Annotated in this window: 47 protein-coding genes and 1 pseudogene (2 of these 48 running past the window's edge); 26 read left to right on the top strand and 22 right to left on the bottom strand. The window is 70.9% G+C overall.

All coding sequences use genetic code 11. The features are described from left to right. Both ACZ4Z2_RS07330 and ACZ4Z2_RS07325 read right to left on the bottom strand, forming a co-directional pair. A protein-coding gene (locus ACZ4Z2_RS07330) for an indole-3-glycerol phosphate synthase (RefSeq protein ID WP_468073293.1) crosses the window boundary here: on the bottom strand, positions 1-378 show its 5' portion. 78 nt of this gene lie to the left of the window's left edge; only the first 378 of its 456 coding nucleotides appear in the window; it begins with the start codon at positions 376-378; the stop codon falls past the left edge of the window. A gap of 120 nt (positions 379-498) precedes the next feature. Then, positions 499-1,338, bottom strand: a complete 840-nt coding sequence (locus ACZ4Z2_RS07325; RefSeq protein ID WP_468073291.1) for a pyrimidine reductase family protein — start codon at positions 1,336-1,338, stop codon at positions 499-501. Between ACZ4Z2_RS07325 and zapE the strand changes: the two genes are divergently transcribed. The 8 genes from zapE (at position 1,337) to ACZ4Z2_RS07285 (ending at position 9,412) form a co-directional block, all read left to right on the top strand. Then, positions 1,337-2,482 carry a cell division protein ZapE gene (gene zapE / locus ACZ4Z2_RS07320; protein ID WP_468073289.1) on the top strand — a complete coding sequence of 382 codons (1,146 nt, stop codon included), beginning with the start codon at positions 1,337-1,339 and terminating at the stop codon, positions 2,480-2,482. The genes ACZ4Z2_RS07325 and zapE overlap by 2 nt on opposite strands. 233 nt (positions 2,483-2,715) lie before the next feature. Continuing rightward, positions 2,716-3,120 (top strand): hypothetical protein, encoded by a 405-nt coding sequence (locus ACZ4Z2_RS07315; RefSeq protein WP_468073287.1) that lies wholly within the window; start codon positions 2,716-2,718, stop codon positions 3,118-3,120. Between the two features lie 81 nt (positions 3,121-3,201). Then, on the top strand, positions 3,202-3,780 hold the full coding sequence (locus tag ACZ4Z2_RS07310; RefSeq protein ID WP_107460967.1) for a carbonic anhydrase: 579 nt from the start codon (positions 3,202-3,204) through the stop codon (positions 3,778-3,780). Between the two features lie 8 nt (positions 3,781-3,788). Next, on the top strand, positions 3,789-5,321 hold the full coding sequence (locus tag ACZ4Z2_RS07305; protein ID WP_468073284.1) for a SulP family inorganic anion transporter: 1,533 nt from the start codon (positions 3,789-3,791) through the stop codon (positions 5,319-5,321). 153 nt (positions 5,322-5,474) lie between these two features. Further along, positions 5,475-6,560 carry a slipin family protein gene (locus tag ACZ4Z2_RS07300; protein WP_468073282.1) on the top strand — a complete coding sequence of 362 codons (1,086 nt, stop codon included), beginning with the start codon at positions 5,475-5,477 and terminating at the stop codon, positions 6,558-6,560. Between the two features lie 105 nt (positions 6,561-6,665). After that, a complete protein-coding gene (locus ACZ4Z2_RS07295; protein ID WP_468073281.1) occupies positions 6,666-8,033 on the top strand; it encodes a PhoX family protein in 1,368 nt (455 codons plus the stop codon). A 179-nt stretch (positions 8,034-8,212) separates the two neighbouring features. Next, a complete protein-coding gene (locus ACZ4Z2_RS07290) occupies positions 8,213-9,088 on the top strand; it encodes a polysaccharide deacetylase family protein (protein WP_468073279.1) in 876 nt (291 codons plus the stop codon). A gap of 129 nt (positions 9,089-9,217) precedes the next feature. Beyond that, positions 9,218-9,412 (top strand): hypothetical protein, encoded by a 195-nt coding sequence (locus tag ACZ4Z2_RS07285; RefSeq protein ID WP_468073277.1) that lies wholly within the window; start codon positions 9,218-9,220, stop codon positions 9,410-9,412. Here ACZ4Z2_RS07285 and ACZ4Z2_RS07280 read toward each other — a convergent pair. The 3 genes and pseudogenes from ACZ4Z2_RS07280 to ACZ4Z2_RS07270 all read right to left on the bottom strand — a co-directional run. Further along, positions 9,354-10,004 carry a YdcF family protein gene (locus ACZ4Z2_RS07280; RefSeq protein ID WP_468073275.1) on the bottom strand — a complete coding sequence of 217 codons (651 nt, stop codon included), beginning with the start codon at positions 10,002-10,004 and terminating at the stop codon, positions 9,354-9,356. The genes ACZ4Z2_RS07285 and ACZ4Z2_RS07280 overlap by 59 nt on opposite strands. A gap of 67 nt (positions 10,005-10,071) precedes the next feature. Then, positions 10,072-10,740 carry an ABC transporter gene (locus ACZ4Z2_RS07275; RefSeq protein WP_468073273.1) on the bottom strand — a complete coding sequence of 223 codons (669 nt, stop codon included), beginning with the start codon at positions 10,738-10,740 and terminating at the stop codon, positions 10,072-10,074. Positions 10,741-10,931: 191 nt separating this feature from the next. Continuing rightward, positions 10,932-11,852, bottom strand: a pseudogene (locus ACZ4Z2_RS07270) (ABC transporter ATP-binding protein); the annotation flags it as partial. Between the two features lie 127 nt (positions 11,853-11,979). Between ACZ4Z2_RS07270 and ACZ4Z2_RS07265 the strand changes: the two are divergent. From ACZ4Z2_RS07265 to ACZ4Z2_RS07240, 6 genes are all read left to right on the top strand, one after another. Beyond that, positions 11,980-12,792, top strand: a complete 813-nt coding sequence (locus ACZ4Z2_RS07265; protein ID WP_468073271.1) for a peptidyl-tRNA hydrolase — start codon at positions 11,980-11,982, stop codon at positions 12,790-12,792. Positions 12,793-12,930: 138 nt separating this feature from the next. Further along, on the top strand, positions 12,931-13,539 hold the full coding sequence (locus ACZ4Z2_RS07260; protein WP_468073269.1) for a DUF4142 domain-containing protein: 609 nt from the start codon (positions 12,931-12,933) through the stop codon (positions 13,537-13,539). A 149-nt stretch (positions 13,540-13,688) separates the two neighbouring features. Continuing rightward, positions 13,689-14,498: a DUF4142 domain-containing protein gene (locus tag ACZ4Z2_RS07255; protein WP_468073267.1), complete on the top strand. Its 810-nt coding sequence runs from the start codon at positions 13,689-13,691 to the stop codon at positions 14,496-14,498. A gap of 149 nt (positions 14,499-14,647) precedes the next feature. Beyond that, positions 14,648-16,051 carry an MbnB/TglH/ChrH family RiPP precursor modification enzyme gene (locus tag ACZ4Z2_RS07250; RefSeq protein WP_468073265.1) on the top strand — a complete coding sequence of 468 codons (1,404 nt, stop codon included), beginning with the start codon at positions 14,648-14,650 and terminating at the stop codon, positions 16,049-16,051. Positions 16,052-16,341: 290 nt separating this feature from the next. Beyond that, the gene (locus ACZ4Z2_RS07245) at positions 16,342-17,130 is read left to right on the top strand and encodes a DUF4142 domain-containing protein (RefSeq protein WP_468073263.1); all 789 of its coding nucleotides are present in this window, start codon (positions 16,342-16,344) and stop codon (positions 17,128-17,130) included. A 108-nt stretch (positions 17,131-17,238) separates the two neighbouring features. Beyond that, positions 17,239-18,837, top strand: a complete 1,599-nt coding sequence (locus ACZ4Z2_RS07240) for an alpha/beta hydrolase (RefSeq protein WP_468073261.1) — start codon at positions 17,239-17,241, stop codon at positions 18,835-18,837. 3 nt (positions 18,838-18,840) lie between these two features. Here ACZ4Z2_RS07240 and hemQ read toward each other — a convergent pair whose 3' ends face one another. Together hemQ and hemG are read right to left on the bottom strand one after the other, a co-directional pair. Further along, positions 18,841-19,572 carry a hydrogen peroxide-dependent heme synthase gene (gene hemQ, locus ACZ4Z2_RS07235; RefSeq protein ID WP_468073259.1) on the bottom strand — a complete coding sequence of 244 codons (732 nt, stop codon included), beginning with the start codon at positions 19,570-19,572 and terminating at the stop codon, positions 18,841-18,843. Positions 19,573-19,577: 5 nt separating this feature from the next. After that, complete coding sequence (gene hemG, locus ACZ4Z2_RS07230) at positions 19,578-21,032, bottom strand: protoporphyrinogen oxidase (protein WP_468073258.1); 1,455 nt, start codon at positions 21,030-21,032, stop codon at positions 19,578-19,580. 166 nt (positions 21,033-21,198) lie between these two features. Here hemG and ACZ4Z2_RS07225 point away from each other — a divergent pair, with 166 nt between their 5' ends. Further along, positions 21,199-22,131, top strand: coding sequence for a DUF4349 domain-containing protein (locus ACZ4Z2_RS07225; RefSeq protein ID WP_468073256.1), 933 nt, complete (start codon positions 21,199-21,201; stop codon positions 22,129-22,131). Positions 22,132-22,158: 27 nt separating this feature from the next. Next, positions 22,159-23,556: an FAD-dependent oxidoreductase gene (locus tag ACZ4Z2_RS07220; RefSeq protein ID WP_468073254.1), complete on the top strand. Its 1,398-nt coding sequence runs from the start codon at positions 22,159-22,161 to the stop codon at positions 23,554-23,556. A gap of 103 nt (positions 23,557-23,659) precedes the next feature. Here ACZ4Z2_RS07220 and ACZ4Z2_RS07215 read toward each other — a convergent pair whose 3' ends face one another. Further along, a complete protein-coding gene (locus ACZ4Z2_RS07215) occupies positions 23,660-23,998 on the bottom strand; it encodes a hypothetical protein (protein ID WP_468073252.1) in 339 nt (112 codons plus the stop codon). A gap of 135 nt (positions 23,999-24,133) precedes the next feature. On the opposite strand from ACZ4Z2_RS07215, the gene ACZ4Z2_RS07210 reads away from it, so the two are divergent. Beyond that, entirely contained in the window at positions 24,134-24,946 is an 813-nt protein-coding gene (locus tag ACZ4Z2_RS07210) for a rhomboid family intramembrane serine protease (protein WP_468073251.1), read from the top strand. A 62-nt stretch (positions 24,947-25,008) separates the two neighbouring features. On the opposite strand, the gene hemE is transcribed toward ACZ4Z2_RS07210, so the two are convergent. Further along, positions 25,009-26,088 carry a uroporphyrinogen decarboxylase gene (hemE, locus tag ACZ4Z2_RS07205; RefSeq protein WP_468073249.1) on the bottom strand — a complete coding sequence of 360 codons (1,080 nt, stop codon included), beginning with the start codon at positions 26,086-26,088 and terminating at the stop codon, positions 25,009-25,011. A gap of 228 nt (positions 26,089-26,316) precedes the next feature. Between hemE and ACZ4Z2_RS07200 the strand changes: the two genes are divergently transcribed. From ACZ4Z2_RS07200 to ACZ4Z2_RS07190, 3 genes are all read left to right on the top strand, one after another. Then, positions 26,317-26,946, top strand: coding sequence for a DUF3000 domain-containing protein (locus ACZ4Z2_RS07200; RefSeq protein WP_468073247.1), 630 nt, complete (start codon positions 26,317-26,319; stop codon positions 26,944-26,946). Between the two features lie 318 nt (positions 26,947-27,264). Further along, positions 27,265-27,924, top strand: coding sequence for a helix-turn-helix transcriptional regulator (locus ACZ4Z2_RS07195; protein WP_055540149.1), 660 nt, complete (start codon positions 27,265-27,267; stop codon positions 27,922-27,924). 194 nt (positions 27,925-28,118) lie between these two features. Continuing rightward, on the top strand, positions 28,119-29,414 hold the full coding sequence (locus tag ACZ4Z2_RS07190; RefSeq protein WP_468073244.1) for an HRDC domain-containing protein: 1,296 nt from the start codon (positions 28,119-28,121) through the stop codon (positions 29,412-29,414). Between the two features lie 133 nt (positions 29,415-29,547). Here ACZ4Z2_RS07190 and ACZ4Z2_RS07185 read toward each other — a convergent pair whose 3' ends face one another. The 3 genes from ACZ4Z2_RS07185 to ACZ4Z2_RS07175 are packed head-to-tail and all read right to left on the bottom strand — an operon-like array spanning position 29,548 to position 32,668. Then, positions 29,548-30,402, bottom strand: a complete 855-nt coding sequence (locus ACZ4Z2_RS07185) for a carbohydrate ABC transporter permease (protein WP_468073242.1) — start codon at positions 30,400-30,402, stop codon at positions 29,548-29,550. Next, entirely contained in the window at positions 30,399-31,352 is a 954-nt protein-coding gene (locus ACZ4Z2_RS07180; protein WP_468073240.1) for a carbohydrate ABC transporter permease, read from the bottom strand. The genes ACZ4Z2_RS07185 and ACZ4Z2_RS07180 overlap by 4 nt, the downstream gene beginning before the upstream one ends. Then, the gene (locus tag ACZ4Z2_RS07175) at positions 31,352-32,668 is read right to left on the bottom strand and encodes an ABC transporter substrate-binding protein (RefSeq protein WP_468073238.1); all 1,317 of its coding nucleotides are present in this window, start codon (positions 32,666-32,668) and stop codon (positions 31,352-31,354) included. Before ACZ4Z2_RS07175 ends, ACZ4Z2_RS07180 begins: the two co-directional genes overlap by 1 nt. A 159-nt stretch (positions 32,669-32,827) precedes the next feature. Between ACZ4Z2_RS07175 and ACZ4Z2_RS07170 the strand changes: the two genes are divergently transcribed. The 5 genes from ACZ4Z2_RS07170 (at position 32,828) to ACZ4Z2_RS07150 (ending at position 40,334) form a co-directional block, all read left to right on the top strand. Next, complete coding sequence (locus ACZ4Z2_RS07170) at positions 32,828-35,224, top strand: glycoside hydrolase family 2 protein (protein ID WP_468073236.1); 2,397 nt, start codon at positions 32,828-32,830, stop codon at positions 35,222-35,224. After that, positions 35,221-36,249, top strand: coding sequence for a LacI family DNA-binding transcriptional regulator (locus tag ACZ4Z2_RS07165; protein ID WP_468073234.1), 1,029 nt, complete (start codon positions 35,221-35,223; stop codon positions 36,247-36,249). The genes ACZ4Z2_RS07170 and ACZ4Z2_RS07165 overlap by 4 nt, the downstream gene beginning before the upstream one ends. Positions 36,250-36,500: 251 nt before the next feature. Then, positions 36,501-37,718: a thiolase family protein gene (locus ACZ4Z2_RS07160; RefSeq protein WP_468073232.1), complete on the top strand. Its 1,218-nt coding sequence runs from the start codon at positions 36,501-36,503 to the stop codon at positions 37,716-37,718. Then, positions 37,715-39,844, top strand: coding sequence for a 3-hydroxyacyl-CoA dehydrogenase NAD-binding domain-containing protein (locus ACZ4Z2_RS07155; RefSeq protein ID WP_468073230.1), 2,130 nt, complete (start codon positions 37,715-37,717; stop codon positions 39,842-39,844). Before ACZ4Z2_RS07160 ends, ACZ4Z2_RS07155 begins: the two co-directional genes overlap by 4 nt. A 121-nt stretch (positions 39,845-39,965) precedes the next feature. Beyond that, positions 39,966-40,334 (top strand): PIN domain-containing protein, encoded by a 369-nt coding sequence (locus ACZ4Z2_RS07150; RefSeq protein ID WP_468073228.1) that lies wholly within the window; start codon positions 39,966-39,968, stop codon positions 40,332-40,334. A gap of 166 nt (positions 40,335-40,500) precedes the next feature. On the opposite strand, the gene ACZ4Z2_RS07145 is transcribed toward ACZ4Z2_RS07150, so the two are convergent. From ACZ4Z2_RS07145 to ngcE, 9 genes are all read right to left on the bottom strand, one after another. After that, complete coding sequence (locus ACZ4Z2_RS07145) at positions 40,501-42,021, bottom strand: amino acid permease (RefSeq protein WP_468073226.1); 1,521 nt, start codon at positions 42,019-42,021, stop codon at positions 40,501-40,503. A gap of 184 nt (positions 42,022-42,205) precedes the next feature. Continuing rightward, on the bottom strand, positions 42,206-44,125 hold the full coding sequence (gene dxs / locus ACZ4Z2_RS07140) for a 1-deoxy-D-xylulose-5-phosphate synthase (protein WP_468073224.1): 1,920 nt from the start codon (positions 44,123-44,125) through the stop codon (positions 42,206-42,208). A 223-nt stretch (positions 44,126-44,348) separates the two neighbouring features. Further along, entirely contained in the window at positions 44,349-45,704 is a 1,356-nt protein-coding gene (locus ACZ4Z2_RS07135) for a sugar ABC transporter permease (RefSeq protein ID WP_468073222.1), read from the bottom strand. After that, positions 45,701-46,492 (bottom strand): ATP-binding cassette domain-containing protein, encoded by a 792-nt coding sequence (locus ACZ4Z2_RS07130; RefSeq protein WP_468073220.1) that lies wholly within the window; start codon positions 46,490-46,492, stop codon positions 45,701-45,703. Before ACZ4Z2_RS07130 ends, ACZ4Z2_RS07135 begins: the two co-directional genes overlap by 4 nt. A gap of 270 nt (positions 46,493-46,762) precedes the next feature. Then, on the bottom strand, positions 46,763-47,848 hold the full coding sequence (locus tag ACZ4Z2_RS07125) for a sugar ABC transporter substrate-binding protein (RefSeq protein WP_468073218.1): 1,086 nt from the start codon (positions 47,846-47,848) through the stop codon (positions 46,763-46,765). A 136-nt stretch (positions 47,849-47,984) separates the two neighbouring features. Further along, a complete protein-coding gene (locus tag ACZ4Z2_RS07120) occupies positions 47,985-49,184 on the bottom strand; it encodes an ROK family transcriptional regulator (protein ID WP_468073216.1) in 1,200 nt (399 codons plus the stop codon). A gap of 209 nt (positions 49,185-49,393) precedes the next feature. Beyond that, the gene (locus ACZ4Z2_RS07115; RefSeq protein WP_468073214.1) at positions 49,394-50,326 is read right to left on the bottom strand and encodes a carbohydrate ABC transporter permease; all 933 of its coding nucleotides are present in this window, start codon (positions 50,324-50,326) and stop codon (positions 49,394-49,396) included. Positions 50,327-50,345: 19 nt separating this feature from the next. After that, on the bottom strand, positions 50,346-51,275 hold the full coding sequence (locus tag ACZ4Z2_RS07110; protein WP_468073212.1) for a carbohydrate ABC transporter permease: 930 nt from the start codon (positions 51,273-51,275) through the stop codon (positions 50,346-50,348). 140 nt (positions 51,276-51,415) lie between these two features. Then, a complete protein-coding gene (gene ngcE, locus ACZ4Z2_RS07105; protein ID WP_468073210.1) occupies positions 51,416-52,885 on the bottom strand; it encodes an N-acetylglucosamine/diacetylchitobiose ABC transporter substrate-binding protein in 1,470 nt (489 codons plus the stop codon). A gap of 483 nt (positions 52,886-53,368) precedes the next feature. Here ngcE and ACZ4Z2_RS07100 point away from each other — a divergent pair, with 483 nt between their 5' ends. Next, positions 53,369-57,166, top strand: coding sequence for a GH92 family glycosyl hydrolase (locus ACZ4Z2_RS07100; protein WP_468073208.1), 3,798 nt, complete (start codon positions 53,369-53,371; stop codon positions 57,164-57,166). Positions 57,167-57,444: 278 nt separating this feature from the next. Here the strand turns inward: ACZ4Z2_RS07100 and ACZ4Z2_RS07095 are convergent, their stop codons facing one another. After that, positions 57,445-57,671, bottom strand: partial view of a lytic polysaccharide monooxygenase auxiliary activity family 9 protein gene (locus ACZ4Z2_RS07095; RefSeq protein ID WP_468073206.1) — the final stretch only. Its footprint extends 847 nt past the window's final position; only the last 227 of its 1,074 coding nucleotides appear in the window; the start codon falls outside the window, past its right edge; it ends in the stop codon at positions 57,445-57,447.

Below are 57,671 nucleotides of genomic sequence, written 5' to 3'. Positions count from 1 at the left end.
GAAGAACTCCTCCACGTAGTGCGGGTCGGTCAGCACCAGCACCTCGTCGGCCCCGACCTCCTCCACCAGGGACTTCAGCGCGTCCAGCGGATGGTCCTCGATCAGCCGCCCCTGCGCCTCGCTCCCCGCCCCCCGCAGTGCCTGCAGGGATACCTCCAGAGCCCGTTCCCCCTCGTCGAGGGCCTGTTCCCCCTCCGGGGTCTCCCCCTCGCGCGCCGCCTCGTCCAGCTCGCCGAGGGCGAGGTCGTCGATGGCCCGCAGCAACCGGTCGGCCTGGTTGCCCCGCGGCTGGAGCAGCACATGGAAAGAGGCCGGCTCGTCGCCGTGCAGGGTGGTGACGAACTCCACGTCCGCGGACGTCAGAGCCTTCTCGATCATCAAAACGCTCGTGAACGACACCACAGGCGCCCTTCTTCCGGGAGGGCCCCGCGGCCCTCGCTCCTCAGGGATCTAGTGTGCCCGGCGAGACCTAAACGGAACGGATGATTCCGCCCGTTCTCACGTACGACGGTAACGACCGAACAGGAACCCGGCCTCCTCCAGCAACGACACCAGCTCGAACCGCTTGGGCACCGCCACCGAGGGCCCTCCGGCGATCCGCTGCGCGTCCCCCGCCGTGAGCATCGGCGAAACCGTCAGACACAGCTCGTCGAGGACGCCGGCCGCGATCAGCTGCCCGAGGACCCGCGGTCCGCCCTCGGTGAGCAGCCGGGTCAGGCCCAGATCGGCGAGGGCCCGTACGGCCCGCGCGGGGTCGACGCCCATGCCGTCCCCGGCGATCACCACCCGCACGCCCGCCTTCTCGGCGGTGGCCACCCGGTCGGGCGGGGCGGCGGCGCCGGTGAGCAGGAGGGTGGGGGTGAGCGGCGAGGTGAACAGGGGGAGCGAGAAGTCGAGGTCCAGTCCGGCGCTGACCACGGCGACGGCCGGGGCCGGGGTCTGTCCGGCGGCCCGGCGCGCCTCGGCGAAGGCGTCACGCGCGCGTGCCGGACGGTAGCCCTCCTGGCGTACCGTTTCGGCGCCGACGAGCACCACGTCCGCGAGTCCCCGCAGGGTGCCGAAGATCCGCATGTCGGCGTCGCTGGAGATCGGCTGGGAACGCCCGCCGTGCTGGGCGGCCCCGTCCAGTGTCGACACCATGTTGGCCCGCAGCCAGGGTTCCCGTCCGCCCGGCCCCGGCGCGGGGTAGGCGTACGCCGCCGCCAGTTCCTCCAGGCTCCACTCCCGGTCGACGGACCCGGCGCCGGGCACCCGGGCGTCGGCCGCGTCCGTGCCCCCGCCGGCCTCGTCCGGCGTTCGGGCCGCTGTCTCTTCGGTCACAGGGAACAGGCGTCGCATGTCGTGCAGTGTGGCACGGCCCTTAGACTCGGTAACCGTGTCGTCGTCCTCCACCGCCGTGTCCGGTCCCGGTTCCCCAGCAGATACGGCTCCGCTGTCCCTGTGCGCCCGCGAGCCCCGTGTCCCCGCCGACCGGCTGGTCGCCGAGATGGTGCCGCCGCCCCGCTTCGACTCGGTGCGCTTCGACACGTACATCCCGGACCCGAACCAGCCCAGCCAGACCGAGGCCGTCCAGGTCCTCAGCGGCTTCGCGGCGGGCCTCGGCGGCGCCCACGCGACCGGCGCCGGCAGGCGCGGCCTCTTCGGCTTCGGCAGGGCGAAGGCCCCCAAGGTCCCCGCCGGCCCGCGCGGTGTCTACCTCGACGGCGGCTACGGCGTCGGCAAGACCCATCTGCTGGCCTCCCTGTGGCACGCCACCCCGGCCGAACCCGCGCTCAAGGCGTTCGGCACCTTCGTGGAGCTGACCAACCTGGTCGGCGCGCTCGGCTTCCAGAAGACGGTCCAGACCCTCTCCGGGCACCGGCTGCTGTGCATCGACGAGTTCGAGCTGGACGACCCGGGCGACACCGTCCTCGTGTCGACGCTGCTCGGCAAGCTGGTGGACGCGGGCGTCGCCCTGGCCGCCACGTCGAACACCCTGCCCGGCAAGCTGGGCGAGGGCCGTTTCGCGGCGGCCGACTTCCTGCGGGAGATCCAGGGCCTGTCCGCCCACTTCCGCGCCCTGCGCATCGACGGCGAGGACTACCGCCACCGCGGTCTGCCCGAGGCGCCGCCGCCGTTCTCCGACGAACAGGTCACGAAGGCGGCGTACGCCACCGAGGGCTCCTCCCTCGACGACTTCCCGCATCTGCTGGAGCACCTCGCGCGCGTGCACCCCAGCCGGTACGGCGCCCTCACGGACGGCCTGAAGGCGGTGTGCCTCACCGACGTCCAGCCCGTTCCGGACCAGTCGACCGCCCTGCGGCTCGTGGTGCTCGCGGACCGGCTGTACGACCGGGAGGTCCCGGTGCTCGCCTCGGGCCAGCCCTTCGACCGGCTGTTCAGCGAGGAGATGCTGAACGGCGGATACCGGAAGAAGTACTTCCGAGCCATCTCGCGCCTCACCGCGCTCGCTCGTGACGCCGGGCGACTCGCCGGGCACTGAGCCCCACCAGCACACCGAAGCCCCTTGACCGGAGGAACTGCCCAAGGTCAAGGGGCTTTTCCGGCCATCCTTCCCACGCTTTTCAGGCTCTCTTCAGCTCGAAACGTTAAGTTAACCCTGCAAACAACCTTGCAGGGTTAACGTGTTTCTTGACCAGCGGTTGACCATTGATTGACCAAGTCATGCACCCGCCGGCCCCTGGAAGACGTGACGAACTGGCAGTGGGGAGGCTCATGTTGCGAGGTACGACGCCTCGGACCGTCATCGCGGCCCTGGCCGCCGTCCTGCTCGCCCTGCAGTTCTTCGCTCCTACCGCTTCCTTCGCATCCGCGCACACAACCGGTCACGTCAAGGCCAAGGCCACGCCCGGAAAAGCAGTCCTCACGGCCTCACCCGTACGTGACCAGTCCGTCACGCACCGCACGTGCGGTCACTCCGAGGACCCGACCGGTCCTTTCCGCACCCGTGACGGCCACCGCGCCACCACCCACGCCGCTTCAGGAGCGCCCGTACGCCTGCTCCCGGGGGAGAACCCGGCGGTCGCGAGCGAACCCGAACGGCCCTCGGCCCGGCACCACCGGCAGTCGAGATCCCTCACGGCCCACACCCCGGCCGCCCTCCAGGTCTTCCGCTGCTGAGAGCGCGGAGCCCGTTCCCCCCCACATCTGTCGTGCAAGCCCGACGCGCCGCCGTGGCGCGCCAGGAGGAGTCACCACATCATGCAGCCCCTCATCGACAACGCCCGTACCTTCGGACAGCGCCCTGAGGAGTTCGCCAGGCTGGCCGAGGGCCAGTCCCCCGAGGTCCTGTTCATCACCTGCTCCGACTCGCGGGTCGTCCCTGCCCTGATCACGGGCGCCCGCCCCGGCGAGCTCTTCGAACTGCGGACCGCCGGCAACATCGTCCCCCCGTACACGCCGGACCGCCCGACCGGTGAGACGGCCACCATCGAGTACGCCGTGGAAGTGCTCGGCGTCAGCGACATCGTGGTCTGCGGCCACTCGCACTGCGGCGCCGTCGGCGCGCTGGTGCGCGGCGACGACCTCGACGCCGTGCCCGCCGTACGCGACTGGCTCACCCACGCCACCCCGCGCCCCGAGGGCACGGTCGAGGACCCCACCGTCGCCGACGGCGTGCAGAACCACGTCCTCAGCCAGTTGCTGCGGCTGCGCTCGTACCCCTGTGTGGAGAAGCGCCTCGCCGACGGCCGGCTGCGGCTGCGCGGCTGGTACTACGAGGTCCACACCGGAGCCGTGCGCGAACACCGCGCGGACACCGACACGTTCGAGACGCTGTGAGCGGCCGGATGTCCGACATGAACTCCTCCGCGTCCCCCATATCCCCCATACGCCCCGCCTCCAGGTTCCCCCACCTCCGCCAGGACTTCGGCGCCTCGCTGGTCGTCTTCCTGGTCGCCCTGCCGCTGTGCGTGGGCGTGGCCGTCGCCTCCGGGGTGCCGGCCGAACTCGGCCTGATCACCGGCATCGTGGGCGGCATCGTCGCCGGTCTGATGCCCGGCAGCAGTCTGCAGGTCTCCGGCCCGGCGGCCGGGCTGACCGTGCTGGTCTTCGAGGCGGTGCGCCAGTTCGGCCTCCCCGCGCTCGGGGTGATCGTGCTCGCCGCCGGTCTGCTCCAACTCGCCATGGGCGCGCTGAAGCTGGGCCGCTGGTTCCGCGCGATATCGGTGTCCGTGGTCGAGGGCATGCTGGCCGGTATCGGGCTCGTGATCATCGCCGGCCAGCTGTACGCGGCGGCGGGCCTGAAGGCGCCGGCCTCCGGGCTGGACAAGATCGCGGGTCTGCCCGGCGCCCTCGTCGAGGTCGTCGGCAGCACGGCCGCGCTCGCCTCCCTCGCGCTCGGCGCGGGCACCGTCGCCGTGATGGTGCTGTGGAAGCGGCTGCCGCAGAAGGTGCAGGTGGTGCCGGGCGCACTCGCCGCGGTCGTGCTCGCCACCGTCGCGACCCTGACCTTCGGGCTGCCGGTCGCCAAGGTCGAGGTGAACGGTCTGCTGGACTCCATCCAGCCGCCGGGACTCGACGCCTTCGGCGGGCTGGCCGATGTGGCGCTGATCGGCACGATCCTCGCCTTCACGCTGATCGCCTCCGCCGAGAGCCTGTTCAGCGCGGCGGCGGTGGACCGGCTGCACGACGGGCCGCGCACCGAGTACGACAAGGAGCTGATGGCCCAGGGCGCCGGCAACACGGTGTGCGGTCTGCTGGGCGCGCTGCCGATGACCGCGGTCATCGTGCGCAGCTCCGCCAATGTCGCGGCCGGCGCCAGGACCAAGGCGTCCCGTGTTCTGCACGGTGTCTGGCTGCTGCTGTTCGCGGCGCTGCTGCCGGGGGCCCTCGCGCTGATACCGCTGCCGGCCCTGGCCGGCATCCTGGTCCACGCGGGCTGGAAGCTGATCCCGTTCCGCGCGGTCGTCTCGCTGTGGCGGGGCCACCGGGGCGAGGCGCTGATCCTGGTGACGACCGCGGTGTCGATCGTCGCGGTGAACATGTTCGAGGGCGTCCTGATCGGTCTGGCCCTCGCGGTCGTCAAGACGGCCTGGGAAGCCTCGCACATCAAGCTGGAGGTCATCGACAAGGGCGCCGGCCCGGTCCAGGCGTACCTCTCGGGCAACGCCACCTTCCTGCGCCTGCCGAAGATCCTCGACAGTCTGGAGTCGCTGCCCCAGGACCGCCCGGTGGAGCTCCATCTCTCCGGTCTGCACCACCTCGACCACGCCTGTCGCACCGCCCTGGAGAACTGGGCGGAACGCCACAGCGCGACCGGCACCGAACCGGTGAGGATGACGGGCCCGGAGCCGGAGAAGATCCCCTCGGCGACAGCCTGACCCACCCCGCCCCGGCGCCCCGGTCCCACGACCGGGGCGCCGCTCTCATGAGGGGGCATATCGTGGTATTCGCGCGGATATGCCACACAAGTGACGACCGAGGAGTCAGGGGGCGGGGGCGGTCGTCATGGTCGACTCAAAGGGGCGGTCGTCATGGGCGAAGCACTCATCGCGGCAGCCGCGGCCCTCGCCGCCGGCGGCGCCGTCTACCTCGCGGCGGCGGCCCGCGTCATCAAGCAGTACGAACGCGGCGTCGTCTTCCGTCTCGGCCGTCTCCTCGGCGCACCCAGACCGCCCGGCTTCACCCTGGTCGTCCCGGCCGTCGACCGTATCCGCAAGGTGAACATGCAGATCGTGACGATGCCGGTGCCCGCCCAGGAAGGGATCACCCGCGACAACGTCACGGTCCGCGTGGACGCGGTCGTGTACTTCAAGGTCGTCGACCCGGCCGCCGCGGTCGTCCAGGTCGAGGACTACCGCTTCGCCGTCTCCCAGATGGCGCAGACGTCCCTGCGCTCGATCATCGGCAAGAGCGACCTCGACGACCTCCTCTCCAACCGCGAGAAGCTCAACCAGGGCCTGGAGCTGATGATCGACAGCCCCGCCGTGGAGTGGGGCGTGACCATCGACCGCGTGGAGATCAAGGACGTGTCCCTCCCGGACACGATGAAGCGGTCCATGGCCCGCCAGGCAGAGGCCGACCGCGAACGCCGGGCCCGCATCATCAACGCCGACGCGGAGCTCCAGGCGTCGAAGAAGCTGGCGGAAGCGGCCCACCAGATGGCCGACGCGCCCTCCGCCCTCCAGCTGCGCCTGCTCCAGACGGTGATGGCGGTGGCCGCGGAGAAGAACTCGACCCTGGTCCTCCCCATCCCGGTGGAACTCCTGCGCTTCCTGGAACGCGGCCAGTCGGAACAGGACGCCACCCCCGGGCCCCGGCCCCGCCCGGCCCGGCCCGACTCGGCCGGCCCCTCGGAAGTCTCCGCCCCTCCCGACTCGACCACCCCGGCCGAACTCTCGAACCCTCCCGACTCGACCACCCCCGCCGAACTCTCGGACCCACGCGACTCGGCCACCCCCGCCGGCCTCTCGGACATCCCCGGCTCGGCCGCCCCTGCCCAGCTCCCCGACCCCTCCGGATCACCGGCCGCGCTTCCGCCCCACCGGACCCCGGACACCCCACCGGTCGCCCCCGAATTCCCACCCGTCACACCCGACAACCCCACGCCGACCGAGTGATAGCTACGGAACACCTTCTACGCGCGTGGTTCACGCGGCCGTACCCCCGTGATACACACAGGCGGGTCACATCCTGTCCGCCAACAGGAAGGTTGTCCCGTGTCAGTGACTCGACGTCAGGCCCTCGCCCGTACCGGTGCCCTGGGAGCGGGCATCGCGTTCACCGGAGCCCTGTCCGAACTCTTCGCGGGCACCGCGGCCGCGCAGAGCGACCTCGGCCACACCGGCTACGGCCCGCTGATCCCCGACCCGAACGGCCTGCTCGACCTGCCGAAAGGTTTCCGCTATCAGGTCCTCTCCCGCGAGGGCGAGCCGCTCCGCTCCGGTGAGGGCCGCGTCCCCAGCAACCACGACGGCATGTCCGCCTTCGCCGGCAGACACGGCCGCGTCCACCTGGTCCGCAACCACGAGAACCGCGCCACCGGCCGTATCCCGGTGCCCACGATCGAGGGCCTCACCTACGACCCGGCGGGCAAGGGCGGCTGTACGGCCCTGACGCTGGACGCCCGCGGCAACGTCCTCTCCGAGCGCGTCGCCATCGCCGGCACCGCAGTCAACTGCGCGGGCGGCCCGACTCCTTGGGGCACCTGGCTGACGTGCGAGGAGACCGAGGACAAGGCCGGCACCAACGGCTACACCAAGGACCACGGCTTCATCTTCGAGGTCGACCCGGCCGACCCGCACCGCTCGGGCGCCGTCCCGCTCACGGCCATGGGCCGCTTCCAGCACGAGGCGGTCGCCGTCGACCCGAGGCGCGGCGTCGTCTACGAGACGGAGGACGCCTTCGAGCGGCCCTTCGGCCTCTTCTACCGCTTCCTCCCCGACAGGCCGAAGGGCGGCCCGGGCTCCCTGCGCGCGGGCGGGCGCCTCCAGGCGATGCGGGTGCCCGGCGTTCCCGACCTGTCCTCCATCCAGGAGACGGGCGCCTGCTTCGAGAAGATCGAGTGGGTGGACGTGCCGGACCCCCTGGCCACCGGCACGCCCATCCGCCACCAGGACTTCGGCCCCAGGGGCATCACCCACGCCCAGAAACTGGAGGGCTGCTACTGGGGCGGTCGCTGCGTCTACTTCGTCTCGTCCTTCGCCCGCAGCGCGGACGGTTCCGCGGCCGACCACTACGGCCAGATCTGGCGCTACGACCCCGACGACCGCACCCTCTCCCTGGTGATCGTCTTCGGCCCCGACACCGACATCCAGCTGCCCGGCGAGTCCCCCGACAACATCTGCCTCGCCCCGAGCGGCGGCCTCATGGTCTGCGAGGACGGCAACGGCACCCAGCACGTCTACGGCGTCACCCGCCGCGGCGACGTCTACCCGATGGCCCGCAACGCCCAGAACATCGGCACACCCACGGAGCCCGAATGGGGCGAGTTCGCGGGCGTCACGTTCTCCCCCGACGGCCGCACGATGTACGTCAACTGCTACACCCCGGGCACGACGTTCGCGGTGACGGGGCCGTGGCGCCGTACGTGAGGTGACGGGTCGTCACTGACGCTTCGGACGGGAGGGGGCGGGCGCCCGCAGGCGCCTGCCCCCTCCTTCGTTGTCGCGCCTCCCACCCCGTCCTCCGAGAGGGTGACACTGAGTGGGACTCCGGTGCGATGAGCGGGTGATCGGACTGATTTCAGGGGTGGGGCGTTTACGTTCTGGTGGTGATCGTTCCAGTGCGAAGTCTCAGGGTGCTCTGTGCGCTCGGGGCGCTCGGGATCGCCCTGACCGCCTGCGGGGGGCCTCGTAGCGCGTCCCGCGTGGTCACCGCCACCGCCACCGCCACGGGGGCGGCTCATCGCCCGGTCGTGGCGTCCCGGCCGCCCACGCTCGCTCCCGGGCCCGCCGGTCTGGCGCCCGTGTTCGAGCATGGTCTTCGACGCCGCGGCGACAAAACCGTCGCGCTGACCTTCGACGCGGACATGACCGCGGAGCAAGGGGCTCGGGCCGCCGCGGGTGAGCGGTTCGACAATCCGCGGCTCATCGCGACGCTCCGTCGGCTGAAGGTTCCGGCGACCGTGTTCATGACGGGGCGGTGGGCCGAGGAGTATCCGATCCAGGCCCGTTCGATCGGACGGGACCCGCTCTTCGAGGTGGCGAACCACTCGTACGGTCACCACGCCTTCACCGCCGACTGTCAGGGCCTGCCCAGCCTGGAGGCGGGCCGCATCGCGGCGGACGTCGAGCGGGCCTACACCGCCTTCCGCGCGGCCGGGGTGAGGAACCCCATGCCGTACTTCCGCTTCCCGGGCGGGTGCTACGACCGCCGGGCCCTGCGCGAGCTGAGTTCGTCCGGGGTCACGGCCGTGCAGTGGGACGTGGTGAGCGGGGACGCCTCGGCCACGGACGCGGCGGTGGTCGCGCGGGACGTGCTGGAGCGGGTGCGGCCCGGGTCCGTCGTCGTCATGCACTGCATGAGGAGTGCCGCGCCCGTGACGGAACGGGCGGTACGGATGATCGTGCCCGCGCTGCGGGAACGGGGCTTCCGGCTCGTGAAGGTGTCGGAGCTGGTCGGGGCGGCGGCCGCCACCACGTCGTGAGCCCTCCGCCCGGCGCGGGGACCGTACACGCGAACGCCTGCGCGGCCTCGGGGCCGTGCCGGCGGCGATCGCGGCGAGCTGTCCGCCGCCCCCCGGGGCTTTCCGCCGCCGTCGTTCTACGCTGGACATATGAGCGACTACTGCGGCACCGAGACCACGACCAGCGGTGCGGCTCCGGACTCGGCCCCCGTCGCCGCCGGTCCGCCCTTCGCCGACTGTGTCCTGTGCCAGGAACCGACCGAGTATCCCGAGTCCTACAAGGGGATCACCCTGTGCCCCGTGTGCGAGTGGCGCGAGGCCGAGCGTACGGCTTGCTCGGGCTGACCCTCCGTTCGTCGGCCCGGAGGACGCGGAGTGTCCACAGTCCGTACAGGGCCAGCAGCGGTTTCACGACGGTCCACTCACCGGGGCGGTAGTCGTCCGCGCGCACCAGCCGCTCCGCGAGATCGGGGCGCTGCCGCCGCAGGTACGCGCGGGCCTTGAGCGCGTGCGCGGGCTGCGAGGCGATCTTGATGCGGTCCACGCCTTCGAGCAGGGGGACGACGTTCGTGATGTTCTCCCACGTCGTCGTGGACCGGTCCTCCAGGAGCACCGTGCCGTCGTACCCGAGCACCGACGTGGCGTAGTCGGCCATCAGCCGGGCCTCCGTGGTGCCGGCGCCGGTCGCGCCGCCGCTGAAGATCAGGCAGGTGTCCCGCGCACCGTCAGAGGCGGCGGAGCGGATTCCCGCACGGACCCGCCATCGGTTGATCAGGTTCACCGTCGCCCCGGGGTTGCGGTACCCCAGCACCACCACGGCCACCGAACCGGCCCCGCTGTCCCGCACGAGAACGCGGGACCAGCGCCGGTTCAGCCACTCGCCCCAGGCCAAGGCCGCGACGACCCCGGCCACCGCCAGTCCTGCCCTTCGCCCCATGCGGCGACTCTAAGCCCTTCCGACGGCACAACAGCCCTTACGAGACGGCCCGGGGCCGCTCGGCCACTCAGGTCCGCCGTGTCGTCAACGTGCACGCCACCGCTGTCGCCGCCGCCGCGCACAGGGCCGCCGCCAGGACCGGGAGGGCGGGGACCGGGATCGTGCCGCGCCGGGAGCCGTCGACCAGGGCCGTGATCGCCGCCCGAGCCGGGGAGCCCGCGACCACCAGGGCCAGGAGCGCGCCGAGGAGCAGGGCCGGGACGGCCCGGCCCGGTGAACGGAGCAGGGGCCAGTTCGTGAGGGCGCCGACGGCCGTGCCGAGGAGCGCACAGGCGAGGATCGCCAGCAGGCCGGCGGCGCCCGCGGGGATCGGTTCGACGCGTGTGTCGTGAGCCGTGCTGGTGGGGGCGCTGATGATCGTGACGACCACCGTGGCCACCGTGCCGAGCAGGCCGGCCGCCGCGAGCGCGACCAGGACGCAGGCCAGGTGCGCGCGGCCCGGCCCGGCCGCCGCGCCCGTGCAGCTGCGCGCGGCGGGGGGCTCGTTGGTCGCGCAGATCCGTACCAGCCAGGCGGCTACGGGCAGCAGCGCGGCCGCCGTGTAGCCGAGCGAGTCGAGCACCGGCTGCCCGCTCTGCACGCCGACGGCCAGGAACGCCGCGTACAGGATGACCGGCGGCAGCCAGCGCTGGGAGCGGACGAGGAGGGCGGCGTGGTAGCGGAGGAGGGCGGGCATCAGGTGTTCTCCGCTTCCAGCTCGGCCAGGACGTCGTCCCGGCCCGGCGAGGTCGTCTGTTCGGCGCCTGGCTCCGGTCGCCGCGTTCCCGTCGGGTCGGTCGGGTTCGGCACATCCGCCGTATCCGGTCCCGGCGTTCCCGTCTTGTCGGTCGGGTTCGGCACGTCCGCCATATCCGGTCCCCGCGTCCCCGTCGGTGCGTCCGCGCGTGCCACGCTCGTCACGCTCGTGACGTGCCAGGGTGGCCGGGCCCCGAGCAACGCCCGCAGCAGCGCGTCCGACTGGGGCTCGGAGACCGTGAACCGGTGTGTTCCGGGCGCCGGTTCCTCGATCGAGATCGCCAACTTCGCCGCCTCCGGGGGCACCCGCGTGCCCGTTCGGCCCCGCGCTTCGACGCGTACGCGAGGGCCGGCCGCGGCGACGGCCGACTCGCTGCCCTTCCCCGTACGGAGTTCCAGGGCGCCCCCGACCACCGCGTACGTCGCGTCCGGCACCCCGGACAGGCGCTGCGGATCGTGGTCGACGAACACCACGGCGGACCCGGCGGTCGTACGCTCGACGACCACGCGCTCCAACTCCTCACGGGCGTCGGCGTCCAGGCCGGTCCACGCCTCGTCCAGGACGAGCAGTTCCGGGTCGCCGAGCAGGGCCTGGGCCACGGCGACCTTCTGACTGCTGCCCTTGGAGAGCTGGGCCATCGGCGTACGGGCGTACTCGGCGGCGCCGAAGCGCTCCAGCCACTCGTCGGCGGCGCGCGCGGCGGCAGGGCGGTCCAGGCCGTGCACCGCGCCGAGGTGCGTGAGGTACTCGGCGGCCGTGAACGGCAGGGCCGCGGGAAAGCGTTCCGGGACGTACGCCGTGCGCGGGCGGCCCGCGATCCGGCCCTCGGTCGGCGCGTCGATCCCGGCGAGGACCCTGAGCAGCGTCGACTTGCCGGTGCCGTTCGCGCCCTCCACCCGGATCAGTCCGCCAGGGGTGACGGCCAGGTCGACACCGCGCAGCACCCAGGAGCCGCGCAACCCGTAACGGCGCCCCACGCCCTCCAGGCTCAGCAAGGGGCCCGCTCCCCCGCTCTCCGGGCTCGGCGGTGACTCACGTTCCCTGCGGACCATCCGTTCCATGCGGACCATCCTCGTACACGCGTCCGGGAGTGTGGGCGGGGATCCGGTCTTCGCCCGCTCTGATCGCGCCCGCTCTCCCGTGGGCCGCCGCCGGTGCCGCCACTGGCAGACTGGGGGCGTGACCACCAGCGACCCCGCCCCCGCACCAGACGCGACCTCCACGCCGGACCCGGCGTCCACGTCAGCCTCCGTCGCCACGCCGGACCAGGCCGCCGCTCCCTCCTACGCCCCGGCGCAGGACAGTCCCTTCCGGCACGAGCGGACCGCCCGGGACGAGGCGCCGCAGTTCGTGCTGCCCCTGGTCGTGCGGATCGAGCGGGCCGAACCCCCGGCGCGGACGGACGCGTTGGAGACGGCCGCGCGTGCCGTGCTGGTGATGCTGGGCGACGAGCGGTCGGTCGGCGAGGGAGAGTGGGCCGAGGCGATGCGGAGCTGGCAGGACGCCCGGATCCGCAAGGTGGTCCGGCGGGCGCGCGGCGCGGAGTGGCGGCGGGCCGAGGCGTTGCCCGGGATCACCGTGACGGGCAAGTCGGCCCAGGTGCGCGTCTTTCCGCCCGTCCCCCTGGACGGCTGGCCGAAGGAGCTGGCCCGCCTCCAGGTGTCCGGGACGGACCTCGACGACCCGGAGCCGCCGGTCGAGGCGGACCCCGGTGCCCCGGTGCTGTGGCTGAACCCCGAGGTCGGGATGTCGGCGGGCAAGGCCATGGCGCAGGCGGGACACGGGGCCCAACTCGCCTGGTGGGACCTGTCCGAGGAGGACCGGGCCGCTTGGCGGGACGCCGGGTTCCCCCTCGCCGTCCGCACCGCCGACCCCGCCCGCTGGCAGGCCCTCACCACCTCCGGCCTGCCCCTCGTCCGCGACGCCGGCTTCACGGAGGTCGCCCCGGGTTCCTGCACGGTGGTCGCGGACCACCCGGCCCTGCGCGGCTGAACCGCGGAACCGAACCTTCCGCAAGCTTTTCGATGACTGCGGCCCGCCGTTGAACAGCCCGACGATCGCGTACGTATCTCCCTGCACTGGCCAAGCAACTGCCCCAACGACCAGTTGGCATTACCCGGGAGGCTCATTTTGCGGCGTATCAATGGCTCGGTCATCGCCAGCCTGGCGCTCGTCGTCACCGTCGGAGCGCTTGCGTTCCCCGTCTGGTCCTACGCCGACCGCTCGGGCACTGCTCAGGCCAACATGGCGGCCGGCACGGTCAACACCCAGTGGGGGCCGCTGACGGCCGCCGACCGCGACCTGATCATCAGGGTGCGGCTGGCGGGGCTGTGGGAGCTGCCGGCCGCCGAGCAGGCGATGCAGCGGTCGAAGAGCCCGGCCGTCAAGGAGGCCGCGGACCATCTGATCGTGGGTCACAAGGACCTCGACCAGCGGGTGCGGGCCGTGGCCGAGCAGCTGAACGTCGAACTGCCGAACCAGCCCAACGCCCAGCAGCAGGGCTTCCTGCAGCAGATGTCCAACGCCACCGACGACCAGTACGACCGCGTCTGGGCGAACCTGCTGCGCTCGGCCCACGGCAAGATCTTCCCGGCGATCGGCACGGTGCGGAACATGACCGAGAACACGCTGGTGCGCCAGCTGGCCTCGGACACCAACCAGACCGTGCTCGACCACATCACGATGCTGGAGAAGACCGGCCAGGTCGACTTCGACGCCATCGCCAACGGCACGATCTGACGCCGCCCGCGGTACGCACGCGCCGTGGCCGCCGGCCCGCCGCCCGAGCGGCGGGGCCCGAGCTGCGGGGGCGGGCGGCCCCACCCCCACTCCACGCCCAGCAAGACTTCAGTCCCCAACGACCAGTTGGTTTCCTCCGGGAGGCACCTTTGCGACGCTCCAAGGGCTCTGTCCTCGTCGCCGTGGCGATCGTCGGCACAGTCAGTGCGGTCGCCTACCCCGTCTTCTACTCGTACCCCAACCGCAACGCGGCCGCCGCCGCGGCCGTGCCCACCGGTGACACGGTGACCACGCAGTGGGGGCCGCTCACCCCTGTCGACCGTGACCTCATCATCCGGGTGCGGCTCGCGGGCCTGTGGGAGCTGCCGGCCGGCCAGCAGGCCCTGGAGCGCAGCGGCAGCAAGTCCGTCAGGGAGGCCGCGGACCACCTGATCAAGGGCCACACCGACCTGGACAAGCGGTCCCGGATCATCGCGGCGAAGCTGGGCGTCGAGCTGCCGAACCAGCCCAACGCCCAGCAGCAGGGCTGGCTGGACCAGATGACCGCCGCCAAGACCGAGGCCGAGTACAACAAGACCTGGGCGAACCTGCTGCGGGCCGCGCACGGGAAGATCTTCCCGGCCATCGCCGCCGTGCGGAACCAGACCCGCAACACCCTGGTCCGCCAGCTGGCCTCCGACGCCAACCAGACCGTGCTCGACCACATCACCATCCTGGAGGCGACCGGGGAGATCGACTTCGCGCAGATCGCCGACAACTCGGTCAGCGGTACGGCGAGCCCGACCGGCCCGCCGCCGCCGGTGCCGGGGCAGATCGTGCAGCCCGCGCCCGCCGCGGAGCCGTCGACCAACCCCGATGTGAAGTCGACTCCGTCACCGACCACGCCCGGCCTCGTCCCCACGGGTCGGCCGGACCCGGAGGAGCTGAACAAGGACCAGGGCGTACCGCAGGTCCAGTAGCCGCCGAAAGCTCAAATGTTGCTCTGAAGGTCCCCTTCTCGGGGTTCGGCTCCGGGTGACGGGGCCATGACTCCGTCACGCCGGAGCACAGGTCCGTCGTGAGGAGACGAACACAGGGTCCTGGTGCAGCCGTGGCCGAGGAGGGGACGATGGAGCGGATCGGGCAGCTGGGTACGGGTATCGGATGGCGTCCGGAGATCGCGGACGCCGTCGAGCGCATGGCCGGGTCGGCCGGCGGCGTCGACTGGGTGGAGGTCGTCGCGGAGAACGTCTGCCCCGGTCACCTCCCCGAGTCGCTGCTGCGGCTGCGCGAGCGGGGCGTCACGGTGGTGCCGCACGGCGTCTCGCTCGGCCTCGGCGGCGCCGACCGCCCCGACGAGCAGCGGCTGCGGAACCTCGCCGAACGCGCGGAGGCCCTGGGCGCGCCCCTCGTCACCGAGCACATCGCGTTCGTCCGGGCGGGGGGCGCCCTCACCGCGTCGCCGCGGCTGGAGGCCGGGCATCTGCTGCCGGTGCCGCGCACCCGGGACGCGCTGGACGTGCTGTGCGAGAACGTGCGGATCGCCCAGGAGGCGCTGCCCGTGCCGCTGGCCCTGGAGAACATCGCGGCGCTGATCAACTGGCCCGGCGAGGAGATGACGGAGGGCCAGTTCCTGTACGACCTCGTCGACCGCACCGGGGTCCGGCTCCTCATCGACGTGGCGAACCTCCACACCAACCACGTGAACCGGGGCGAGGACCCCGCGAAGGCGCTGGACGAGCTGCCGGTCGAGGCCATCGCGTACGTCCATGTCGCGGGCGGTTTCGAGCGGGACGGCGTCTGGCACGACAGCCACGCCCACCCGGTGCCCCGGCAGGTCCTCGACGTCCTGGCCGAGCTGGCCTCCCGGGTGGCCCCGCCCGGCGTTCTCCTGGAGCGCGACGAGAACTTCCCGGAGCCGGCCGAGCTGGAGCGCGAGCTGGACGCGATCCGCGGGGTGATGAAGACCGCCGGGGCGCAGGACGGCGCGCCCGCGACGGACGAGCCGACCACGACACCGGCCACCACAGCGAGCGCGGCCACCACGGCCACCGCAGCGACCACGGCGACCGAGCCCGTCACCGCCGGCGGGGAGGCCCCCGAGGGCGAGGGTGAGCCGGTCGCGCGGCAGCGGCTCGGACTGGCCCAGGCCGCGCTGCTGTCGGCGCTGGTCGCGGGGACCCCGGTGCCCGAGGGGTTCGACCGGGTGCGGCTCGGGGTGCAGGCGCGGGCGCTCGCGGCGAAGCGGGCGGACGTCGTGGGCAAGGTCGCGCCGGAGCTGCCGGAGATCCTGGGCACGTCGTACCGGCCGGTGTTCGTGGCGTACGCGCAGGGCAACCCGATTACCGACGGCTACCGGCGCGACGCGCTGTCCTTCGCCGAGCACGTGCTGCTGGGCGACCGGCTCGAGGACGCGGGCACCCGGCGGGCGCTGCGCGAGTGGTGGCTGGAGCGCTCCGGTCCGGCGCCGCTGTCCCGGCGCCCGACGGCGCGCCTGGCCCGCGCGACCCGCAGGGTGCTGCTGCGCCGCTGACCGCCGCGCGCCCCCGCGCCGCCCCGCCCCGGCGCGAGGCGGTCTCTCGCGCGCCCCAAATGTGCTGCGATTAACAAACCCGCGCCCCCTACACGGGTTTCACGTCCCCTTCACTCCACTATCACCTGACCTGTCCACCGCCCCGGGTATCCGATCCGGCGCGATTTGTACCGTCCTCAACCCTTCCTCCTCGTACGGCAGTTGGCATACACCGGGCAGTAACATGCCGGACCGTAGACCAACCCGCACCCGAGGCGCACTGGCGTGCGGTGCCGCAAGCAGGAGGCACCATGCGATCCGACCGACGCAGCAGAGGACTGCTCAATGGAACAGGGCTCATCGTCGCCGGGCTGACGGCGACGCTCCTGGCACTGATCTTCCCGATCTGGTCGTACAGCGACCGCTCGGGCACCGGCGTCGACACGCTCAACGCGTCCACCGTGACGACGCAGTACGGCGCGCTGTCCGGACTGGACCGGGAGTTCATCACCAAGGTCCGGCTGGCGGGGCTGTGGGAACTGCCCGCCGGACAGCAGGCCCAGACGAAGGGCACCACCAAGGCGGTGCGGACGGCCGGCGAGCACCTCGTCGAGGGGCACACCTTCCTCGACGCCCGGGTCCGCAACGTCGCCGCCCGGCTCGGACTGACCCTGCCCAACCAGCCGAACGACCAGCAGAAGGCGTGGCTCGGCACGCTGGACGCGGCGCGGGGCGAACAGTACGACCGGGAGTTCGCGAACATCCTGCGGACGGCCCACGGCAAGGTGTTCTCCGTCGTCGCCCAGGTCCGCGCCACCACCCGCAACTCGCTGGTCCGCGACCTCGCCGACGACGCCAACGCCACCGTCCTCGACCACATCAAGGTCCTGGAGGCCACCGGGCTCGTCGACTACGACGCGATCGCCCGCGACGCGGCCTCGGCGAGCCCCCCGCCCATCACCAACTCCCCGGCCCCGCCCGTCCCGTTGGACGACCCCGGCTCCCCGATCCCGGTGACCCCCTCCCCGACGGCGTCCCCGTCCCAGCAGTACTCCCTGCCCCCGGCGGCGACGGGCCCACGCGAGGAGGACGACGACTAAGGCGCGTCCGCGAAGGCCCGGCCGCGACACCGGCGGCGGGTGCTTTACATCGCCCCCTTCCGAACGAAACATCCCTTTTGTCGCTGTCGTGCTTCGGAGGGATACGCGATGCGAGCTGCCGTGCTGTACGGGACGGTCGGGGCGGTGCTGCTGAGCGGTGTCGCCGCCGTGCCGGCGAGGAGCGAGACGACCGGGGTCGCCGGCGTCGCGGGGGTGGCCGTCGCGGCCCGGCGGGCGGCGGAGGAGGGCATCCGCTTCGGGAAGTGCCCGGCGAAGGAGGGGCTGCCGGACGGGCTGCGCTGCGGGACGGTCAGGGTGCCGCTCGACTACGCCCGGCCCTTCGGCAGGCAGATCTCGCTCACGGTGAGCCGGGTCGAGGCCAAGGGCAGGGGCAAGGTGCCCCGGCAGGGGGCGCTCGTGTTCAACCCCGGCGGGCCCGGCGGCTCCGGGATGTACTTCCCGCTCGTCGGGTTCCTGCCGGAGTGGAAGCGGATCGCGGCGGCGTACGACCTCGTCGGGTACGCGCCGCGCGGCGTCGGCCGGTCGGCGCCGCTGTCCTGCCAGGACCCGAAGCGACTGCACCAGGGCCCCTCCCCCGCGCCCACGCACCCCTCGGCGGCGTACAAGAGGGAGCGGATCGCGCGGGCGAAGGCGTACGCGCGCGGGTGCGCGCGGCGGGCCGGGAGCGCGCTGCGGCACTACCACTCGCTCAACAACGCCCGCGACCTCGACGTGCTGCGCGCCGCGCTCGGCGAGCACCGGCTGACGTTCATGGGGGCGTCGTACGGCACCTACTTCGGGGCGCTGTACGCGACGCTGTTCCCCTCGCGGGTGCGGCGGATGGTCTTCGACTCGGCGGTGAACCCGGACCCCGAGCGGATCTGGTACCGCAACAACCTCGACCAGTCGGCGGCGTTCGAGGAGCGCTGGGCGGACTTCCGCAGGTGGGTCGCCAAGCACCACGAGGTGTACCGGCTGGGGAACACCGCGCAGAAGGTGCTGCGCGGCTACGAGCGGGCCGCCGCCCGCCTGGCCGCCCGGCCGGCCGGAGGGAAGGTGGGGCCGGGGCAGTTGCAGAGCACCTTCCTCCAGGCCGCGTACTACGACGACTACTGGCCGCAGCGCGCGCTCGCCCTCTCCGCGTATCTGCGGGGGGACGCGAAACCGCTGGTCCAGCTGGCCGGGCCGTACCCGGAGGCGGCCGTCGAGCAGGAGAACGCGAACGCGGTGTACACGGCCGTCGAGTGCAACGACGGGCCCTGGCCGACGGACTTCCGGGTCTGGGACCGCGACAACACCCGGCTCGCCCGGACGGCGCCCTTCGAGACCTGGGACAACGTGTGGACGAACCTGCCGTGCGCGTACTGGCCGGCGCCGCGGCAGCGTCCCCTGGATGTGCGCACCGGCCCGGGTGAGCTGCCGCCGACGCTGATCCTCGCGGCCGAGCGGGACGCGGCCGCACCCTACGAGGGGGCGATCGCGCTGCACCGGCGGCTGTGGGGATCGGTGCTGGTGACCGAGCGGGACGCCGGGAGCCATGGCCTCGCCGGCGGGCCCAACAAGTGCGTCAACGCGTATCTGGAGGCGTATCTGCTGGAGGGCCGGGCGCCCGACAGGCGGGCGGCCTGCGCGGGGCGGCCGGAGCCGAAGCCCGGCTCGGCGCGGTCGACGGCGGGGCTCCCCGCGCCCCTCACGGGGCGCGGGTAGGCGTTACGCCAAGCCCTCGACCAGTTCCGCGACCGACTTCCGGCGGCCGGTGTAGAACGGGACCTCCTCGCGGACGTGCATCCGGGCCTCGGAGGCACGCAGGTGCCGCATGAGGTCGACGATGCGGTACAGCTCGTTGGCCTCGAACGCCAGGATCCACTCGTAGTCGCCCAGCGAGAACGAGGCGACCGTGTTGGCGCGGACGTCGGGGAAGCCGCGGGCCATCTTGCCGTGGTCGGCGAGCATCCGGCGGCGGTCCTCGTCGGGCAGCAGGTACCAGTCGTAGGAGCGCACGAAGGGGTACACGCTGACGTAGTCGCGGGGCGTCTCGTCGGCGAGGAACGCCGGGATGTGCGAGCGGTTGAACTCGGCGGGGCGGTGCAGCGCCATGTTCGACCACACCGGCGTGAGGGCGCGGCCCAGCCGGGTGCGGCGGAAGAGGTTGTACGCCTCCTGGAGCTGGTCGCTGGTCTCGGCATGCCACCAGATCATGAGGTCGGCGTCGGCGCGCAGGCCCGACAGGTCGTACGTGCCGCGCACGGTGACGTCCTTCGCGGCGAGCTGGTCGAACAGCTCCTGGACCTCGTCGGCGTAACCGCTGCGGTCCTCCGGGAGCACGTCCTTCAGCTTGAAGACGGACCACAGCGTGTAACGGATGACCTCGTTGAGGTCCTTGGCCAGCTTGCCCTTGTTGGGGACGCGGCCGGACTCGGTGGTGGGGGCGTCGTCGCTCATGGAACTCATTCTCCCGCTCCGCCGTGCAGGCTCTGCACCGGGTTGGCCGTGAGGTCCTGCACAGCGCGCAGGTCACCGTGGATCTGGTCGACGGCGGCGGCCGCGCTCGCGACGCAGGCGGGGACACCGACGCCGTCGTAGGCCGCGCCGCAGACGGCGAGGCCGGGCAGCTTGCCGAGGTGCTCGCGGATCCGGGCCACGCGCGCGTGGTGGCCGACCGGGTACTGGGGCAGACCGTCGTCCCAGCGGGTGACGCGGGTCTCGACGGGGTCGGCGGTCAGGCCGATGGCCTCGCGCAGGTCGTGGCGGGAGACGTCGACGAGGTGGGCGTCCTCGTGCTCCAGGATCTCCGTCTCGCCGTGGCGGCCCACGGAGGTCCGCAGGATCAGCAGGCCGGGGTTCTGCCCGGCGATCCAGCCCCACTTCTGGGAGGCGAAGGTGGACGCCTTGATGGTGCGCCCGTCGACGGGCGGTACGAGGAAGCCGCTGCCCTCGGGGAGGGTGACGTCGGCGCGGCGGTAGGCGAGGGTGACGAGGGCCATGGACGCGTACTCGACGGCGGCGAGCTCGACGGCGGCCTCGGGGGCCTCGGCGCGCAGCAGGTCCGCCGCGACGGGGGCGGGGGCGGCGACGACGACGGCGTCGGCGTGCAGCACCCGGCCGCCGGCGGTGACGCGCCAGCCGCCGGTGCTCTCACGGCGCAGCTCCGTGACGGGGCTGCGGGTGAGGACCTCGGCGCCGCGGGCCCGCACCGACTCCGCGACGGCGAGCGGCAGTTGTCCCACGCCGCCCTCGATACCCATGAACACGGGGCCGGTCGGCTGGGCGGCGGCCGCGCGGGCCTGGATCTCGCGGACGGCCTCGGTGAGGGAGGTGTGGGTCCGGGCGGCCTGGAAGAGCTGCGGCACGGCCGAGCGCATCGAGATGCGGTAGGCGTCGCCCGCGTAGACGCCGCCGAGCAGCGGCTCCACCAGGCGGTCCACGACCTCCCTGCCGACGCGGGCCGCCACGTACTCCCCCACCGCCACATCGTCGCCGACCTCGGTGCGGGGCAGGTCCGCGTCGCGCTCGATCCGGGCCAGGCCCTCGTCGGACAGCACTCCGGAGAGGGCGGACGCGGTGCCGGGGACGCCCATGACGTGGCCCTTGGGCATGGGCCGCAGCGCACCCCGGGTCCACAGGGAGGCGGTGGCGGTGGCGGGCGGCTGGAGCCGGTCGGCGAGTCCGACCTGCCGGGCGAGGGCGACCGCCTCGGGGCGGCGGGCCAGCAGGGACTCGGCGCCGAGGTCGACGCGCGCGCCCGCGATCTCGCCGGGCAGCAGTTTGCCGCCGACCCGGTCCGAGGCCTCCAGGACGGTCACCCTGGCGCCTCGCTCCAGAAGTCCGTGCGCGGCGGCCAGACCCGCGATCCCGGCTCCTACGACGACGACATGTCCGGCTTCCGGACGTGATCCGCTCATGGCTCCACCTTCTCAGACGCCCCCGACGGCCCTGGTAGGGCCGTGTGGCCCCACCGAGTCCCGACCGTGACCGCTTCGGGACCACCGCACGCCAACGTTCCGCCGCCCTCCGGCGTCGAAGGAGCGTCATCAGCAAGCAGGACACGACTTTCGGGGGTACGCCGCCATGGCTCAGACACACATACGACGGTCCCGACGGCCCGCGGGGGTCTTCGCCGCCCTGTTCCTCGCCGCCGCCCTGGCGCTCACCGGCTGCGGAGCCAATGACGACAGTTCGGACGGCGGGGCGGCCTCCGACAGCAAGGCCGGCGCCGCGGCCCGGCAGGAAGGGGCCCTGAGCGGCGAGAGCGGCGGCGGCTCGAAGAAGGACCAGTCCGCCGACACCGCGCCGAAGCTCGGAGCGAGCCACATCATCCGTACCGCGAGCCTGACCGTGCGGGTGAAGGACGCGCCGACGGCGCTGGAGGAGGCCCGGACGGTCACCGAGAACGCGGGCGGGTTCGTGGGCGGCGAGTCCACGACCCGCGACGGGGAGGGCCGTGAGCGCACCCGGGTGGTGCTGCGGGTGCCCTCCGAGAAGTACGAGGAGGTGCTCACCGCGCTGGAGGGCACGGGCAGGCTGATCGAGCGCAAGGCCAAGGCGGAGGACGTCACCGACCAGGTGGTGGACGTGGAGAGCCGGATCAGGACGCAGCGGGCGAGCGTGGCCCGGATCCGCGAGCTGATGGACCGGGCGACCAAGCTCAGCGATGTCGTCACGTTGGAGGGCGAGTTGAGCACGCGCCAGGCGGACCTGGAGTCGCTGCTCGCCCGGCAGAAGTCCCTGAAGGACCGCACGAGCCTCGCGACCATCACGCTGTCGCTGTCGGAGACCGCGGTGAAGAAGGCCGCCGAGGACGACGAGCCGGGGTTCGTGGACGCGCTGGCGGGCGGCTGGAACGCGTTCGTCGCGGTGTTCCGCTGGCTGGGCATGGCACTCGCCGCGGTCCTGCCGTTCGCGGCGGCCACCGCCCTCGTCCTGCTGCTGTGGTTCCGCTTCTTCGGCCGTTCACGGCGTCCCGCCCCGGCCGCGGAGCAGGAAGGCGGCGAGGAGAGCTGAAATGCGGGGCGGTCGTAGCGTGTTCCCATGAACATGAGCCGTACGGAACGTTCGAGGGAACGCCTGGTCGTCGTCGGAGGAGACGCGGCGGGGATGTCCGCCGCGTCGCAGGCGCGCCGACTGCGAGGGCCCGACGAGTTGGAGATCGTGGCGTTCGAGCGGGGCCACTTCACCTCGTACTCGGCGTGCGGCATCCCCTACTGGGTCGGCGGTGACGTCCCCGAGCGGGACCGGCTCATCGCCCGCTCGCCCGAGGAACACCGGGCCCGCGACATCGATCTGCGGATGCGCACGGAGGTCGTGGAGATCGACGTCGAGGGCAGGCGGGTACGCGCGCGTGGCGTCGACACGGGCGAGGAGTACTGGACGTCGTACGACAAGCTGGTGATCGCGACCGGCGCCCGCCCGATCCGCCCTGACCTGCCCGGTGTCGACGCCCCCGGGGTGCACGGGGTGCAGAACCTCGACGACGGGCAGGCCCTCCTCGACACGCTGGCCGCCACCGGGGGCCGCCGCGCGGTGGTCGTCGGCGCCGGCTACATCGGCGTGGAGATGGCGGAGGCGCTCATCAACCGGGGGTACGAGGTCACGGTCGTCAACCGCGGCAAGGAGCCGATGTCGACGCTGGACCCGGACATGGGCCGGCTGGTGCACCGGGCCATGGAGGGCATGGGCATCACCATGGTCGACGACGCCGAGGTCACCAAGTTCCTCACGGGCGACGACGGCCGGGTCCGGGCGGTCGCCACGGACGACGCCGAGTACCCGGCGGACGTGGTGGTCCTCGGTATCGGGGTGCGCCCGGAGACGGGGTTGGCGAGGGCGGCGGGCCTTCCTGTCGGTGACCGCGGCGGCCTGCTGACCGACCTGTCGATGCGGGTCCGCGGCCATGAGGACATCTGGGCGGGCGGCGACTGCGTGGAGGTCCTGGACCTGGTCTCCGGCCGTGAACGCCACATCCCGCTCGGCACCCACGCCAACAAGCACGGCCAGGTCATCGGCGCGAACGTCGGCGGCGGTTACGCCACGTTCCCCGGTGTCGTCGGCACCGCCGTCAGCAAGGTCTGCGACCTGGAGATCGCCCGCACCGGTCTGCGCGAGAAGGACGCCGACCGCGCGGGCCTCCAGTACGTGGCCGTCACCATCGAGTCCACCAGCCGTGCCGGCTACTACCCGGGCGCCGCCCCGATGACGGTCAAGATGCTCGCCGAACGCCGCACGGGCCGCCTCCTGGGCGTCCAGATCGTCGGCCGGGAGGGCGCGGGCAAACGCGTCGACGTCGCCGCCGTGGCCCTGACGGCGGGCATGACGGTCGAACAGATGACAGCCCTGGACCTGGGGTACGCCCCGCCCTTCTCGCCGGTGTGGGACCCGGTCCTGGTGGCGGCGAGAAAGGCGGTGACGGCGGTACGTTCGGACGCCTGAGCCCTCCGGGGGCGCGGTGAACTCCCGTGCCCCGGTGCTGAGCCCTGTCGTCCAATTCCCACCTACCCCCCTTCGGACGACGGCGGGAATTTGACGACAGGGCCTAGACGGCCGAGGAGTTCCCGCTGATCCGGTCGATGGCCTGCATCGCCTGGTCCGAGCCAGGACGCGACGGCAGCGACGACACGGACGCGGACGAGGTCACCGCGGCGGGAGCGGTGGGCGCCGTCGCCGGCTTGGCGTGCGCGGCGGCCGCCCGGACCGACCGCAGCCGGTGGCTCACCGCCTCGTCCAGCGTCACCGGCCGCTGCATGCGCGCGGACAGCCGCCCGGCCTCCTGGCCGAGCGCGGCAACGTCTTCCCAGGTGAGCTTCACCACCAGGGACAGTTCCGCCTCACCGTCGGGGGTGGCGTGCATCGAAGGAGTGACTCGGTCGTTCATCGCCTGTTCCTCACGTAGATCCGCGGTTGAGGACACATACGCACCACCGCGCACGAGCGTTCACACGTCCGACGCCGGTGTGCGCGGCCGGCGGACAGGCTGGTTCCGGCCCCGTATCGCGGGCACACGATCCCTGTGGTCATCCCCGTGCACGACGTGAACCCCGTTCGCGGCACGCCCTACGTGACATACACGCTGATCGCCGCGAACCTCTTCGTCTTCGTCTTCATGCCCGGCCTCGCCGGTTCGACGGCCGGTGACAGCGGCGCGGCCCAGCTGTGCCATCTCCACGCGTTCGTGGAGCAGTACGCGGCGGTGCCACGGGAGTTGATCCACCATCAGCTGCCGGGTCTGGTGCCCACCGGCACGGTCGATCCCCGTACCGGCGGCTGTCTGGTGGGGGCGCCGGGCTACGACAAGTCACCCGCCCTGTCCGTCCTCACCGCGATGTTCCTGCACGGCGGTTGGCTCCATCTGCTGGGCAACCTGCTGTTCCTGCTGATCTTCGGCAACAACGTCGAGGACCGGCTGGGCCATGTGCGCTTCGCGCTGTTCTACGGGGCGTGCGGCTATGCGGCGACGTACGGCTACGCGCTCCTCAACGCCGACTCCGGTGAACCGCTGATCGGCGCGTCCGGGGCGATCGCCGGGGTCCTCGGCGCGTATCTGGTGCTCTTCCCGAGGGCCCGGGTCTGGGTCCTGGTGCCGTTCCTGGTCTTCCTGCCGCTGCGGCTGCCCGCGTGGCTGGTGCTGGGCTCCTGGTTCGTGCTCCAGGCGGTGAACTCGTCCGACGAGGGCGCCTTCGAGGCGGGGACGGTGGCGTACGCGGCCCACATCGTCGGCTTCGTCGCCGGCATGCTGCTCGCCTGGCCCCTGCGCCCGGGCACCCCGCCCCCGCCCGAGCCGCAGCGCCTGCTGTGGGGCAGGCGGACACGACACGGGTGGTGAGGACGGGTTCCCCGCGGGGGCGGGAGCCCCGCGAAGTGGACGCGGAACTAGGCCGACAGGGCCTAGCGGGCGGTCTGCTCGTGGACGTACTCCACGAGGCGGGTCAGCGCGTCGGGGTCGGTGGAGGGCAGGACGCCGTGGCCCAGGTTGAAGACATGGCCCTCCAGCCCGGCGGCCGAGTCGAGCACCTCGCGGGTCTTGGTGCGGACGGCCTCGGGGCCGGCGAACAGGACAGTCGGGTCGAGGTTGCCCTGGAGCGCCTTGCCGGGGCCGACGCGGCGGGCGGCCTCGTCGAGCGGGACGCGCCAGTCGACACCGACGACGTCCGCGCCCGCCTCTCCCATCAGGCCCAGCAGCTCGCCGGTGCCGACGCCGAAGTGGATGCGCGGGACGCCGTATCCGGCGACGGCGTCGAAGACCTTGGCCGAGGCGGGCAGCACCGAGCGGCGGTAGTCGGCGGGGGCGAGCGCGCCGGCCCAGGAGTCGAAGAGCTGGACGGCGGAGGCGCCGGCCTCGATCTGGACCCGGAGGAACGCGGCGGTGATCTCCGCCAGCCGGTCGAGCAGGTCGGCCCAGAGCTCCGGGTCGCCGTACATCATCGCCTTGGCGTTCTCGTAGGTGCGGGAGGGGCCGCCCTCGACGAGATAGCTGGCCAGGGTGAAGGGGGCGCCGGCGAAGCCGATGAGCGGGGTCTCCCCCAGCTCGGCGGTGAGCATCCTGATCGCCTCGGTGACGTACGAGACGTCCTCGGGGGTCAGGTCACGCAGCCGGGCGAGGTCGGCGCGGCTGCGGATCGGGCTCTCGACGACGGGGCCGACGCCGGGCTTGATGTCCAGGTCGAGGCCGATGGCCTTGAGCGGGACGACGATGTCGCTGAAGTAGATCGCCGCGTCCACGTTGTGCCGGCGGACGGGCTGGAGCGTGATCTCCGTGACCAGCTCGGGCCGCATGCACGACTCCAGCATCGGGATGCCCTCGCGCACCTTCAGGTACTCCGGCAGGGAGCGCCCGGCCTGCCGCATGAACCACACCGGTGTGTGCGGGACGGGCTCGCGCCTGCACGCCTTGAGGAAGGCTGAGTTCTTGACGGCGTCGCGCGTGGCGGTCGGCTGGTGGCCCGAGGGGCTGGCGTTGGCACTCACGAGGCAAAGTCTCGCACGCCCGCTTGACAGGGGCGGCCGGGGCTGTGGACAACTGGGGGCACCGATTGTTTCCGGCCACCCGTGCCGGGAGCGGCCCGGGCGCGTTCGCTGAGCGCGATCCGACCGTGACCCAGCGCACGGGTGTCTTGCCCTGCGCCGGGGCCCCGTTCCCCTTAATGTTCCCGCATGGCTGCGGCTCAGGGACGACTGTCGGACGACGCTGGCGGAATGGACGACGCGAAGGAGGGGGAGCGCGATGCGAGCGGGACGGCCCCATTGCCGTTCCGCTCCGCCGTCGAAGCGCTGAGGGCCACACGCCTGCGGCCCGAGATCGAGATCGAGCAGACCCGGCCGCCGCAGCGGCTCGCCCCCTACGCGTACGCCCTGGAGGCCGCGGTCGTCGAGGGCGACGAGGACCTGGCCGACGGCCGTCTCGTCCTGCTGTACGACCCGGCGGGACACGACGCCTGGCAGGGCTCCTTCCGGCTGGTGACATTGATCCGCGCGGAGCTGGAGCCGGAGATGGCCGCCGATCCGCTGCTGCCCGAGGTGTGCTGGTCCTGGCTGACCGGCGCGCTGCAGTCCCGCGGGCTGTCCTACGGCGAGCCGAGCGGGACGGTGACCCGGGCCAGCTCGCACTACTTCGGCGGGCTGGCGGCGCGGCCCGCGGCCTCCCAGATCGAGATCCGGGCGTCCTGGACCCCGCGCGAGGTGCTGGGCGGCGTGCCGGACACGGCGGCGCACCTCGCGTCCTGGTGCGATCTGCTCGCCCAGACCGCCGGGCTGCCGCCCGCGGCCGATCCGGGTGACGCGGCGGTGGTGTCGTTGCCGCAGCGCCGGGGGCCGCAGTCACGCTGAACCCGTCGCCGCCCGAGGACCGTGCCCCTGAGGGGCACGGTCCTTTTGTGTGCCGTGTCGCCACGCCGATCGAAACCATCACTTTGTCGATACGGCCACTTTCGGCCTCGTATCGACGCGAAGCGACACCGTTCGATCTTCGAATGATCGAAGGCGTGTCCGAATTGCACGGATTGTTACTCACCAAATCGTGATCATTCTCTAAAGGAGCAGAGGTTTGGTGCCGAAGACCTCTGTGACCTTGAAACCACGGTTCGTCCCGGCTTCGACCCCACGAGCCCAGCGAGCCGGCCCCTCGTCCCGCACCCAGGAGGCCTGGTGTCCGTTCTCCTCGAGCAGCCCGCAAGCCTGGTCGCCTACCGTCCGAACAAGCCGACCGCGATGGTGGTGGTGGCCGATCCGCGTGTGCGGTCGACCGTCACCCGCCATCTGTGGGCGCTCGGTGTCCGCGATGTCATCGAGGCCTCGTCCATCGCCGAGGCCCGTCCCCGCATCGGCAACCCCCGTGACATCTGCGTGGCAGACGTCCATCTGCCGGACGGTTCCGGCCTGACCCTCCTCTCCGAGACCCGGGCCGCCGGCTGGCCCAACGGTCTCGCGCTCTCCGCCGCCGACGACATCGGCGCCGTCCGCAACGCCCTCGCGGGCGGTGTGAAGGGATACGTCGTCACCGGCACCCGCACCAACATCGGGCTGCCCACCCGCCCCGGCGCCGCACCCCTCGGCTCCGCCGCCCGTATGCACCGCCGCCCCCCGGGTGCCCCGAGCCACCCGGGCGGCTACCGGGAGCTGTCGGGCCGCGAGGTCGAGGTGCTGCGCCTGGTCGCGGAGGGCCAGTCGAACAAGGCGATCGGCGTGTCGATGGGCCTGTCCGCGCTCACCGTCAAGAGCCACCTCGCCCGTATCGCCCGCAAGCTCGGCACCGGCGACCGCGCCGGAATGGTCGCTGTGGCCCTGCGCACCGGGATCATCCACTGAGGCCGCGCCGATCCACCGCGTCGCACCGGATCGGCCGGGAAGGGGCCGAGATCGTTCGATGATGCCCGGCCTCTCCCGATTCGCCGGAAAGTTTCACTGACACGTGTGACACATGACTTGTTTACGCCCCTTCATGGCCCGCCGACGGAACGTTCCGTCGGCGGGCCATGTCCATACACAGATACCCTTGACAGGTGACCGACGCCCAAGAGACCGCAGCAGACAGCACCCTGCGAACCACCGGAGGCGCCCCTCCGGACGACGGCGGATCTTCTGATGCGGGGGCGCCGATCCCTTTGCTGGAGCCCCGGGACGGCATTCCGCCCGTGATCGCCGACGAGGCGACGCTTGCCGAGGTGATCGCCGCGTTCGCCGCCGGCTCCGGCCCCGTCGCCGTCGACGCCGAACGCGCGTCCGGCTACCGCTACGGCCAGCGCGCCTATCTGGTGCAGCTGCGCCGTGAGGGCGCGGGCACCGCGCTCATCGACCCCGTCGCCTGCCCGGACCTCTCCGGGCTCGGCGAGGCGCTCTCCGACGCGGAGTGGGTGCTCCACGCGGCCACCCAGGACCTGCCGTGCCTGCGCGAGATAGACATGGTCCCGAGCCGCCTCTTCGACACCGAGCTGGCCGGCCGCCTCGCCGGGTTCCCCCGCGTCGGTCTCGGCGCGATGGTGGAGAACGTCCTCGGCTACGTCCTGGAGAAGGGCCACTCCGCGGTCGACTGGTCGACCCGCCCGCTGCCCGAGCCGTGGTTGCGCTACGCCGCCCTCGACGTGGAGCTGCTCGTCGATCTGCGCGACGCCCTGGAGAAGGAGCTGGACCGGCAGGGCAAGCTCGAATGGGCCCGCCAGGAGTTCGACGCGATCGCGACGGCACCGCCCGCCGAGCCGCGCAAGGACCCCTGGCGGCGCACGTCGGGGATGCACAAGGTGCGCCGCCGGCGGCAGATGGCGGTCGTACGGGAGCTGTGGGAGGCCCGCGACCGTATCGCACGGCGGCGGGACGTCTCCCCGGGCAAGGTCCTCAGCGACGCGGCGATCGTCGAGGCGGCCCTGGCACTGCCGGCCAACACGCACGCCCTCGCCGCGCTGAACGGGTTCGGGCACCGCATGGGGCGGCGCCAGCTGGAGCAGTGGCAGGCGGCGGTGGACCGGGCGAAGGCACTGCCCGAGACCGCGCTGCCGGCGCACGGGCAGCCGGTGACGGGTCCGCCGCCGCCGAAGGCGTGGGCCGACAAGGACCCGGCGGCGGCCGCGCGGCTGTCCGCGGCGCGGGCCGGGGTGAGCGCGCTGGCGGAGCAGCTGAACATGCCGCAGGAGAACCTGATCACGCCGGACACGGTGCGGCGCCTGTGCTGGGAGCCGCCGGTCACGGCTGACGCCGACTCGATCTCCGCGTCGCTCGCCGGGTACGGGGCGCGGGCGTGGCAGGTGGAGCTGGTGACGCCGGTGCTGGTGGGGGCGCTGTCGGCGGTGGGCAGGAGCGCGTAGCCGCATCCGGGGAGGGGCCGCTTCAGGGGGTGCGCATGGGGGTGCGTCTCCGGGTGCGGGTGCGTGGGGGCTGGTCGCGCGGTTCCCCGCGTCCCGCAGGGGCGCACCCGGCGACCGCACGGCACCCCTCCCCTTACTTCGTCGCTCCCCTCATGAAGCCGTTGTAGATGAATCTCTGCAGGGCCAGGAAGACGATCAGGGTCGGCAGGATGACCAGGACCGTGCCCGCCGAGATCGTTTCCCAGTGGGCGGCGTAGGGGCCCTTGAAACGGAACAGGGATGTCGAGATCACGCCAAGGTCTTCCGAGGGCATGTAGAGGAAGGGGATGTAGAAGTCGTTGTAGACGGTGATCCCCTTCACGATGACGACGGTCGCGATCGCCGGTTTCAGGAGCGGGAAGATGATCTTCCGGTAGATGGTGAACGCGTTGGCGCCGTCCAGGCGGGCCGCCTCGTCCAGGGAGATCGGGATCGACCGGACGAACTGCAGGAAGATGTAGATCGACACGATGTCGGTGCCCATGTAGAGGGCGATCGGCGCCCAGAGGCTGTCGAACATGCCGAAGCTGTCGACGATCTGGAAGGTCGCCACCTGGGTGGTCACCCCGGGCACCAGCGTGGCGACGAGGAAGAGCGCGACGACCAGCCTGCGGAAGCGGAAGGTGAAGCGGTCGATGGCGTAGGCGGCCATCGAGCCGATGACCACCGTGCCGGTGACGGCGAACAGCAGGATGAAGGCCGTGTTGCCGAACGCGGCGAGCATCTCGCCGTCCCGGAACGCCGTCGCGTAGTTCCGGAGGTTGAGGAGGTCGTCGGGCAGACCGAGTGCCCGGCTGCCCCTCGCCGTCTCCCGCTCGGACTTGAGCGAGGTCAGGAACACCACCGCGAGCGGCAGCAGGACGACCAGGGACGCGGCGGCCAGGGAGAGGTACGTGAGCGTCCGGGCGACCCGGCGGCGTACCACCGGGGTCGGGTGCGCGAGCGTCATGTGAGGTCCACCTTGTCGTCGGGGACGAGGCGCCGCTGCACCCAGGTCACCGCGAGGATGATCAGCAGCAGGACCACGGCGGCGGCCGAGGCGAGGCCCGTCTTGTTGAAGCGGAAGGCCAGGTCGATCGTCTGGATCACGAAGGTCTCGGTGCCGGTGGCGCCGCCGGTCATGATGTACGGGATCTCGAAGACCGAGAGGGAACCGGAGATCGACAGGATCACGCTCAGGCTCAGCACCGGTTTGATGCCGGGCGCGATGATGTACCGGAACTGGTGCCGGCGGCTCGCCCCGTCGAGTTCGGCGGCCTCGTACAGCTCGCCCGGGATGGACTGGATCGCGCCGAGGAAGAGCACGAAGTTCAGGCCCATGTAACGCCACACCGAGACGCTCGCGAGGGAGATGTTCGCGGAGGTCGAGGTGCCCAGCCAGGCGCGGTCGGACTCGTACCCGACGAGGGCGAGGACCGAGTCGAGGGTGCCGCCGTCCTGGAAGAAGTAGAGGAAGACGAAGCCGATCGCGACGCCGTTGATCAGGTACGGGAAGAACAGCACGCCCTTGAAGAAGTTCCGGAAGCGGACGTTGAAGCTGAGGACCGTCGCGAAGTACAGGGCGAGGGCGATCTGCACCGCCGAGGCGGCCAGGTAGTAGCCGCTGACGAAGAAGACCTGGAACAGTTCGGGGCGGGTGAAGATCTCCACGTAGTTGCCGGCGCCGGTGTAGTTCAGCTCGGGGCTGACGCCGTCCCAGTCGGTGAAGCTGTACGCCAGCATGTTGACGACCGGGGCGTAGGTGAAGGCGACCAGGAGGGCCAGCGGGGCGGCGAGGAACAGCCACGGGGTGAGCTTCCGCCACAGGAGCACCTTGCGGGGGGCCGGGCTCGGCACCGGGGGCCGTGGCGCGGCCGACGGGGGCCGCGCCACCTTCTCGGTCGTGTGCGTGGCGGGCATCAGGAACCCACGGTCTTCTGCGCCTCGGTCCAGCGCTTGCCCAGGTCGTCGAGGAAGTCGTCGAGGGTGCCGTCCTTCGCGCCGCGGGCGAGGTCGACGAGGTCCTGGCGGTACTCGGGGGCGTAGATGCCGACCTCCGAGGCGTTGTCGATCTCCTTGACCTGGCCGCCCTCGGCGTCGTCGAGTTCGATGAGCTTCACGCCCTGTTCCTCGTACGGCTTGAGCGACTCGGGCAGCGGGGCGTTCCTCGGCGTCGCGATCGACAGGTTGTCCTCGGCGTACCCGGACTTGTCGGTGAACCAGTCGACCCAGGCGCGGGCGGCCGCCTTGTGCTTCGAGTGGATGCTGACGGCCTGGTTGTAGTCGGGGTTGGCGGTGGCGCACGCCTTGCCGTCGACGCGGACGGGGAACGGCATGAAGCCGATGTCGTCGGGGTCGGCCCCGGCCTTCTCGGCCGCCTGCCGGAACTGGATGACCGCCCAGCTGCCGAGCCATGCCGTGGCGATCTCGCCCTTGGCCAGCTTGGGCTTGGACTCCTCCCAGTTGGTGGTCGTCGGGTCCTTCTCGATCAGGCCCTGTTTGACGATGTCGTACAGCAGGGTGTCCCCGACGCGCAGTTCACCGTTCTCGCCCCACGGGTTGCCCTCGGCGAGGGCGGTGGTGGCGCCGGTGTCGCAGCTGACGGAGCCGTTGACGAACGTCCACTGGGTCAGCGGCCACTGGGCGGCGAAGTTGGTGTAGTACGGAACGGCGTCCGTCCTGGACTTGATGGCCTTCAGCGCGGTGAGGAACTCGTCCGGTGTGGTCGGCCAGTCGGTGACGCCGGCCTTCGCCCAGATCCGCTTGTTGTAGAGGAAGCCCGGGGTCGCGCCCATGGGGCTCTGGCCGTAGACCTTGCCGTCGACGGTGGTGAAGTCGGTGAAGCGGTACTTCTCGGCGAGCTCGTCCTGGGTGCCGAGGGAGGCGAAGAACCTGGGGTAGTCGTTCTTCTTGATGACGCTCGGGATCATGAGGACGTCGCCGTAGTTCTTCGTGTTCATACGGATCTTGACTTCGGCCTCGTAGTCCGTGATCGCGTCGAACTCGACCTTCACCTTCGGGTAGATCCTGTTGAACTCCGCCGCGTACTTCTTCATCGTGCCGTCCTGCACGATGTCGGTGCGATGGGTGAGGACCTTGATGGTTCCGGACACCTTCGACGGGTCGTCGGGTGCCTTCGCGTCGGCGGCCTTCGCGCCTCCTCCGCTGCCTGTGCAGCCCGACGCGAGGAGCGCGGCGGCGAGCAGGGTTCCGGTGAGCGTCCTTCGGTGGTTCATGTGCACCAGCTCCGTTCGGGACGGACGAGCACGGGTGGGTTGGCTGGTTCGGCACTCTGGCAGCCGTTCACTGAACCGGTAAAGTCCCAATTCCGCCAAGGGCTCCGAAACTTTTCGCGGCGCTGTCGCGCCATCGACTGGACCGGTTCAGGAGGGCGCATGCTCCACGCCACCCCGCTCACCGAGGGCTGGACCCTGCGGCACGAGGGGCGGGAGCTGCCCGCCGCCGTACCCGGGTGCGTGCACACCGATCTGCTGGCGGCGGGGCTGATCCCGGACCCCTTCCTCGGGCGCAACGAGACCGAGGTGGCGTGGGTGGGGCGCCGGGAGTGGACGTACGAGGTGGACCTGCCGGGGACGGGGGCGGGCGGCACGCGGGAGCGGACCGACCTGGTCTTCGACGGGCTCGACACCGCCGCCGAGATCCGGCTCGACGGGCGGCTGCTGGGGTCGGTGCGGAACATGCACCGGTCGTACCGATTCGACGTCACGGGGATGAGCGGCCGGCTCTCGGTGCGGTTCGCCTCCGCGTACGCCGAGGCGGAGGCGGTGCGCGAGCGGCTCGGTGACCGGCCGAACGCGTATCCCGAGCCCTTCCAGTTCATCCGCAAGATGGCCTGCTCGTTCGGCTGGGACTGGGGGCCGACCCTGGTCACGGCGGGGATCTGGCGGCCGGTGCGGCTTGAGCGCTGGTCGACGGCCCGGATCGCCCGCGTACGGCCGCTGGTGACGGTCGAGGGGACGACCGGGCGGGTGGAGCTGCACGTCGAGGTGGAGCGGACGGCCGTGGCGGCGGGGCTGCGGCTCCGCGCGCGGGCGGGGGGCGTCGACGCGGTCGCGGAGGTCGAGGGCGCGAGCGGCGTCGTCCGGCTGGAGGTGCCCGGCGTCGAACGGTGGTGGCCGCGTGGGTACGGTGAACAGCCGCTGTACGACGTGGAGTTGACCTTGCACGAGGACGGTGGCCAGGAGCTCGACGCCTGGCGGCGGCGGGTCGGGTTCCGGACCGTGGAGCTGGACCGGGGGGCCGACGAGCACGGCACCGGGTTCACCTTCGTCGTCAACGGCGAGCGGCTGTTCGCGCGGGGCGTGAACTGGATCCCGGACGACGTGTTCCCCTCCCGCGTCACCCGCGAGCGCTACCGCACCCGGCTCACCCAGGCCGCCGACGCCGGTGTCGACCTCGTGCGGATCTGGGGCGGCGGGATCTACGAGAGCCATGACTTCTACGACGTCTGCGACGAGCTGGGGCTGCTGGTCTGGCAGGACTTCCCCTTCGCGTGCGCCGCCTACCCGGAGGAGCAACCGCTGCGGGGCGAGGTGGAGGCCGAGGCCCGGGAGAACGTCGTACGGCTGATGCCGCACCCCTCGCTGGTGCTGTGGAACGGCAACAACGAGAACCTGTGGGGGTTCCGGGACTGGGGCTGGGAGGAGCGGCTCGCCGGGGAGTCCTGGGGCGAGGGGTACTACCTGGGCGTACTGCCGCGGATCGTCGCGGAACTGGACCCGACGCGGCCGTACACGGCGGGCAGCCCCTGGTCGGGGTCCTGGGACCACCATCCGAACGACCCGGCGCACGGTACGCATCACTCCTGGGAGGTGTGGAACCGGGAGGACTACGCGGAGTACCGGGCGAACGTGCCCCGGTTCGTGGCGGAGTTCGGCTGGCAGGCGCCGCCCGCGTACGCCACGCTGCGGCGGGCGCTGGCCGACGCCGGGGAGGAACTGGCCGCCGACTCGCCGGGGATGCTGCACCACCAGAAGGCGGAGGACGGCAACGGGAAGCTGGAGCGGGGCCTGGCCCGTCATTTCGCCCTGCCCGAGGGGGACTTCGACCGGTGGCACTATCTGACGCAGCTCAACCAGGCGCGGGCCGTCGCCGCGGGCATCGAGCACTGGCGGTCGCACTGGCCGGTGTGCGCGGGCACGGTCGTGTGGCAGCTCAACGACTGCTGGCCGGTGACGTCCTGGGCGGCGATCGACGGCGACGGCAGGGAGAAGCCGCTGTACCACGAGCTGCGGCGGCTGTACGCGGACCGGCTGGTGACGCTCCAGGAGCGGGGCGGGGCGCTGGTGCTGGCCGTCGTGAACCAGGCGGGTGAGGTGTGGGAGCCGACCGCGCCGCGGTTGCGGCGAATGTCCGTGGACGGCGAGGTGATCGCCGAGTTCCCGGTCCCCGGCGAGGCCGTCGGGCCTCGCGCGGTCGCCGAGGTGCCCGTGCCCCGTGAGCTGGAGCCGACGGGCGCGAAGGAGTTCCTGGTGGCGGACGTCGACGGGCTGCGGGCGGTGCACTTCCCCGCGCCCGACCGCGAAGTGCCCTACCCCCGGCCGGGGTTCGACGTCGAGGTGGCGCCGGGGGCGGTGACCGTGACCGCGCGGACACTGGTGCGGGATCTGCTCCTCCAGGCCGACCGGCTGGGCGCGGGGGCCCGGGCCGACACCGGGCGGGTCACGCTGCTGCCCGGGGAGCGGGTCACCATCGGTGTGACGGGCTGGGAGACCGTGCCGGACGAGGCGGCCGTCCGGCGGGCCCTGTTCTGTGTGGAGCCGGCCCGATGAGCACACCCCCTCGGGTGACGATCAAGGACGTCGCCGCGCGTGCCGGAGTGTCCAAGGGGGCGGTCTCGCTCGCCTTCAACCGGAAGCCGGGGCTGTCCGACGCCACACGGGACCGGATCTTCGCGGCGGCGCGGGAGCTCGGGTGGGCGCCGAACCTGACGGCGCGGTCGCTGTCGAGCCGGCGCGTGGACGTCGTGGGGCTGGCGATCTGCCGGCCGGCGCGGCTGCTGGGCCTCGAACCCTTCTACATGGAGTTCGTCTCCGGGGTGGAGAGCGTGCTGACCGAGCGGTCCTGCTCGCTGCTGCTGCGTCTCGTGCGGAACGTGGACGAGGAGATGGCGGTACAGGACGCCTGGTGGCGGGGGCGGCAGGTCAGCGGGTCGATCCTGGTGGACTTCCGCGCGGACGATCCGAGGGCGGCTTCGGCGCGGCGGCTCGGCATGCCGGTCGTCGCGGTCGGGCACCCGTCCCTGACCGGGGGGCTCACCTCGGTGTGGACGGACGACGCGACCGCCGTGACGGAGGCGGTGCGGTACCTCGCGGCGCTCGGGCACCGGCGGATCGCGCGGGTCGGGGGCGCCGCCCTGCTGGGGCACACGGCCATCCGCACGGCGGCGGTCGACGAGGCGGCGCGGCGGCTGGGGCTGGCCGGGGTGCGTCAGGTGACGACCGACTTCTCCGGGGAGGACGGCGCCCGGGCGACGCGGTCGCTGCTCAGCGCGCCCGGCGGGGACCGGCCGACCGCGATTCTCTACGACAACGACATCATGGCGGTGGCGGGGCTGTCGGTGGCCGCGGAGATGGGCGTGCGGGTGCCGGCGGAGGTCTCCCTGCTGGCCTGGGACGACTCCCAGCTGTGCCGGCTGACCCGGCCGACCCTGTCGGCGATGAGCCATGACGTGCACGGGTTCGGCGCGGAGGTCGCGCGGACCCTGTTCGAGGTGATCGCCGGGGAGGGGGCCGGGTCGCATCCGGTGGCGACTCCTGTACTTGTGCCCCGGGGGTCCACCGCGCCGGCCCCCTGATCCAGCCGTAAGGGAAGGGGACGCGTTGCGCCGGGCGCGACCGCGGGTGCGTTTCGGGCTGGTCGGGCGGTCGCCCGTACCCCTAAGCTGGACATGTGTAACCGACGGTAACACGCCGAGGGCGTGTGACGTTCACCGCTCCCGCCCCCAGGGGTGGGCAGTCCGGTTACTCGTAAGTAGCATGGGCCTGAGCGCGCGCTCAGCGTGGCGTGCAGCAGTAGTGCCATCCCGCACCCTGGAGGAGAGCCATCGTGCCTCGTACCGTCAGGGACGTCGTCTTCGTCGACGGCGTCCGCACCCCGTTCGGCAAGGCGGGCCCGAAGGGCATCTACCACGAGACCCGCGCCGACGACCTCGTCGTGAAGGCGATCCGGGAGCTGCTGCGCCGCAACCCCGGTCTGGAGCCGGCGAAGATCGACGAGGTCGCCATCGCCGCGACCACGCAGATCGGTGACCAGGGCCTGACCATCGGCCGCACGGCGGGCATCCTCGCCGGTCTGCCGCAGTCGGTGCCCGGCTACTCCATCGACCGCATGTGCGCCGGCGCCCTGACCGCCGTCACCACGGTCGCCGGTTCCGTGGCCTTCGGCGCCTACGACGTCGCCATCGCCGGTGGTGTCGAGCACATGGGCCGCCACCCCATGGGTGAGGGCGTGGACCCGAACCCGCGGTTCGTCAGCGAGAAGCTGGTCGACGAGTCCGCCCTGTTCATGGGCATGACCGCCGAGAACCTGCACGACCGCTACCCCACCATCACCAAGCAGCGCGCCGACGAGTACGCCGTGCGCTCGCAGGAGAAGGCCGCCAAGGCGTACGCCAACGGCAAGATCCAGCAGGACCTGGTGCCGATCTCGGTGCGCCGCACCAACCCCGAGGGCGGCGAGACCGGCTGGGGCCTGGTCACCGCCGACGAGCCGATGCGTCCGGGCACGACCCTCGAGAACCTCGCGGGCCTGAAGACGCCGTTCCGCGTCCACGGCCGGGTCACCGCCGGTAACGCGGCCGGTCTGAACGACGGCGCCACCGCCTCGATCATCGCCAGCGAGGACTTCGCCCGCGAGCACGACCTCCCGGTGAAGATGCGCCTGGTGGCGTACTCCTTCGCGGGTGTCGAGCCCGAGGTCATGGGCTACGGCCCGATCCCGGCCACGGAGAAGGCGCTCGCCCAGGCGGGCCTCACCATCGACGACATCGGCCTGTTCGAGATCAACGAGGCGTTCGCCGTCCAGGTCCTCGCCTTCCTGGAGCACTACGGCATCGCCGACGACGACGCCCGGGTGAACCAGTACGGCGGCGCGATCGCCTTCGGTCACCCGCTGGCCTCCTCCGGCGTCCGTCTGATGACGCAGCTGGCCCGCCAGTTCGAGGAGCAGCCCAACGTCCGCTACGGCCTGACGACCATGTGCGTCGGCTTCGGCATGGGCGCCACCGTCATCTGGGAGAACCCGCACTTCGAGGGGGACAAGTGACCACCACCGCCGAGCTTCTCAAGCAGGCTTCGGAGCTGTTCCCGGACGAGGTCGTGACGAGCGCGCACGTACGCCACCTCGACCTGCCGTTCGGCGCCGGGCGCTTCGCGCTGATCACGCTGGACAACGGCTTCGACCACACCAAGCCGACCACCTTCGGCCCGGCGTCGCTGGCGAACCTGAACACCGCCATCGACCAGGTCGAGAAGGAGGCCGCCGCCGGCGAGATCGTCGGTGTCGGCATCACCGGCAAGCCGTTCATCTTCGCGGTCGGCGCCGACCTCAAGGGCGTCGAGCTCCTCAAGGAGCACGAGCACGCGCTCGCCATCGGCAAGGGCGGCCACGAGGTCTTCAAGCGGCTGTCCACCCTCGCCGTCCCGACCTTCGCGTACTACAACGGCGCCGCGATGGGCGGCGGTGTCGAGGTCGGTCTGCACTGCTCCTACCGGACCGTCTCCGCGGCCCTCCCGGCGTTCTCGCTCCCCGAGGTCTTCCTCGGCCTGGTCCCCGGCTGGGGCGGCTGCACGCTGCTGCCGAACCTGATCGGCGCCGACAAGGCCGTCTCGGTGATCATCGAGAACAGCCTCAACCAGAACAAGCAGCTCAAGGGCGTGCAGGTCTACGAGCTGGGGATCGCCGACGCGCTCTTCGAGGGCGCCGACTTCCTGGAGCAGTCGCTGCTGTGGACGGCGTCCGTCCTCAAGGGCGAGATCGTCGTCGACCGCCCGGTCATCGACCGCGGTGAGGCCTGGGACCAGGCCGTCGCCAAGGGCCGCTTCATCGCGGACTCCAAGGTGCACGGTGCGGCCCCGGCCGCCTACCGCGCGCTGGACATCATCGCCGCCGCCAAGAACGGCGACCTCCAGCAGGGCTACGACGCCGAGGACAAGGCGCTCGCCGACCTGATCATGGGTGGCGAGCTGCGCGCCGGCATCTACGCCTTCAACCTGGTGCAGAAGCGCGGCAAGCGCCCGGCCGGCGCGCCGGACAAGTCGCTCGCGCGTCCGGTCACGAAGGTGGGTGTCGTCGGCGCCGGTCTGATGGCCTCGCAGCTCGCGCTGCTGTTCCTGCGCCGCCTGGAGGTGCCGGTCGTGCTGACCGACATCGACCAGGAGCGCGTCGACAAGGGTGTGGGCTACGTCCACGCCGAGATCGACAAGCTGCTACTCAAGGGCCGCATCAACCAGGACAAGGCCAACCGTCTCAAGGCGCTGGTCTCCGGTGTCCTGGACAAGGCCGAGGGCTTCGCGGACGCGGACTTCATCATCGAGGCCGTGTTCGAGGAGATCGGGGTCAAGCAGCAGGTGTTCGCGGAGGTCGAGGCGGTCGCCCCGGCGCACGCGATCCTCGCCACCAACACCTCCTCGCTGTCGGTCACCGAGATGGCGTCGAAGCTGAAGAACCCCGAGCGGGTCGTCGGCTTCCACTTCTTCAACCCGGTCGCGATCCTGCCGCTGCTGGAGATCGTCCGCGGCGAGCAGACCGACGACGCCTCGCTGGCCACGGCCTTCGCCGTCGCCAAGAAGCTGAAGAAGACCGCCGTGCTGGTGAAGGACGCCCCGGCGTTCGTCGTGAACCGCATCCTCACCCGCTTCATGGGCGAGATCCAGAACGTCATCGACGAGGGCACGCCGGTCGAGGTCGCGGAGAAGGCGGTGGAGCCCCTGGGCCTGCCGATGTCTCCCCTCGTCCTGCTGGAGCTGGTCGGTCCCGCGATCGGTCTGCACGTCTCGGAGACCCTCAACCGGGCCTTCCCGGACCGCTTCACGGTCTCCCCGAACCTCGCGGCCGTCGTCAAGGCGGGCAAGCGCGGCTTCTACGTCTACGACTCCGGCAAGCCGGAGCTGGACCCGGAGGTCGCCGCGCTCCTGAAGCAGGGCGACGTCGTCCTGACCGAGGAGCAGGTGCGGGCCCGGGTGCTGGACGCCGTGGCGCAGGAGATCGGCCTGATGCTCGACGAGGGTGTCGTCGCCGAGGCGCAGGACATCGACCTCTGCCTGATCACCGGCGCCGGCTGGCCCTTCCACCTGGGCGGCATCACGCCGTACCTGGACCGCGAGGGCGTCAGCGAGCGGGTGAACGGCAAGAAGTTCCTGGAGCCGGGCGTGGCTTCGGTCCCCGTGTGACCGTAGGCGGGTGAAGAGGGCCTCCGTCCCGGACGGAGGCCCTCTTTCTGTTCCCCGGCCCCGCCGGTCCGCCGGTGGGCGGCCGACCGGCGGGGCCGCCCCGGGTCCACAATGGGGAAGCATGACGACCCTCGTGATCATCGACGCCGCGAACGTCATCGGATCCGTCCCCGACGGCTGGTGGCGCGACCGGCGCGGCGCGGCCGAGCGTCTGCGGGACCGGCTCGCCCGGGACGGGGTGGCGGGCCGGGACGAGCCGGTGGAGCTCGTCCTGGTTGTGGAGGGCGCGGCCCGCGGCGTGGAGTCCGTCCCCGGGGTACGGGTCGAGGCGGCCCCCGGCAGCGGCGACGACCGTATCGTCCGGCTCGTCGCCGAGGAGGGCCGGGACCGCCCCACCCTCGTCGTCACCGCCGACCGCGAACTGCGCCGCCGGGTCGGGGAACTGGGCGCCGAGGTGGCGGGCCCGCGCACGGTACGCGGCGGCGCCTGACACCTGACACGGCTGACGGCTGCCGCCCACGCGGTCCGGCCCCGCACAGGCCCCGGAAAGGGGCCGTACGGGGCCGGAGGGGGGCCGTGCGGGGCCGGAGGGGGCCCTCGCCGCCGGTCGGTGACGTCGGGTCAGGCGGACGGTCCGAGGGGCGGGCCGGCGGCTCCTAGGCGCCGCGTCCCGGCGGCTCGATGACGTCGCCCGGCTCGGTCTCCTCGCGGCGGCCCAGGCGGCTGTGCGAGCGGCCGTAGAGGAAGTACACGACGAACCCGGCGGCCATCCACAGCCCGAACCGCACCCAGGTCTCGGCGGGCAGGTTGATCATCAGCCACAGGGAGGCGCACACCGACAGGATCGGGACGACCGGCACCCACGGGGTACGGAAGGAGCGGTGCAGGTCGGGACGGGTCCTGCGGAGGATGATCACACCGATCGCCACGACTACGAAGGCGAACAGGGTGCCGATGTTCACCAGGGCGGCGAGTTCGGTCAGCGGGGTGAAGCCGGCGAGGATCGCGATGATCACACCGAGCAGGATCGTCGGCCGGTGCGGGGTCTTGAACCGCGGGTGGACTTGGGAGAAGAAGCGCGGCAGCAGTCCGTCGCGGCTCATCGCGAAGAAGACACGGGTCTGGCCGAGGAGCAGGATCATGCAGACCGTGGTCAGGCCGACGGCGGCGCCGAAGCTGATGAAGCCCGCGAACCAGGGGTGCCCGGTCTCCTTGAAGGCGTCGGCGAGCGGTGCGTCGACGGACAGCCGGCTGTAGTGCTGCATGCCCGTGACGACGATCGACACGAGAACGTACAGCGTGGTGCAGATGAGCAGCGAGCCGAGGATGCCGCGCGGCATGTCACGCTGCGGGTTCCTGGTCTCCTCGGCGGCGGTGGCGACGACGTCGAAGCCGATGAACGCGAAGAACACCACCGAGGCGGCGGTGAAGATGCCCATCACACCGAAGTTGGAGGGTGCCCAGCCGAACATCAGCTGGATCAGCGGCGCCTGGAGACTGCCACCGGCCTCGACGGTCTGCGCCTTCGGGATGAACGGGTCGTAGTTCTTGCCCTCGATGAAGAACGCGCCCGCGACGATCACGGTCAGCACGACGGCGACCTTGATGGCGACGACGACCGAGGTGATCCGCGCGGACAGCTTCATGCCGATCACGAGGATGACGGTGAGGACCAGGACGAGCGCGGCGGCGAGGATGTCGAAGCCGAAGTCGCCGGCGCCCTCCCTGCTGCCCAGGGCCGCGGGCATCTCCCAGCCCGCGTTGTCCATGAGCGACTGGATGTAGCCGGACCAGCCGACGGCCACCACCGCCGTCCCGAGCGCGAACTCCAGGACCAGGTCCCAGCCGATGATCCAGGCGGGAAGTTCACCGAGGGAGGCGTAGGAGAAGGTGTACGCCGACCCCGCCACGGGGACCGTGGAGGCGAACTCGGCGTAGCAGAGCGCGGCCAGCGCGCAGGCGACGCCGGCCGCGACGAACGCGAGGGCCACCGCGGGCCCGGCGTTGTTCTTCGCGACCGTACCGGTGAGGACGAAGATGCCGGTGCCGATGATGACGCCGACGCCGAAGACCGTCAGATCCAGCGCGGACAAGGATTTCTTGAGCGCGTGCTCGGGCTCCTCGGTATCGAGGATGGACTGCTCGACCCTCTTCGTCCGGAAGAGTGTGCTGCTCACAGGGATACCTCCCACGCTTGTTGTCCTCGACATGATCGAGAGGGGGCGATGGGGGTCCCCCCGGGTCGAGCGAAGCCGAGAGCTGGGGGAGCGTATGCCCCGGCACGGGCGGTTTCACGCGAATGGGCCGGTCTCACCACCGTAAAGGATGGCGGGACCGGCCCGAACGGCCCAGTCGGGCAGGTCAGTCGCGCGCGGGCTCCACCTCGGAGGGCGTGCCGTCCAGCCGGCCGTCGAGCTTGGCGACGAGCCCGGTGACCTGGCGGGCGATGTCGGGCGCGGTGAGGCCGATCTCGGCCATCACCTCGGCGCGGGAGGCGTGGTCCAGGAAGCGCGGCGGGATGCCGAAGTCACGCAGCGGGATGTCGACGCCCGCGTCCCGCAGGGCCTGCGCGATCGCCGACCCGACGCCGCCGACACGGGAGTTGTCCTCGACGGTGACGACCACCCGGTGCTTGTCGGCGAGCGGAGCCATGTGCTCGTCGACCGGCTTGACCCAGCGCGGGTCGACGACGGTGGTGGTGATGCCCTGCTTGTCGAGCAGGGCGGCGATCTCCAGGCACATCGGCGCGAGGGCGCCGACGGAGACGAGGAGCACGTCCGGCGTGTCGGTGCCCGGCTCGCGCAGCACGTCCATGCCGCCCACCCGGCCCACGGCCGGTACGGCGGGGCCGACGGCGCCCTTGGAGAAGCGCACCACGGTCGGCGCGTCCGTGACCTCGACGGCCTCGCGCAGCTGCGCCCGCACCTGGTCGGCGTCGCGCGGCGCGGCGAGCCGCAGCCCGGGGACGACCTGGAGGATCGACATGTCCCACATGCCGTTGTGGGAGGCGCCGTCGGTGCCGGTGACGCCGGCCCGGTCCAGGACGAACGTCACCCCGCACTTGTGGAGGGCGACGTCCATCAGGACCTGGTCGAAGGCGCGGTTGAGGAAGGTCGCGTAGACCGCGAAGACCGGGTGCAGACCGCCCGTGGCGAGGCCGGCCGCGGAGACCGCGCCGTGCTGCTCGGCGATGCCGACGTCGTAGACGCGCTCGGGGAACGCCTTGGCGAACTTGTCGAGGCCGACGGGCTGGAGCATGGCCGCCGTGATGGCGACGATGTCCTCGCGCTCCTTGCCGAGCTTGACCATCTCCTCGCCGAAGACGGAGGTCCAGTCGGCGCCGGAGGAGGCGATCGGCAGACCGGTGTCCGGGTGGATCTTGCCGACGGCGTGGAAGCGGTCCGCCTCGTCCTGGAGGGCGGGCTGGTAGCCGCGGCCCTTCTCGGTGAGGCAGTGCACGATGACCGGGCCGCCGAAGCGCTTGGCGCGCGAGAGAGCGGACTCCAGAGCCTCGATGTCGTGCCCGTCGATCGGTCCGACGTACTTGAGGCCGAGGTCCTCGAACATGCCCTGCGGGGCGATGAAGTCCTTCAGGCCCTTCTTGGCGCCGTGCAGCGTCTCGTAGAGCGGTCGGCCGACGACGGGCGTGCGCTCCAGCAGGTCCTTGCCGCGGGCCAGGAACCGCTCGTACCCGTCGGTGGTGCGCAGGGTGGCGAGGTGGTTGGCGAGGCCGCCGATGGTCGGCGCGTACGAGCGCTCGTTGTCGTTGACGACGATGACCAGGGGCCGGTCCTTGGCGTCGGCGATGTTGTTGAGCGCCTCCCAGGCCATGCCGCCGGTGAGGGCGCCGTCACCGATCACGGCGACCACGTGGTCGTCGCGTTTCAGCACCTCGTTGGCCTTGGCGAGGCCGTCGGCCCAGCCGAGGACCGTCGAGGCGTGGCTGTTCTCGATGACGTCGTGCTCGGACTCGGCCTGCGAGGGGTAGCCGGACAGGCCGCCCTTCATCTTCAGCCGGGAGAAGTCCTGTCGGCCGGTGAGGAGTTTGTGGACGTAGGACTGGTGGCCCGTGTCCCACAGCACCTTGTCCTTCGGCGAGTCGAAGACACGGTGCAGCGCGATGGTGAGCTCGACCACACCGAGGTTGGGGCCGAGGTGACCGCCGGTCTTCGACACCGCCTCGACGAGGAAGGTCCGGATCTCCTCCGCCAGCTGGTCCAACTCCTCCAGGCTGAGCCGGTCCAGATCGCGCGGTCCCCTGATGCGGGTCAGCAGCGGCACCCGTGCCTCCTTGCAATAGTGCTGTTCGAGCGTTGCCGGGCTCGTCGAAGTCTAATCTTCCGCGTGCACCGCCGACCGCCGGGCGGGGGGAACCCGCATCGCGCGAACGGCCGTAAACCATCCTGCACCGGTCCCCGCACACGAAAACGTCCGACCCACAAGAGAAGTGCCCGGCATCGGATTCGATACCGGGCACTTCTTCTGTGCGAGGGCCGCCTGCCGTCTACGCGCGACCCGCCGCCTTCTGGCTCTTGCGGGAGACCGAGTCGATGACCACGGCGCCCAGGAGCACCGCACCGGTGATCATGTACTGGATCGACGTGTTCATGTTCAGCAGGTTCAGGCCCGTCGTGATCGACTGGATGACGAGCATGCCGAGGAGGGCCGACCACACCGATCCACGTCCGCCGAAGAGGCTGGTGCCACCGATGACGGCGGCGGCGATCGCGAGCATCAGCGTGTTGCCGCCACCGGCGGAGAGCGTCGCGCTCGCGGTCTGACCGGCGAAGAACATCCCGCCCATCGCCGCGAACATGCCGGAGATCGCGAACACGGTGATCCGGACCATCGGCACGTTGATGCCGGCACGACGGGCCGCCTCGATACCGCCACCGACCGCGAACACCTGACGGCCGTACGTGGTGCGCCGCAGCACGAAGTCCACGATCACCAGCGCGGCGAGGAAGATCACCAGCGCGTTGGAGACACCGGCCGCGTCGTTGAGCACGGCGGCGGCGACGAAGGACACGACGGCGAGCGCGCCGACCCGCAGCGCGATCTCGCTGGTCGGCCGGAACGGCACACCCGCGGCCCGACGGCGGCGCTGCTCGTTGATGTTGCCGACGAGGCAGAGCACCACGCCGAGGCCGGCCAGGATGTACGCGCCGATGATGGCCTGGTCCATGAAGAAGGAACTCTTGCCGAGCAGGCGGACCGGACCCTCGTCGGAGGGGATGTTGATCGTGCCGCTGTCACCCAGCAGCCACAGCATCACGCCGTTCCAGCCGAGGAAGCCGGCCAGGGTGACGACGAACGCGGGTACGCCGATCCTGGCGAAGAACCAGCCGTGCAGCGCGCCGATGGCGATACCGGTGAGGATCGCGAGGAGCAACGCCAACCAGGCGTTCAAGCCTTGGTTCACCGCGAGCACGGCGAACAGGGTGGAGGCCAGACCACTGACCGAACCCACGGACAGGTCGATCTCGCCGAGCAGCAGCACGAAGACCAGGCCGATGGCGAGCATGCCGGTGGCCGAGAGGAAGTAGCTGATGTCCGAGAGGTTGTCGGCGCTCAGGAAGAGGTCGTTCTGGAGCTGGAAGATCGTCCAGATGACGATCAGGCCGATGACCACCGGCAGCGAGCCCAGCTCGCCGCCCTTGACCTTGCGCTTGAACTCGGTGAGGTAACCCTTGAGGCCCTCCTCACGGATCAGCAGCCGCGGGTCCGTGACGGAGACCGGGGCCGCCGTGGGGTCGTCGGCGGGCGCGACGGTGTCCTGCTGATCCACCACGCCCTCGTCCTTGGTGACCTTGCCGGTCGTGGCGGAGTCGCTCTTCACGGTCTTGGACGTGTCACTCACTTTGCCGCCTCCGCGGTGCGCCGCCCCGCGCGACGGGTCACGGCGTTGTCCGTGGCACCCGTGATCGCGGCGATGATCTCTTCGTGGCTCGTGTCCTTCACGGGGAAGGAGCCGTTGTTCTTGCCCAGCCGCAGCACGGCGACGGTGTCGGCGACCGCCTTGACGTCGGCCATGTTGTGGCTGATGAGGATGACGGCGAGGTCGCGCTCCCGCAGCCGCTCGACCAGGTCGAGGACCTGCGCGGTCTGCTCGACACCGAGGGCGGCGGTGGGCTCGTCGAGGATGACGAGCTTGGGGTCGCCGATCAGGGCGCGGGCGATGGCGACGACCTGGCGCTGACCACCCGACAGGCTCGCGATCGGGATGCGCACGCTCGGGATGCGGATCGAGAGCGTGGACAGCAGCTCGCGGGAGTTCTTCTCCATCGTCACCTCGTCGATGACGCCACGGTGCAGCAGTTCGCGACCGAGGTAGAGGTTGCCCACGACGTCGAGGTTGTCGCAGAGCGCGAGGTCCTGGTAGACCGTCGCGACGCCGAGTCCCTGGGCGTCGTGCGGCTTGTTGATCCTCACCGGGTCGCCCTGCCACTCGATGACGCCCTCATCGATGGGGTGGACACCCGCGATCGTCTTGACCAGGGTCGACTTACCTGCGCCGTTGTCGCCCACCAGGGCGACCACTTCTCCGGCGTGGACCTCCAGATCAACATCGGTGAGGGCCTGGACCGCACCGAATCGCTTGGAGACTCCGCGCAACGCCAGCACGGGCGTAGCGGACACGTGAACCATCTCCTTCGCCGCCTGACCGGCGGGGATGCCGCGCTTGGGGGTGTGCGCGGAGTGACGTGCGGATCGCGGCGGGAAGGGCCGCGTCTCGCACGGTGGTTTACAGAATGGACATGTCTGGATCCGCCGCGCTCGGCAGCGGGTTCCGTCCGGCGCCCGCCCCGCAGCGGGGTCTGTTGGCGGGGCGGGCGCCGGCGGGGCTTCACGGGGCCGCTCGGCCGTCCGGGCCCGGGCCCTCGGCGGGACCCGGACCGGGTGACGAGCGTGGCGTGACTACTCCAGGCCGGCGGACTTGCAGGCCTTGGCGTACTCGGGGGTGCAGATGTCCGCCACCGTGTACAGCTTGTCCTTGACGACCGTGTCCTTGATGTTGTCCTTGGTGACCGAGACCGGCGTCAGCAGCTTCGCGGGCACCTTGTCACCGGAACCGCTGGTGACCTCGGAGTCGGCCAGGGACTTGACGTCCTTGTCCTCGAGCAGGGCGACGGCGAGCTCGGCGGCGGTGTCGGCCTCCGGCTTGTACGCCTTGTAGACCGTGGAGGACTGGGTACCGGCGACGATCCGCTGGATGGCGGCGAGCTCGGCGTCCTGGCCCGTCAGCGGGATGTCACCGATCTTCGCACCCTTGAGGGTGTTGGCGATGCCACCGGCCATGCCGTCGTTGGCGGCATAGACGCCGGCGATGTTCTTGGCGCCCAGCTGGGTGATCGCCGCGGACATCTTCTCGGCGGCGACGGTGTCCTTCCAGAGGCCGGACTGCTCGTAGGCGATGTCGACCTTGCCGTCCAGCGCCTTGTGGGCGCCTTCCTTGAACTGGCCGGCGTTCGGGTCGGCGTCGTCACCGTTGATCATGACGACCTTGGACTTCTTGGTCGCCTTGTCACCGAGGGCGTCGAGCAGGGCCTGGCCCTGGAGCTCGCCGACCTTGACGTTGTCGAAGGAGACGTAGGCCGAGACCGGGCCCTGGGCGAGACGGTCGTAGGCGACGACCTTGACGCCCTTGTCCACCGCGGACTGGATGGAGGACTTGATCGCGGCGGAGTCCTGGGCGGAGACGACGATGACCTTGACGCCCTTGGTCACCATGGTGCTCATCTGCTGAGCCTGCTTGTTCGGGTCAGCGGCAGCGTTCGCGTACTGGACGTCACAGTCGGAGCAGAGCTCCTTGACCTTCGCCTCGAAGTACGGCTTGTCGAACTTCTCGTAGCGCGCGGTGACGTTGTCGGGCAGGAGCAGACCGATGGACTTCTTGTCCGAGCCACTGCCGCTGTCCGAGTCGTTGTCGTCGCCGGCCTTCCCACAGGCAGCCACGGAGAGCGCCAGCGAAACCGCGGTGGCGCCGATCACGACTCTACGCATCGTTGCGTTCATTTGGGTTGTGCCTCCCTGACACGGGCCGCAGCACTGCGGCCGAGGTGGCTGGAAGTCAACTCGGCCACACGTACGACGTCAAGAAGTAAATCCTTAACGGCTTGGCAACGGCGCGTTTCGTTCTCTAAGTGAAGGCAGGAGCCGCTGCGGTCAAGGTTCCGTCCAAAAGGGTCGAATCACCCATCTCGCTGAGGGCCAGCGCGAGGGCTCCGAGAACCTCCGCGCGACCGCCAAGTGCCCCTGGCAACACCGAGAGTTGACGTGCCGCACTCGGGATCGCGTACCGGCCGACCGACTCCCTTATGGGCCCGAGCACCAACTCCCCGGCCTCGGCGAGATCGCCACCGAGGACCACGCGGCTCGGGTTCAACAGATTGCAGAGATTGGCGACTCCACTTCCGATGTGGCGGCCGACGTCGGCGATCACCCGGCGACAGCCCGGATCTCCGTCCCTCGCCAACCGCACGACGCCTTCCATCGTCAGATCGGTCCCGTGGCTGGACTGGAGGAGCGGCAGCACATGGCGTGCGGCGGCGAAGGTCTCCAGGCAGCCGCGGTTTCCGCAGCGGCAGACCGGTCCGGATTCATCAAGAGTAATATGCCCGATTTCTCCCGCTGTGCCACCGGGGCCCCGATAGATCTTGCCGTCGATCACCAGGCCGGCGCCGACACCGCTGGCCACCTTGATGTAGGCCAGGTCGCGCACCCCGCGCCCGCTGCCCCACACCAGCTCGCCGAGGGCGCCGAGGTTTGCGTCGTTGTCCACGTGGACCGGTACGCCCAGGCGGTGGCGCATCTCGGCGGCGGGGTTGGTGCCGGTCCAGCCCGGCAGGATGGCGGTGGAGCCCAGCGTCCCGGACTCGACGTCGATCGGGCCGGGCACGCCGAGGCCCACGCCGGCGATCTTCGTCCGGTCCACTCCGGTGGCCTCGACCAACCGGGTGACCAGCTGGTCCGCCCGGTCGAACCCCTGGGCGGAGGAGGCGTCCACGTCGAGCGGCTCGGACTCCTCGGCCAGCACCTGATGAGCGAGGTTCCCGATCGCGACGCGCAAATGGGTGTGCCCGAAGTCCACCCCGATGACGATCCCGGCGTCCCCGCTCAGCGAGACCGCGCGAGCCCGGCGTCCGCCCGCCGATGTGGGCGTGACCTCGACTGTTCCGCCGTCCTTCAGTTCACGGACGATGTTGGAGACCGTGGCCGCGGACAGGCCCGTCGTCCTGGCGATCTCCGCCTGCGTGAGCGAGCCGGCGAGACGCACCGCCCGGACGACGCGTTCGAGATTTGCTCGGTGCAGCGACGACTGCGACCCCGGAGTCTCCATCGACTCATCCACTCCTGTCCCAGGCCGGACGGCCCCCGCCGCCCGTGACCCAGGTCAAAGCCGCGGATCCCGGGTCACTTACAAGTTGTGAACTCCAAGCTCCGCTGAACGGGTTACCGCAGTCAAGTCCTTGACGGAAACTGGCGTCGCCTATTGACCACTAAATGTCACTGAGGCGCTACGTCGGGGTCGTCCGGAGGTCCTCCTTACTACTTCAGGGTCGCCGACGTCAGGCCGGCCTGCACCTGGCGCTGGAACGAGAGGTAGACGACGAGCATGGGGATCATCGCGATGGTGACACCGGCGAAGAGAACGGGCAGGTCAGAGGCGTAACCCTGTTGCTGCTGGAGCTGGACCAGACCCTGGGTGAGGACGTAGCGCTCGGGGTCGTCGCCGCTCTGCGGCTGCATGAGGACGGTGGGCAGGATGTACTGGTTCCACTGGCCGAGGGTGTTGAAGATGCCCACGCTGATCAGGCCCGGCTTCGCCATGGGCAACATCACCTGGAAGAAGGTCCTGGTGTGGGAGGCCCCGTCCAGGATCGACGCCTCGAAGACCGCCGTGGGCAGGGTCCGGAAGAAGGCGTGCATGAAGAACACGGTGAACGGCAGCGAGTAGGCGACGTAGACCAGGATCAGCCCCTGGTAGCTGTTCAGCATGTCGAGGCGCTTGACCATGAAGAACAGCGGGACCAGCGCCAGGAACACCGGGAACATGGCGCCGGCGACGAAGAAGAAGTACAGCAGCCGGTTGCCCCAGAACTGGTAGCGGGCCAGGACGTACGCGGCCATCGAGCCGAACAGCATGGTCAGCGGCACGGAGAAGACGAGCACGATGACCGTGTTGAGGAAGTAGTCGCCGATGCCCTTGTCCCAGGCGCGGGAGAACACCTCCAGGGACCAGTTCTCCGGCCAGCCGAAGGCCGAGCCGCCGATCTGGGCGTCGGTCTTGAAGGAGCTGAGGATCAGCCACAGCAGCGGCAGCACGATCATCAGGGCCCACAGGGCGAGGAATCCGTGCGAGAAGACGTTCAGGACGACGCCTTCGCCGCGTTCGTCACCGGGACCGGGCCGGCCCTTGGTCACGGCCGGACCGGTGGGGGCCGAGTCGCCGGCGGAGGCGGTCTTGAGGGGTGCGCTCATCGTTCCGTCATCTCCGGCTTCAGAACTCGATGCGTTCACGGCGGGTGGCCCGCAGCATGACCACCGACACGATCAGGGTGAGGAGCAGCATCACCACGCCCATGGCGCAGGCGTAGCCGCTCTTGCCGTACAGCAGGAAGTTCCGCATCATCACCGTCGCCATGACCTCGCTGTGGTGATCGGGGCCGCCGCCGTACTCCCCCGCCGTCATCGTGGAGACGAGGATGAACATGTCCATCGCCGCGATGCCGAGGTAGACCCAGGCGGTCTGCACGGAGTCCCAGAGCAGGGGCAGGGTGATCCGGAAGAAGGTCTGGGCGCGGCCGGCGCCGTCGATCAGCGCGGCCTCGTAGATGTCCCTCGGAATGGCCTGCATGGCGGCGGAGAACAGCACCAGATAGAAGCCGACGCCGTGCCAGACGACGACCGCGATCAGCGCCCAGAGCACGACATTCGGTTCGTTCAGCCATTCGACGGGGCCGCTCTCGTCGACCAGCCCCAGTTTCATGAGGAAGCCGTTGAGCATGCCGCCGCTGTCACTGCGGTACACGGCGCCGAACAGCACCGCGAGGATGGCCAGCGACAGGACCTGCGGAAAGAAATAGACGATCTTGTAGAAGCCCGACCCGGCGACCCCCGAGACACCGCCGGCCCGGCCACGGCCGCCCGCGTTCAGCATGAACGCGAAGAACAGCGCGAGCAGGATGGTGATCACCGGGATGAACACCAGGAACAGGATGTTGTGCCAGATGGCCTGGAGGAAGATGTCGTCCTGGAACAACGCGGTGTAGTTGTCCAGTCCGACGAAATGGAACGTCTGCGACTGCCCCCGCCAGTCCGTCAGCGAATAGCCGAAGGTCTGGACGTAGGGCCAGATGACGAAGATCAGATAGAGCGCCACGGGGATGATCAAAAACCCCGCGACGAACCGGTACTGCCCTTTGCGCATTGGCGTGATCCTGCCTTGGGTTCCGTGAGACGAAAGGCCCGCACGTTTCGGGGGCGCGGGGAGCCGCGCGTTTCGAGCCTTCCGCGGTGAACCGGCGGTCCACCGCACCACTCGGCCCCCCACGACGCCCGAAGGCACGCTCAGTCCCGGTGGTTCTTCTTGGAGTCCGGGTCCTTCGCCTGCTTGTCCACGGCCGCCTGCGCCCGCTTCAGCCACTCGGCCGGCTGGATCCGCTTGGCCATCAGCTCGTTCGACGCGTTCTGGATCGCCGTGTCCATCTCGCTGTACCACTCCGTGTACAGGTAACGGAAGGTGTTGTCCCCGGCGGCCTTGGACGCCTCGACCGTGGACTGCGTACCGGGCCGCAGCTGTACGCCGGGGTCGACGCCGTCCTTGAGGATGGTCAGGGAGTTCGCCTCCTTGGCGAACAGCGTCGACCATTCCTTGGACAGCATCATCCGCATGAACTCCTTGGCGGCGGGCAGGTTCTTCGCCTTGGCCGGGATGATGAAGGGCTCACCGGAACCGGCCCGGATCGCCTCGAAGGGCATCACGCTGTCGGGCAGCAGCGGCATCGGCATGAACTTCATGTCGAAGTCGGCCGGGGTCTGTTTGAGCTGCTCGTTCTCCAGCCATGAGCCGGAGGTGATGAAGACGGCCTTGTACTGGTTCCAGCGGGTCTGGGACTCGGTGTGGGTGAGGCCGTTGGTGCCGGGCATCAGATAGCCCTTCTCGACGACCTCGTAGATCGCCTCGACGCCGGCCTTCGCGGCGTCGGAGCCGACGAACGCCTTCGGGTCGAGGTTGTCGATGGCCTTCATGGCCTCCAGACCGCCGGTCTTGGCGATCAGGTCCATGATGGCGACGTTGATGTAGTACGGGTACTTGCCCTGGTGGGCGAGGCCGCCGATGCCCTTGGCCTTGGCCTCCTTGCAGATGGTCAGGAAGTCCGCCCAGGTCTTGGGCTCCTCCCAGCCGTTCTCCTTGAAGAGCTTGCCGGAGTACCACAGGCCCCACACCGTGTAGATGTAGTTGAGGGCGACGATCTTGTCCTCCTGCATGCCCGCGTCGAGCGTGCCGGGGATGAGGGTGTCGCGGACCTTCTTGGCGGGGTCGTCGATCGAGGGGGCGTCCAGCACCGCGGCCAGGTCGAGGAGCTGGTCGTTCTTGTAGAGGACGTCGATCGGGATCTGCTGGGCGCCGGAGTCGTCGACGATGTCCGGCGGGTTGCCCGCGTTGAACCGGGGCTGGAGCTTGCCGGTGATCTCCTGGGTGCCGGTGTGGGTGGAGGTGACGCCCCACTTCTTCTGGAAGGAGGCCTCCCATGCCTTGGCGTAGGCGTCGCCGTAGCCGCCCTTGAAGATGACGACGTCGAGCTTGCTGCCCTTCTTGACGCCGAAGGGGTTCGACTTCGACGTCTCGCCCTGGGTGTCCTCGGACGTGTCGTCGTCACCGCCGCCGCTCGCGCAGGCGGACAGGAAGCTCATGGTGGGGACGGTGATCAGGCCCAGCGCGGCGGATCGCTTGATCAGATCGCGGCGGCCCACACCCTCCGCGGTGGTGGTGCCGGTGGCCTCGGGTTCGTTGTTCTCAGCGGTCGTGGATCCCATGCTCAAGTCCTCGCCTTCTCCAGGACTCAGGCGGTGAACCGGATCCTCCCGGCACCGCGATCGGTTCAAGCTGGGGTCGTGCGTGAGGATTCAACAGGGGCAAGACGGCGGTCCGCGCGCGGACACGTCCGCGCCCACCGGTAATTCCCCCCAGGTAGTGCCCGTCCGCACGCGTGCGACCACGATGCGGACGCCGACAGGTATAGTCCACTTCCCGCCAGGGGAGCAAGATCGAATGCAAGGTTGGCCGTCGGTCTTTTCCGAGTTGAGACCTCGCGGAAATACGGACGCCCGTGCGGCGCTCGACCAGGAATTCCCCGCCGATCGACCCGGATGGCTCGCTCAACACCCTTGACACCACTCGCCACTTGAACCACTACTGGTCCCTGCGCACCACGACAGACAACGTTGTCCACTTCTGGTCATCCCCGGGTCGTCCAGGCGGTCCAGCGAGGTGATCAGGCGCAGGGAGGGTGCTCGCGCATGCGGCACGGATGGGGTTCCACGGCGGCGCTCGGCGCCGCCGCACTCGCTCTGGTGGCGGCCTCGCAGGGGGCCGCCGTCGCCTTACCGGACAGGCCGGCCACGGCCGGCCGGGAGTTCCGTTCCTCCTTCGAGTCGGGGGATCCGGCACCGGACTGGACCGACACCGTCGACACCGCGCCGGATGGCTCACCCCGCGCCTCAGGCGTCGACGGCGGCTACGCCTCGGGCATCCCGGGCAACATCACCGACCGGGTGACCGAGGTCCGGGCGAGCGGCGAGAACGCGTCCGGGGGCGAGGTGAAGGAGAACCTGGTCGACGGGGAGCCGGGCACCAAGTGGCTGTCCTTCCAGCCCACCGGCTGGGTGGAGTTCGACCTCGACAGACCCGCCGAGGTGGTGACGTACGCGCTCACCTCGGCGAACGACGCCGAGGGGCGCGACCCGAAGGACTGGACCCTGAAGGGCTCCACCGACGGCAAGGAGTGGCGGACCCTCGACACCCGCACCGGCGAGTCGTTCCCCGAGCGGTATCTGACCAAGTCGTACGACATCGCCGCCGACGCGGTCGCCGGCTACCGGCACTTCCGGCTGGAGATCACCCGGAACAACGGGGCCTCCGCCATCACCCAGCTCGCCGACGTGCAGTTCTCCACGGGCGGCGGCCAGGCGCCCGCGCCGAAGGAGATGCGCACCCACACCGACCGCGGCCCGAGCGGCTCGGCGACCGCCAAGGCCGGCATGGGCTTCACCGGCAAACGGGCGCTGCGGTACGCGGGCCGGCACACGGCGGACGGGCGGGCGTACTCCTACAACAAGGTCTTCGACGTGGACGTGGCCGTCGGGCGGGACACCGAACTGGCGTACCGGATCTTCCCGTCCATGGCGGACGGCGACCTCGACTACGACGCCACCCGTGTCGCCGTCGACCTGGTCTTCACGGACGGCACCTCGCTCAGCGAGCTGCGCGCCGTCGACCAGCACGGATTCCCCCTGACGCCGCGCGGACAGGGCGCGGCGAAGGTGCTGTACGTCAACCAGTGGAACGACGTCGTCTCCCGGATCGGGTCGGTCGCGGCCGGGAAGACGGTGGACCGGGTCCTGGTGGCGTACGACTCGCCGAAGGGGCCGGCGAAGTTCCGCGGCTGGCTCGACGACGTGACCCTGCGGGTGCGGGCGCCCGAGCGGCCGAAGGCACACCTCTCCGACTACGCGGTCACCACGCGGGGCACCAACTCCAGCGGCGGTTTCTCGCGCGGCAACAACTTCCCGGCGACGGCGGTCCCGCATGGCTTCAACTTCTGGACGCCGGTCACCAACGCGGGTTCGCTCAGCTGGCTTTACGACTACGCGCGGGCCAACAACGCGGACAACCTGCCCACCATCCAGGCGTTCAGTGCCAGTCATGAGCCGAGCCCCTGGATGGGTGACCGGCAGACCTTCCAGGTGATGCCGTCGGCCGCCTCCGGCACCCCTGACCTGGGCCGTACCGCACGGGCGCTGGCGTTCCGGCACGAGAACGAGACGGCGCGGCCGTACTACTACGGGGTCCGCTTCGAGAACGGCGTCAGGGCGGAGATGGCGCCGACGGATCACGCGGCGGCACTCCGCTTCACCTACCCGGGTGACGACGCGAGCGTCCTCTTCGACAACGTCACGGACCAGGCGGGTCTGACCCTCGACAAGGAGGCCGGGGTCGTCACGGGATTCTCGGATGTGAAGTCCGGGCTGTCGACGGGCGCGACCCGCCTCTTCGTGTACGGGGTGTTCGACGCGCCGGTGACGGGCGGCGACTCCTCCGGGGTGAGGGGCCGTCTCCGCTTCGACGCGGGCGCGGACCGGACGGTGACCCTCCGCCTGGCCACGTCCCTGATCGGCCTCGAACAGGCGAAGGACAATCTGCGCCAGGAGATCCCGGAGGGCACCGGCTTCGAGACGGTCCGGGACCGGGCGCGGGCGCAGTGGGACCGGCTCCTCGGCCGGGTGGAGGTCGAGGGCGCGACCCCCGACCAGCTGACCACGCTGTACTCCAACCTGTACCGGCTGTACCTGTACCCCAACTCGGGCTTCGAGAGGGTCGGTTCGTCCTACCGGTACGCCTCGCCGTTCTCCCCCATGCCGGGCCCGGACACCCCGACGCACACGGGCGCGAAGATCGTCGAGGGCAAGGTGTACGTCAACAACGGGTTCTGGGACACGTATCGGACGACCTGGCCCGCGTACGCGCTGCTGACGCCGTCGCGGGCGGGCGAGCTGGTCGACGGTTTCGTGCAGCAGTACAAGGACGGCGGCTGGACCTCCCGCTGGTCCTCCCCCGGGTACGCGGACCTGATGACGGGCACCTCGTCGGATGTGGCGTTCGCGGACGCGTACGTCAAGGGCGTCGACTTCGACGCGAAGGCGGCGTACGAGGCGGCCGTCAAGAACGCCACCGTCGTCCCGCCGAACCCGGGCGTCGGCCGCAAGGGCATGGCCTCCTCCCCCTTCCTCGGCTACACCAGCACCGACACCCACGAGGGCCTGTCCTGGGCGCTGGAGGGCTACCTCAACGACTACGGCATCGCCCGGATGGGCCGCGCCCTGTACGAGAGGACGGGTGAGAAGCGGTACCGGGAGGAGTCGGCGTACTTCCTCGACCGGGCGCGGGACTACGTGCAGCTGTTCGACAAGGAGGCCGGGTTCTTCCAGGGCCGGGACGGCACCGGGAAGTGGCGGCTGGACTCGTCGGCGTACGACCCGCGGGTCTGGGGTCACGACTACACGGAGACCAACGGCTGGGGCTACGCGTTCTCCGCGCCACACGACGGCAAGGGCCTGGCGAACCTGTACGGCGGCCGGTCCGGGCTGGCGAGGAAGCTGGACACCTACTTCTCCACCCCGGAGACGGCCTCGCCCGACCTCACCGGCTCCTACGGCGGTGTCATCCACGAGATGACCGAGGCGCGGGACGTGCGGATGGGGATGTACGGCCACTCCAACCAGGTCGCCCACCACGCGATCTACATGTACGACGCGGCGGGGCAGCCGTGGAAGGCGCAGGAGAAGGTGCGCGAGGTGCTGTCGCGGCTGTACGTCGGCAACGGCATCGGGCAGGGCTACCACGGCGACGAGGACAACGGCGAGCAGTCGGCCTGGTACCTCTTCTCGGCGCTCGGTTTCTATCCGCTGGTGATGGGCAGCGGCGAGTACGCGATCGGCTCGCCCCTGTTCACCAAGGCGACGGTCCATCTGGAGAACGGCAGGGACCTGGTGGTGCGGGCCCCGAAGAACAGTGCGAGGAACCTCTACGTTCAGGGCTTGAAGGTCAACGGCAAGGCGTGGCGGTCGACGTCCCTGCCGCACGCGCTGATCGCGAAGGGCGGGGTGCTGGAGTTCGACATGGGCCCGAGGCCGTCGCGCTGGGGCACGGGCGAGAACGCCGCGCCGGTGTCGATCACCAAGGACGACAAGGTGCCGTCGCCGCGTTCGGACGCCATCGAGGGCGACGGGGAGCTGTTCGACGACACGTCGTCGACGAAGGCGACGCTGACGACGGCGGACCTGCCGGTGCCGGCCCGCACCAGGGCGGTGCAGTACACCCTGACGTCCGCCGACCGCACCGAGGCCCCCACCGGCTGGACCCTCCAGGGCTCGGCCGACGGCACCACCTGGCGGACCCTCGACAGGCGCTCCGGTGAGTCCTTCACCTGGAACCGCCAGACCCGCGCGTTCTCCGTACCCGTCCCGAGGGCCTATCCCCACTACCGCCTGGTCCTGGACACCCCGTCCACCCTCGCGGAGGTGGAACTGCTGTCGTGACACCGGCGGGGAGGTGGGGGCCGCTGTGGAGTAGGCGTGGGGCCCGGCGACCCGTCGTCGGGCCCCAACTGACTTGACGGGGTGGGTTGTTGACGGGATAAGGTGTTGTATAGACCACTCGACAACGTTGTCTGCCCGGACTGCCGGTGGTCTCCCCGAACCATTCCCCCCGGGCCGGTTTCCCCCGTACCGGCCCGGCTCACGGACCGGGTGGGCACGCACCGCCCGCCCACCCGGTCCGCCCGAGCACCTCAGGGCCTCGCCGGAGCGCTCAGCCCCTAGCCCACCCGGCAGGGCAATGTCGTACTGGAATCACCTCCCGGCCCTTGGACCACGTACCCGAAGGTCGCCGTCGCGCCCGGAGCCAATGAGCCGTTCCAGTTGGCGTTGTGGACCATCACGTTCTGTCCGCTGTAGGTGGCGCTGCCGCTCCAGAGGCTGTCGACCTTCTGGCCGCTCGGCAGGGTCCAGTCGACCATCCAGCCGAGCATCGGCACCTGACCGG

The sequence above is a fragment of the Streptomyces sp. NPDC030183 genome (assembly GCF_055573455.1).
Note: the sequence above shows the minus strand (reverse complement) of the source record. Positions and strands in the feature narration are given on the sequence as shown.

What these genes read in the sequence shown, in the direction of transcription:
- hemG (WP_468073258.1), bottom strand. Translation starts at nt 21,032, where the DNA reads ATGAGCGGATCACGTCCGGAAGCCGGACATGTCGTCGTCGTAGGAGCC.
- ACZ4Z2_RS07250 (WP_468073265.1), top strand. Translation starts at nt 14,648, where the DNA reads ATGGAGCGGATCGGGCAGCTGGGTACGGGTATCGGATGGCGTCCGGAG.
- ACZ4Z2_RS07240 (WP_468073261.1), top strand. Translation starts at nt 17,239, where the DNA reads ATGCGAGCTGCCGTGCTGTACGGGACGGTCGGGGCGGTGCTGCTGAGC.
- ACZ4Z2_RS07280 (WP_468073275.1), bottom strand. Translation starts at nt 10,004, where the DNA reads ATGGGGCGAAGGGCAGGACTGGCGGTGGCCGGGGTCGTCGCGGCCTTG.
- ACZ4Z2_RS07115 (WP_468073214.1), bottom strand. Translation starts at nt 50,326, where the DNA reads ATGAGCGCACCCCTCAAGACCGCCTCCGCCGGCGACTCGGCCCCCACC.
- ACZ4Z2_RS07175 (WP_468073238.1), bottom strand. Translation starts at nt 32,668, where the DNA reads ATGAACCACCGAAGGACGCTCACCGGAACCCTGCTCGCCGCCGCGCTC.
- ACZ4Z2_RS07180 (WP_468073240.1), bottom strand. Translation starts at nt 31,352, where the DNA reads ATGCCCGCCACGCACACGACCGAGAAGGTGGCGCGGCCCCCGTCGGCC.
- ACZ4Z2_RS07130 (WP_468073220.1), bottom strand. Translation starts at nt 46,492, where the DNA reads ATGGTTCACGTGTCCGCTACGCCCGTGCTGGCGTTGCGCGGAGTCTCC.
- ACZ4Z2_RS07225 (WP_468073256.1), top strand. Translation starts at nt 21,199, where the DNA reads ATGGCTCAGACACACATACGACGGTCCCGACGGCCCGCGGGGGTCTTC.
- ACZ4Z2_RS07170 (WP_468073236.1), top strand. Translation starts at nt 32,828, where the DNA reads ATGCTCCACGCCACCCCGCTCACCGAGGGCTGGACCCTGCGGCACGAG.
- ACZ4Z2_RS07165 (WP_468073234.1), top strand. Translation starts at nt 35,221, where the DNA reads ATGAGCACACCCCCTCGGGTGACGATCAAGGACGTCGCCGCGCGTGCC.
- ACZ4Z2_RS07315 (WP_468073287.1), top strand. Translation starts at nt 2,716, where the DNA reads ATGTTGCGAGGTACGACGCCTCGGACCGTCATCGCGGCCCTGGCCGCC.
- ACZ4Z2_RS07150 (WP_468073228.1), top strand. Translation starts at nt 39,966, where the DNA reads ATGACGACCCTCGTGATCATCGACGCCGCGAACGTCATCGGATCCGTC.
- ACZ4Z2_RS07100 (WP_468073208.1), top strand. Translation starts at nt 53,369, where the DNA reads ATGCGGCACGGATGGGGTTCCACGGCGGCGCTCGGCGCCGCCGCACTC.
- ACZ4Z2_RS07110 (WP_468073212.1), bottom strand. Translation starts at nt 51,275, where the DNA reads ATGCGCAAAGGGCAGTACCGGTTCGTCGCGGGGTTTTTGATCATCCCC.
- ACZ4Z2_RS07215 (WP_468073252.1), bottom strand. Translation starts at nt 23,998, where the DNA reads ATGAACGACCGAGTCACTCCTTCGATGCACGCCACCCCCGACGGTGAG.
- zapE (WP_468073289.1), top strand. Translation starts at nt 1,337, where the DNA reads ATGTCGTGCAGTGTGGCACGGCCCTTAGACTCGGTAACCGTGTCGTCG.
- ngcE (WP_468073210.1), bottom strand. Translation starts at nt 52,885, where the DNA reads ATGGGATCCACGACCGCTGAGAACAACGAACCCGAGGCCACCGGCACC.
- ACZ4Z2_RS07200 (WP_468073247.1), top strand. Translation starts at nt 26,317, where the DNA reads ATGGACGACGCGAAGGAGGGGGAGCGCGATGCGAGCGGGACGGCCCCA.
- ACZ4Z2_RS07310 (WP_107460967.1), top strand. Translation starts at nt 3,202, where the DNA reads ATGCAGCCCCTCATCGACAACGCCCGTACCTTCGGACAGCGCCCTGAG.
- ACZ4Z2_RS07245 (WP_468073263.1), top strand. Translation starts at nt 16,342, where the DNA reads ATGCGATCCGACCGACGCAGCAGAGGACTGCTCAATGGAACAGGGCTC.
- ACZ4Z2_RS07120 (WP_468073216.1), bottom strand. Translation starts at nt 49,184, where the DNA reads ATGGAGACTCCGGGGTCGCAGTCGTCGCTGCACCGAGCAAATCTCGAA.
- ACZ4Z2_RS07185 (WP_468073242.1), bottom strand. Translation starts at nt 30,402, where the DNA reads ATGACGCTCGCGCACCCGACCCCGGTGGTACGCCGCCGGGTCGCCCGG.
- hemQ (WP_468073259.1), bottom strand. Translation starts at nt 19,572, where the DNA reads ATGAGCGACGACGCCCCCACCACCGAGTCCGGCCGCGTCCCCAACAAG.
- ACZ4Z2_RS07220 (WP_468073254.1), top strand. Translation starts at nt 22,159, where the DNA reads ATGAACATGAGCCGTACGGAACGTTCGAGGGAACGCCTGGTCGTCGTC.
- ACZ4Z2_RS07305 (WP_468073284.1), top strand. Translation starts at nt 3,789, where the DNA reads ATGTCCGACATGAACTCCTCCGCGTCCCCCATATCCCCCATACGCCCC.
- ACZ4Z2_RS07325 (WP_468073291.1), bottom strand. Translation starts at nt 1,338, where the DNA reads ATGCGACGCCTGTTCCCTGTGACCGAAGAGACAGCGGCCCGAACGCCG.
- ACZ4Z2_RS07285 (WP_468073277.1), top strand. Translation starts at nt 9,218, where the DNA reads ATGAGCGACTACTGCGGCACCGAGACCACGACCAGCGGTGCGGCTCCG.
- ACZ4Z2_RS07125 (WP_468073218.1), bottom strand. Translation starts at nt 47,848, where the DNA reads ATGCGTAGAGTCGTGATCGGCGCCACCGCGGTTTCGCTGGCGCTCTCC.
- ACZ4Z2_RS07275 (WP_468073273.1), bottom strand. Translation starts at nt 10,740, where the DNA reads ATGCCCGCCCTCCTCCGCTACCACGCCGCCCTCCTCGTCCGCTCCCAG.
- ACZ4Z2_RS07300 (WP_468073282.1), top strand. Translation starts at nt 5,475, where the DNA reads ATGGGCGAAGCACTCATCGCGGCAGCCGCGGCCCTCGCCGCCGGCGGC.